The sequence below is a fragment of the Pleionea sediminis genome (assembly GCF_007570825.1).
Classification (GTDB): domain Bacteria; phylum Pseudomonadota; class Gammaproteobacteria; order Enterobacterales; family Kangiellaceae; genus Pleionea; species Pleionea sediminis.
Genome location: NZ_SUNB01000003.1, coordinates 230687 through 288357 on the forward strand (window position 1 = coordinate 230687; position 57671 = coordinate 288357).

Genomic DNA, 57671 nt, shown 5'->3' on the forward strand with positions numbered 1-57671 from the left:
ACTCACTGATGGGAACAATTAATCCGTAATTCACGGTATCTTCAGCCACCTGATTAGTATCGGACTGATAAATTTGATATTTCGAGTAATCTTGATCAAGCGGAATGTTGATCAGCTCTTTAATGCTCAGAGATTTAATGGAAGATTCTTCCGCTGGAAATGTCGTCGTATCTTTTGCGGTTCCATCATTTTCCTGTACCTTACTGTTATCCGCCGCACAGCTCGACAGCAGTACGATAAAAACTGTCCATGGTATAAAATAAATAAATTGCGATATAAAAATCCGCATATTAAAGAGTGCCTCTCTGTTTTTTTAATTTTCGATGGATTATTTTTAAAAACACTCACTATTCCGCATAACTAGATTACTTAACTACATTACATAACGACAATACATAACGACATTACATAACAACAATCGAATACACTTTTACTCGTGTATTAAAAATGTAAACGATTAAAAGGAGAAAGTATAGCTCACTGAGCGGAAGGCATGATTTGATTGATAATGAGAGAAAAATGACCGCAATGAATTGAGTAACTCACTGCGAAAGCTTATTTAAACATGGTGGGTTTTTATCGGTTTCCGCTAGCGGATACAGCTTCATGTAGGCCACTAAATTATCACCCACAGAATTAAAATGAACACGGCCACTGTATCCTTGATACTGGAATTTTTTATGCTTTTTATAGAGCTCAATTAAGTTAGGAAAATCGCTGTATTTGATGGGATAACCGTCGCTGGCAATGGCGTTAACCGCTTCTTTCATCGACAAATTAAATCGTTCTGCCAGTGTTTGCCCCATCGCCAGCAACATGGTCGCATCATAGATATAAGCCGCATCAAATAATGACGTATCAACATCAAACTGCTTCATTATTTTTTCTTGTAACTCGGGCGATAAATGCGTCGTAGAGGCAACATAGGTAAGAATACACTCCGATATCGATCCTAGTTGTGCATCCACCAGATATTTGCGGGTGGCATTATCGCCAATAATAATAAGCGGAAAATCACCGCGCCAATGCTGCTTTATTTTTCTTAATATGGGGATCACTTGATGATTTTGCAGGGTAATTAACAATGCTGTGACACCGCTGGCCTGTATCGCTTTAAATTCATCTTCGAGGTTCATATTAGCAAGAGTTACTAAGTTACTAATGGCCATAAAATCGGTATGAGTATCTTTAATGGGACGATAAAAATCGATCACCCCTTGACGAATTTCTTCACTGTAAATTCCACGGCCGGAAAAAATAAAAACTTTCTTATGCCCTTTTTCCTGGTACATGAACTCGGTCATTAATTTGATTTGCTGTTGATTGTTGGTAACCATGCGCCAAAATGGATGATTCGCCCCCATGTTTACTAATTTCATTGACGATGCCGAATGACTGATCATGGGAATGTTTTTCGGTAGCGCAACTCGCTTTAGTACGTCAGCTACGCTGTCTGACGTTGCGGGACCAATAATCGCTTCAACATTAAATTCTTCAACCAGTCGTTTTGCTAACCGGGCCGACACGGGCGTATTTTCTTGATCATCGGCACGTAATAACACCAAACGACGACCATTAATGCCACCGTGTTGATTAATATATTCAGCGGCCATATCCGCAGCGGCAACGACTTCTGACGAGTAAGCAGGATATTCACTGATGGGCACAATAAACCCATAGTTTACCGTTTTCTTACCCATTTGATTAATGTCCGATTGATATATTTGTGCTTTGTCATAATCAATCGTCAAGGGAATGTTGACGAGCTCTTTAATACTGAGCGATTTGATAGAGGCTTCATCTATACGGGATTCACTCGGGCTTAACGAAGATTGGAAAGCTGACTTGCTTGGTTCACCGGAAGGTTGGAATGATGGCTCCATAACGGAATGATTAAATGCTTGCGCTTCGTTAACTTCTGGATCAACGTCTCTGGCAAAGAGCTGTGAGTGAAACAACATCGTCAAAAAGACAACCACTACCAAGTTTTTGCAAACGCATTTCATTGTTCTAAAACCAATCGTCGGCATATGATCGCTTGCCATCCTATTTCAAATTGAAATGACGTTTAAACAATAGTTACAGAGTTTAGTTTTCAAGCAGACTCCAACGATAAGTATAGTCGATAACCCCGCTGATAATATGACAACCAAAAGCATTGCTGTACGAGATAAATAATTTGCTTTTTTGAATTTCTTGATGAATATTCGGCTTTCTTCTCAATTCTTCAGTATCTCGTATTTGATTTTATTTGAGATATTTGTCGCACAGTGTTTGATTTAAGTCTCATGGGTTTTAAAAGTCAATTAACACAATAGTGAGACTGTCGGACAATGAGAGTCTTGGCATTGGATTCCATTAAGATAATGAAGTCAGTGTCATTCACCAAACATCGGTTGAAGCAAACATCGGTTAACCATTGTGTCTGGAATGAATAAGCAAAATGGCTCGAGTTTTACGAAGTAGTACGTTTTACAAAAGGTAACGTTATGACATTGCGGGTATCTCATTTAAGTAGGGTATTACCCACGTTACGCCCTCCCTTTTTGCTCCTGTCGTTCAGCTGTTTACTGTTGGCCTTTGCGGTTATTTATTCGGAGCAACAAAAATTGTCACCGATATTAACGGTGTTAGTTTTGCTGGGTGGCATTTCAGCCCACATGGCCGTTAATGCACTGAATGAATACTTTGATTATAAAAGTGGACTGGATGCGACAACTGTCAAAACTCCTTTTAGTGGTGGCAGTGGAACACTGAATAATAATCCACAAGACGCTGCGCATGTTTTACAACTCGGTTTAATACTCATGGGAGTGTGTGCCGTAATTGGTCTTATTCTTGTGATTATTCGTGGTTGGTTACTCTTACCCGTTGGCATTGCGGGGCTGACTTTAATCTGGTTTTACACAACGCACATTACCCGCATGCCAATATTATGTTTGATTGCGCCGGGGTTAGCCTTTGGCCCAATCATGATGATGGGCAGCGACTGGGTTCTCAGCGGCACTTTTTCAGTAAATGTTTTTATCACATCATTGATCCCCTTCTTTCTGGTGAACAATTTATTACTGCTCAATCAGTTTCCAGACATTGAAGCCGACAAAGCCGTCGGTCGTAGTCACTTTCCGATAAAATTTGGCACTTTAGCCAGCGCACTAATTTTCTTTTTATTTAACTTATTAGCGTACTTAACACTCGCTATCGCCGTATTACTGAACTTTTTACCGACCGCTGCGTTATGGGGTATGCTCACGGCACTGCTTTCATTTCCCGCTTCCATAATGTTGCTAACTCAGCATTTTAATACCCAGAACCTGCTGTTTCCGATGGCGCTCAATGTGGCATCAAATATACTGACGCCCTTAATTATTGCGGTGGGCGTGATTATTTAAATGCCGTTATTTCGGTAAATCTGATCGGCCAAAATAAACGGTGAGAAGGTCTTAACTATGAGAAGGTCTTATAACCGCTGCGAATGCACTCTTGGTTCAGGAGTTGGACAATTTTTTTGTCCGGCTGGCTTTGTTTTTTATTGGTGCGATTGATTGATAGAGTTGAATTAAATCTTGGCTAGACATTGGCGCATGAAATAAAAAGCCTTGCACATAATCGCAATCCAATTCCTTTAAATAATCCAGTTGAGTTTGTTCTTCAATACCTTCGGCGATCACCTTAATCCCTAATTGATGAGACATTGAAATAACCGACTCAACGATAGTACGACTGTGTTGGTTATCGGGCAATTCGCTAATAAATGAGCGATCGATTTTAAGAATATCGATTGGCAGCTTTTTGAGATAGCTTAAAGATGAAAAGCCCGTTCCAAAATCATCGAGCGCGATGGTAACTCCCAGGTCTTTTAATTCATTCAATTGCTTTTGAATATTTTCGAGATTGTGCAAAAACAAGCTTTCTGTTACTTCGAGTTCAATTTGTTCAGCATCAATACGGTAATTATTTAAAGCGTGTTCGACCTCACTGACCAATTGACCATTTTGAAATTGCTTGGCCGAGACGTTAACAGAAACTTTAGCGTTATAGCCGGCCTTATTGAGTTTTTCTGCTTCTTCGCAGGCGGTTTCAATAACCCAACGGCCAATATCAATAATTAAGCCCGACTCTTCCGCTACAGAGATAAAGTCGGCCGGAGACACGGTTCCGTGTTCTGGATGATGCCATCGAATAAGCGCTTCCATTCGAAATTCACCTTTCGATCCCAAACTGATTTGAGGTTGGTATAATAATCGAAATTCATTTTTTTCCAGCGCTGTTTTTAATCCTTGTTCAATTTGAATTTTATGTTTCACTTTTTGATGCAACTCAGGACTGGTTATACGATATTGATTTCGGCCTAACTCTTTTGCGTGATACATCGCGTAATCGGCATTTTTCACCAAGATATGAGGCTTAATGCCGTGTTTTGGATACATGGCAATCCCCATGCTCAATGTTACATTCATTGTCAAATCATCAAACACGACATCACGAGCAATGTTTTCTTGAATGCGCATTGCAATTTCGGACATCATATATTCATCGTCAACGTTATCGATAATAACGGCAAATTCATCACCGCCTAAGTGAGCAACGAAATCGTCCTTTTTTAAACTCTGTCGTAATCGATTAGCCACCGTCTTTAATAATTGGTCACCCTTTTCTGGACCCAACTCATTATTCACTTGTTTAAAATGATCGATATCGAGGTAAATCAAGCCCAAACAGGTTCCGGTCTTTTTATTTAAAGCAACCAGCTCATTCAATTGATTCCAGAAGTATCGACGATTGGGCAAATGCGTATTGGGATCGAGTTGAATTAATCGCTCTATTTCACGCTCGGATAATTTGATGTTGCTGATGTCATTAGCAATGCACACAAAGTGTTCTAGTGAATCATCATCACTTTTCATGGGCGCGATCATCATTCGCACCCATTTTTTGCGCTGATGATCATCTTCGGTCTCGAACTCACCTTCCCAGTGTTGTCCGGTGGCTAAAATACGACGAATTTCCGGATATTGCTTTTCAGCTTCTTCGCTCCATTTTTTTAACAGCGATTTTTGCGGCGGAGTCTGATCTTTCGAGATCGCATAAATATCGATAAGCGCTTTATTAAATAACTCAACACTCCCATCTTGTTTGCAAATAAGAATTGCGGTTGACTCATCTTGAATGTTGTTTTGTATTTCATCGAATGATTGATTTTTTTGATAGAGATCTTCAATTTGCAAATGCAACTGTCGCTGGTGCAAATACAAGGATGATTCGAGTCGCTCATTCGATAATGCAAGATCACGAGCCCGTTGGAACACTTTACGGCGAATATCAAAATGCTTGGTTTCGTTGACAATTAACAGCAACGAACGTTCGCCACAGCGCATGGCAATCGCTTCGAGATTCAATTCGTTAAGCGGATCGGGCGTTTCGGTCCAGATGCCGGACTTGATTTCATCGTCAGTATTTTTTTGCCAAATCTTTTTTGCATCAAATAAAAAGTTCTCAATGAAGGGAAAAGCTTCTTCCAGATGATAACCATCATTCGCTAATCCACTACCAGCGGCCATTTGCTGGCAGTAAAGATTGTCAAACCAGTCAGGTAACGACGATAATGCACAAAAAACGCCGTTATCGTATTCAAAAATGGCAATATCGAGCCGTAAGAACAGGTTCGAAAGTAAGGCACCTTGCTCTACCAAAGCCAGATTGTGTTTCAATGATTTAATGTTTTCTGCTGCCACAAGTTTTATTCCATAATGGCTGAACCGAGCGTTAACTCAGCCAGTCTTGAGAACGCTTCCTCAACACACTCTCCGGTTTTAGCACTGGTATAAAATATATTTTCTTCGGCTATATTTAAGCGACTTAACTGTCCGTTAGTCAGCGCCCATTGTGATTTTAAGTCACATTTATTCACCACCAAAACAACGGGTGTTTCTGGCATCGAGTTAGTGACTGTGTCCAAAATCTTTTGTGCCGCATCCACGGTATTCTCTCGTGTGCCGTCAATGACCAACAGCATGCCCGATGCGCCCCGTAAATAGGTCGTGTTTAATTCCGTAAACACGTCGACACCTTCGATGTCCCAAATCATCAGTTGAACCATTTCTTGATCCACCTGAACTTGTTTCTTATCAATTTTAACGCCAATGGTTGTGTGGTACTTCTCGCTGAAAATGCTTTCAACAAAACGGCGAACCAGGCTAGTTTTACCCACTGCGAAGGCGCCAACCATAGTTACCTTTTTCGATATCATAAATTCACTCCAAAGATTCGGTAATGATTCGAATATCTACTCGTCGTTGCAAATTATCAGGAACAGTTGATTTGTCTTTTGCTCCCATACCCCAGGTAATAATCAGAGATTCAGTAATACCATTCGCTTTAAACATGTCAGCAATATGCTCGGCCCTGCTTTTGCTGAGCGATAAATTTGCTGTAGTATCGCCCAGAGGATCGGCATACCCCATAATGGCAATCTGATGAATCTTTTGCTTCAACTGGGGTGCCAATTCCGACAGTGCTTTAATATTTTGAATGGTGCTGGTAAGCGCACGAGACTCTTCAGGACTAACCATGACAGAACCCACATCGAAATGAATCGCTGTGTTATTAATGGTTTTTAACAACGAATAAAACTGTGCATAATATTGCGACTCAATCGAAGAACTTAAGATAATCGGCTCATACCTAACAGACTGAAAATGACTGGTAACTAAAGAATCGCTTTTCAATGATTCCACTTGTGCATCTGTTAAAGTCCCGCGAGCCACCAGCACAAAGCCAGCTTCAGCCGTTTCAACCGAAAATTTAGCGGAATACTGCTGTGATAAAATGGAGGCCAACATCGTCGGCGACGATAATTCACTGAGAACATTTTTAAAGGTTAATTGAAATCCTTGCGAATCGATCTGTTGTTGCAACTGCTGAATGGATTTTGCTCCCGGCGCATGAATCACAGCAACCGTTAGTTGATTATCCTCCAATTGATGCTCCAATACTTGATAACCAGGAGTTTCACCAATGGCCGCAATAACCTGAGACACTTTAGATTCCATAATCGCGTTATTCACGCCAGTGACAACACCCCATACTAACAACAATCCAAGTGCAATAATCGAAAACCAGGGAACAGAAGTATCTTCCTCATTAATCGCTTCTTCATGAATTAAAACGGACTCTAAAATATCTTCAACATCAGCAAAGCCTTTGGCTTCACCGTTAAAGGTTTCTAGCGCATCACTATACTTTTCATGGACCTGCTCGGAGACTTCTTGCAGTTGATTCTCAACATCTTGATGCACGACACCACGCACGGCAATAGCGACCACCGCCGAAGGGCCACGCTCAATCAATAAGGTAAAGTCGCCAAACTTAATGGCGTTTAATTTGGAGTCAGCGGAGGTTGACTCGAAAGAGTCGCTAATAAAATCACTGATTGCCGTGAGCATCGCCGACACCATATCTGGATCTTTTTTGATAACTTGATCGGACGATAAACTGGTAATGAGTAAACCGGTTTCTTGATGAATGAGAAAAACCTGCTCCACTTGGTAATGCAGGTTTTGCAAAATTAAATATTCGCCGTACGACATGCCTAATCGCCAGGCTTTAAAACGACCTTTAACCGCGGATAAGGTTAAACTTTGCTTTAACAGGTAATTCAATTTGGCAATCATCTCGGTCAATGCAGAAGCCACCGCTTTACGCACAGCAGGGCCAATAACGGGATAAATCATTTGTGCAAACTGGCGACGGTTATTGTTAACGGCGTGATCGATTGATGATTGAATTAATGGCGAGAATTGTTGAGATAAAGAATCATCTTTGGCATTTCGTTTGGCAACGGCGTCAGGCAATACTTCAGCAACGCGATCGGTTTCGTTGGATTTAATCCGCTCAGTAATTACCGATTCATAATCGTCACCCAGTATTAATGAGCGCAGTTTGCCATAGTCGTCTTGGCCGCTCTCTTTAGCGGGTTGGACGGGCTCCAGTTTGGGTTCGGTTGCCATATCATGCCTGACTTTGATTCAAGTTGGTGGCCATGCTTTCTAACAGCGTCGCCAAGGTTTTTCTATCGGCTTTATTGGAACTCAACTCTTTGGATGTATTATCAATCTTTAAGGTCAGTTGTTTCACTTCTTTATCGAGTGACTTGTATATCTTCTTAGAAATCTGATCCAACTCTTTATGCGCTTCGCTTAAATCGGTTTTGGTGTTTGATTTAAATTCGGTTAAGCGTTTACCAACATCTTGCAACTTTCGTTCGAGACGAGTTTCTTTTTGTGAATGTTCGGTATGAATAGAATCAAGACTGCCTTGAATATCACTTACCGCTGATTTGATTTGCGACTCCAGTTGAGATCCCGTTGACTTGATGAGGTCTTCCATTTTTTTGAGTTGCGTATCCATGTATTTTCGCTGTTGCTCTAACGCCAATTCAAGACGCGCCACGTCTTCACCAAAAAGTAACTTACGAATAGAAGAAAGTTGCTCTACTGGATCTGAGGGCAGTTGTTGCTCAGCGGTTTGATTCGCGCCCTTGATAGAGCTAACACTGGATTTGGATTTGGTCGCCATAATGATATCCCTGATGTTCACGGTTACTAACTGAAAAGCATTCGATCAGGGCGGCATTAGAGAACTTTACACTGTTCATAAATCTTAATCGTCCTGATCCATCAATGATGCCTCTCTGTTAACTATAGTTCACGGATATTCTATATCCATATTTCCATGGTAAGAATATGGATTATCTCACATAAATTTCACTGAACTTTAGTGAAAGACAAGGGCATAACTATAAATAACCTATTAGGAGTTTTTTTGATAACATCGAGACATAAATAAACGTAACCTAGCCGCTTTAATACGTGGTTAAACTGAACGTTGGTCTTAAGCCACCCACCAACAAAAACTCACATAGTTTCAGCTTTATCCTCTTAGGTCTCGACAGGAAGAAGGGATCAATTCCGCTTGAATATCGGTTTTGTTAGCGCCAACCGCTTCCATCCCTTCAGGTGGATTACTGTGACCACATACCCAGGAAAATGGACTCATTGGACTGCCTGTAACAATGATAGGCCGTATCGTTATGACTTTCTCGTTGACTAACTGGTTCACTTTATTACCAAAAGTAACGTGCATTGCCCCCTCTTCCACTTGAATACTGGAAACATAGTTACCCATCAAATATTTTGCTTCAGGTATACCAGCAACTTTATTAGTGGAAGGCCAGTTGCCAGTTTGTTTGTAATACTCTTTAATTAATGGCTTGAGTTCTTCGGTGATACTAAACGCTTCTGTCACTTGAGAACGAATGACATATTGCTGATATCCAGGTAGTGCTATCGATGCCAAGATACCAATAATCGCTACCACCACCATTAATTCTATTAAAGTAAATGCGTTTATTTTTTTCATACCGTGGATCCTAATTTAAAAATGGGCAAGTAAATTGCGACTAGAGCCGAGAATATGTAAGTTACGATCAGTGCAATGACCACGACTTTCAACTGAGACAAATAGTTACGTAATTGCTGTTTTAAGCTTTCCAGATTTTCATTGAGAAATAAATCGATCTCGTCGTTAAGACAATTGAATTGATCCGCAACCTTTAATCGAGGCTGGTTCATTAACAACTCTTGACGATTGGCCACTTGTACCAACAACTCATGGTAACGCTTTATTTGATTTTTGGCCGGTTGAAATAATGGAAACAGAATATAACTCGGCAATTGCAAAAAGTCATGAGACTTCAACTTAAATAAAACCAAAAAGCAATAAATCAAAATTATCGCATTAACAATCAAAATAAATGGCAATGCTTTTGTAATTGCGCTACTGAATTCTGGCATTGTCGCAGAAATTGTAAAAAACATATCGGCAAATGATGGCAAAACATAAATTTCGACAATCGTCATAATGGCGAAACTTAACACCAATAAAAAAGAAACATAACTTAGAAAAGCGAGAAACTCAGATTTGATTTCTGAAATAGACTTAGCACTTAGATTTGAGTACTGATTAATTAACTGAAACTTGGCGGGTTCAATCGACTCAATGGTTTTCTTATGATCAAGCAACATCGATAAAACGGTATTGGGTGCCCATAGTTGTATCGCCTTGCTCCAGGAGCTTGTATTTTTATAGTTCTCAGTTAACTGTTGTATTTCATCGGAAATATCGGTCTCCTCGACATCCTTTAATTTTTGAGTGGCTTCCACTATAGACTTTCCGTCAGCCAATTGCCGCAATAATAACCGAGTGGTCAGCGAACGATTTAATGACATGTATTCCTCGTTAGTTAGTTACTTATTTTTTGCATTTTTGTAGGATGAATCAACATTTTTTATCCAACGATAAGGCCCCAGTGGATAATCTTGATAAACTTCATAGCTAACTGAAGCAGAGTGAAAGCTTTTGCCCATTTTAGTCAGAAACACCAGTGTATTAGGTGTAACATAAGCCGACTCGACTGAATCACTTTGCGCAGCTTGAAGTGCGATTTGTTCATTCATCTCTGCTAAGAAATAAACGTTGTGTTTAGAGTACTGTTGAGCTTTTTGAAGAGCCCAATCTTGCTTCGTAACGGTAAATAAACTATCCACACCTGCCAATGTCGTAGTGAAATAAATGGAAGCAAACTCACGAATTAAAAGGCTTAAGCAGAGAGCAACGCCCAGCATAATCAATAAGAACTCATAGAAAATTTGTTCCAGCCACTGCGTCACTCAGCATCCTTTTTTTAATATTTAGCGGATAGATGTTCGATAATTTTGATAATGTAAAACTACCGTTTAAAAACGATTAACGGCAGTATAGACAATAATAGTCACTTTCGCAGAACTCGGGAACAATGCTTTAATGATTAAATGATGAAATATCATTTTGCAATGAATCAAAACAAAGTTCAGAGCGCTTGCCATAATTTTAGACCGTTCTCTGAACCTTGTTTTCTAAATCATCGATTACTCAGAATTTCCTAACCCAGCAAATGGACTGGTACAATCCGATAAGGTTTGCGGTGGTGTTGGTGCAAACCGAACATAGTCAAACAGAGCTTCGGTATCACTGTCGCTCCAGGCGTGCCCCATGACACCCACTTGAACCGTATCTGGCATTAACTCATGATTAAACGACATGATATTGGACTCACCCACGGCGGGAGCAAAAATTTCGGGTGTTACCGATGATGAATTACGCCAGGTTGTATTGATAAAACCATCCACCGGCGTTTGATTATAGATTCGTTCTTCTCGCCAGGTGTTTTCGCTCTCAGACCAATAGAAAAAGTGAAACGCCGAACCCAATCGACAAACGAGTAAGTATTCTTCGGTACTGACTTGTCGATTTAAAAATAAATTCGACGTTGAGTTGACGGTCTTTTTTATTTCTCGAGCGTAAGAATATTCACCATTTCCTGCTTGCGCGCCCATGTTATACATCACCCAGTTTTCATCATTAACGTGGGTGCCAACCGCATCACGAATGACAAAACCGCCCGCATTGTAACCCACATTAGGTTGGCTGTTATTATCGATTCGACTGACGACACGCAAATGCGTAGCAACGGCAAAATTCCCGGTTACGTTTTTGTAAATCAGAGGACCGTATTCGTCTTCAAACCAGGCGTTCTGGTTAAAGACTTGAGGAATCACCGACAACCAACCATTGGTCATGGTAATTTGATCGGCACGACCGTCTGGCGCATCGAGAATGGACCAGTCGCTGGTGTTATCAGCCAATAGATCCAGGTTGACAGCAAACTCATCATTGAGATCACTTAGGTTGTCCGTATTATCGTTTCCAGTCCCATCGTTTCCAGTCCCATCATCACCCGCTCCATCGTCAACAACATAAGGCGCAATGGGTAACGTACAATCGTCTTCCGTCGCTACTTGCGCAAAACGAGCGTACTCAAACTGAGCTTCAATATCGGCAGGACCCGACCAGGCGTGCGCCGTTATTCCCGCTTGCACTTCATCGGGCATATCATCGCGCTCAAACGTGGCAAGTAACGTCCAGTCGGGATCGTTTTCGACATTTCGGTACAATCGATACGTTGAGTTAATACGACAAATACGCACTTCACCGCGGATGCTTGATGCCTGAGGAAAAATTTGCGTGCTCGAATCGATGGTCGATTCAGCAAGCGAACCGTTCCAACCACCTTGCCGTCCGATGACCAGTAACAACCAATCTTCGTTCAACGATAAATTACTGTCTGGATTACGGACCATAACACCGGCAGCATTATAGTTACTGGTTGGTGCGGATTCGGGATCGCCCGCTCGTCCTACATTGATCGACGCACTGATCACAAAATTTCCAGAAATCGTTTTAAAAAACAAAGGCCCATCTTGACCTTGGTACCACCCTGTATTGGTTGGACGCAAAGTAAATTGTTCCGCGGTTGTGGTATTGGTATCCGCGAGCGTGTATTGCGCAGGACGTGATTCAACTTGATGCAAACGCGTCCAGTTACTTAATTGATCGGCTTGAGTAAATTCATCCGAAATGGACAAGGCACTCAACGGTTCAACCGGATCGGGATCGACGGGATCTTCATTTTGAAAATCGTTGCATTGGGCGGTCGAAACTGGCGTTGCGAATTCTATGAAATCAAATAATGCATTCATATCTGATGGTGACTGATAAGCATTAATGACCATACCCACTTGAACCACACTAGGAATATCAGGTCGCATATAACTGTCGAGTAACAGCCACTCAGTTTCATTACTTAATCGCCGCAATAGTTGATAGTTGTCACCCACACGACATATGCGTAATTCTCCCGTAAAAGTACCAGGCTGATACTGAAAAGGCGTACTGGAATTCGTCGTATTACGCGTTAGTGTTCCGGTTCCCGAACCCTGCTGACCCAAGTCGAGCATGACATAATTTTGCGCACTGTTTGCACTCTGGGGATCGCGAACCATCAGTCCCGCAGAATTATATTGGCTACCAGGCGGAAGACTCGCATTGTTTTCGTTTAGCGCGGCTAACTGTACCGTTACCATAAAGTTACCGGCCAATTCTTTAAACACAAGTGGCGCAACATTATTTAAATACCAGTAACTGGATTCTAAATTAAACTGTAATTGACCATTCGCATTAATCGTTAACTCGGTAATTTGCGAAGGTGTGTTTTCCACCTGATGACGTAAAAGCCATTCAGATAATGTTGTATTATTTTCAAAGTCATCTGACAATACGGATACGTCGCAGTCACTGGATCCTAATGGCTCAGTTAGACAGGCCGTCGTTTGTGCATAACTATTTTGATATAAACAGCCCGCAAGAATTACCCATGTTGTCGTGTTGATGAATAGGTTGAATAGTTTCATAAAATAAACTCCTTTTTCGTCACTTCAATTGGCAGTAACTTTGATTAGCAGTAACTTCAATTAATAGAAATTAAGGAGCGCTCGCTGGTAATGCATCGTACGGAATTACACTGGCTGGTGCGTTCGATAACTTACATTTCTTTAATTCAAATAAATAATTAAACTTTACTTTCTTCCTCGTTTACTTTTCTTACGTTTTTTACTCGCGCTGTTATTGGCTTTACTCATCGACTGATGGGCAACCACCTTGTTTCCATTGGAGTCAGAAGGGTTTGGCTCCCCTTTTATTGGAGGACTAATATTTTTATCAGATTCTTTAACTGTCGTCTCAACCGCTTTTATGTTCTTCGTTGACTCGGTGGAAGAAATTTGATTTAAGGTAGCGGCGTCTGCGTCATCACTTTTTACGGCGGGTACTTTGCTTTGCAATGACAGGTTACGCTTTGAGGTCGTCTCTTCGACTGCAGCAGGATCGCTCGTTGGTGTGTTTGATGTCGACTCACTTGAATTCCAGGGAATATCATTGCGACGGCAGGCAATGACATTCAGTTTTTGACGATAGATAGCAATGGAATGATCAGTAAGAAAAGGTTTAACACGAAAATCGCGACGCCATAATGCGCGCAAGCGATGAATGATACTAACGTAATACAAGAGTTTAACGTGCTGATAATCGCCTTTTGGACAGTTGGTTAAATATTTCATATCACCGCCATGATAATAACCGCCGAATTTCGACAGCAACCAGCGTCGCCAGTCTCGGCCATATCCTGGAATTAAACTCACTAACCAACTGATGGCCGTAATTGCGGTGGCACCCGGCGGCAGCATAGTCACACAATCGGCCGCGTTCACTACTCGGTATAAGGGTGTTTTCATGGTTGAAACCCACTCTTCATCACCAACTCGAGGCGAACCGAAAGTGTAGCAAGCAGCAATACCTCCTTGATGATTGATTCGTTTACTGGCTAATGTAGCTAAAGCACCACCTAAGGAATGACCGGTAATGTATAAAGGTTTCGTTTTATTTTCCGTAGCGTTAAGTGTTTGCTCAAGATCGAGCGCAATTTGATTGTAGGCTTCATTAAAACCTTCATGTATACGACCACCTGAAGGACATGCCATGGTTTCTGCTTTTGCATCGGATTTGATGTCTTTTACGCTAGTCGCTTCGGTACCGCGAAATGCTAACACCAAATGATGATTAAACGACACGAGGATCGCTTGCGTGCCCTTGTGATCAAACACTTTTACTAGCGACATTTTTAACATAGAAAGTTGCGACTCAAGTGATCGCTTTTCTTGATCGGCATCATACGCCAAAGAATTTATCAACTTGCTCAATTTCGATTTTCGCTCGTTTCCAAAAAACTGTTTAACCGCTTCGTCAAAAAGCGCCTGTTGTCGATCCGATTCAAACAAGGGATTAAATTTAAGGTAAGCCAGCTCTGATAAACAAGCCATCAACCAGGCGGTTCGATCGCTGTAAGCCATTCGATATTTAGGAAGACTTTTCTCAATGAGAACATCCGAGCGTTGAATATCTTCCAAGTTATCAAATATTCGAACACTTCCTTTAATATCGTCTTGAATTGTTTTATGGACGTTCACAACAAACACCTCCTTGGTTTTCGAATAGCAACGAATTATCATTCAACGTTAGTGAAGCGGATACCGTCGAGCAAGTGATTTCACTCAATTTATATCTCTTGGAGATTATTTCTGAGCGCAGCACTGAGTAACCTTACTTTCTAATACAAAAATAGATAGACAACAATGACTTTACTAAAGGTTAAAGGCATATAGATTATTGGTACTAAGATTTGATCAAAATATTTCATAAACGAGATTTATGTATCCATTTTTTTCGAATATCTCGACATCTTATTTTAAGAATTGAACGGTTAGAAAGTGAGGCACTAAGTCACTCATTGTGACTTAGCCTTTTTGAAAGCTGACAACAATAATCAGCAAAAATAGTATTGCTCGAAATCCACTTAAGACGCAGGTTTATTTAACTGACTTTACTAGACTCAACCTTGCTCGTCACACTTTTGAGAACACCGAGTAGATCGCTAATCACATCATCTTTCAATGAAAACAAAGTCAGTGTTGAACCTAAGCGTGTTTTGGTAATTTGCGACAAGCGATCACGAGACACCTCTCCCAACCAGTCAACTTTCCGAATTTGTCGATAACCCTCATCGTCTCGTTCAATAAACTGAAACTCTCCCCGATCTTTACCAATTAAATAGTTACGCTTTTGAGGACAATAAGTCACCAGCCAATCATTCTTTTTCATTTCTTGACCAAAGCGGCGAATCATACCAATCGCATTCGCTGTTTTACTCGGCTTTTCATTACCGTAAGTGGCGATATAAGCGGCTTTGCGTTGTTCATCGTTTTCAAATTGATCAAGCGGACCTAAGTTATTCCACCCCACTGCGACGTAATTATTATCTTTAAATTCATTAAAGTATTTTCCGCCTTTGCCAGCGCGTACCATCCAACCATTTATCATCATATTTTATCTACTGCTTTTTGAGTTACGTTTAAAAACTACCGAATTAGACGATTATTCGTTTTCACTCCTTTGAGTCGATAATTAGCTATCTAAGTCAATGATTCGAATTACACATTAGGTTTAATTGGAGCATTTCTCATTATAAGAACACTCAAAATAATTATTAAAAATAAGCCAACAGAAAGTAACACCCACCCTTCATTTTTTACGAGAAAGGTATTCAAGCTTTGAGAGGACAATCTTATGGGATCACTATTTTCTCCCAAACGGACTTCTAACTCTGTCTCTTTTGAACCGAGTATTTCAATAATAAAGCGGTCGCCTGGTTGAGCCGTGATATTGTGAAAAACTGCCGAGTTTTTATTACAGGTATTTTCTTTCTCAGAAACCATGGCTGGTGCGATCGCACTGATGTGCGAGCCATAAATAACCCCTTGTTGGGCATTAATAATTAAGCTCACATCTTTAAATAAGGTATTGCTGGTTAAATTTTCTATATGATAAGTAAATCGCTGAGCTGAAGCGTTTTTGTCCATTACAACCTGACAACTAAGCATCATGTTTTTATGGGGAACCGACTGATTTTCTTCATAAATTAAAACAGGTTGATCCAACACTCGATCAACCATATGAGTGATTACCCAGGACAGTCCGGCAAAAATAAGCGGAATAAATACTGCTGCTCGAGTTTCCATTACATTACCATTAAACAATGCGATAAAAGTCGTACCTATTAAATTCAATCAAAGATCGTATTACTAAAAACGCAATATTAAATCTTTGATGAAAAATCTTAAGATTCTTTCTAGTGTTTGACTTTATCAATCAATAATATTAACTAACAGTAACTCCGATTCTCGCAGAATTACTATTTTACTCATTCTATCTATAGGCAAAAATTTAGGTTTAACTTAGGTCATGAGTCATTAAGAGGCTGACTTAGATCGGGTGTAATAATACCGTAACGTTTTAATGGATGAAATGTTTTGTTGAAAGACTTAACAAATAATCGCAAATATCAAACATATGGCTCTCATTGTATAGACGACTTATCAGAAACCGATCTTGAATTTAGAGAAAATTAGTACTACTCAATTAACCTTCATAAAGAGAATTTGGAAAAGCATCTTTCCTATCGAAACATTAAGCAAAGAAACAAATTTGATTTCGGCCTTGTTCTTTTGCTCGATACAATGCAACATCGGCATCGCGGTAGGCTTGTTTTGACGTCAGTTTTTCCTTTCCATCGATCGCTCGAATACCAGCGGATACAGTGCATGCAAACCCTCCATATATTCGCCAAAGTTTTTGAATTTTTTCGCTTAATTCTTGCACTGGTTGAACTTCATCTTTTTGGTCAGCCGTTAAAATGACGGCAAATTCATCACCGCCTAAACGAAAACAAAAATCGGAGGGACGTCGGAAAGTCTTTTTGAGCTGCTTAGAAAACTGAATTAACAACTCATCACCTTTCACATGACCGTATTTATCGTTGTATTTTTTAAAACCATCAAGGTCAAGTAAGACAAACAATAATGCACGTTTATCTCGCTTTGCGCGTTTCAACTCATTATTAAAACAGACATCCAAAAATCGACGATTGTACAGTTCCGTCAAAGAATCGTGCTGAACATCGTACTCCAGTTTTTTTAAATGAGTAATATCAAAAGACACCGCGCAAGTCCCAATCAAATTGTCATTGCCATCCAGTAATCGAAACTTTGCCGTTTGATAAATATGCCAACTGCCATCCGCATGCTCAACTTCTTCTTCGACTAAAATAGCCTCCTTTGATTTTTGGGCTTTCAGATCATTATTCCACAGCTGCTCAGCAACCGCTTGTGGAAATAAGTCGAATACATTCTTGTTAATATAATCTCTTGGGATGGGTCCTTTAAGAGTCGTAAAATGATCGCTGGTAAATAAAATATTGCCTTGTGTATCTTTTGCTGATATCAAAATTGGCGCATGTTTAAGAATGGCCTGCATAACGCAGGTTTGCGTATCGGAAAGAACAGTATTGACTGACGAGCTTGCTTTTCGATTTGATTGCTTTTTATCGGTTCCCATTCAATCCGGCCAACTCAGATGTAAAGGATGAACAAAGTATAGAAGCCAGCGGAACAGACCGCAAAAGAAAGAACGCAATGTGTGCTCTTCAAGATGTAACGAAACAACGTGGCCTGAGAAATAAAAAAGCTTTGCTCCAAAGACTGAAACAAAGCTTTTTAAAAACCCGGATTATCAACTCTCTACGATTTATCGATATTCAGTGATTTATCGATAGACAGTGACTTTTCCAAAATAAACTCTTCTACGGTTAATCTACCAATAATTAATCGCTGGATTTTTGGCTCACCGATTGCCCTGCTGAATCAGAGGATAACAAAGCTCTTTGTTGACGCATGGTTTTTCGCATGGTCGCCATATAAGGCGATTCTGCCGGAACTTCTAATTCACTTAGTAGATCTTTAGCAAATTCATTCGCGTCGGGTAATTCAGCCGATCCATCACCTTTAAAGAAGCTGAAGCGGAATTTGACGAATTTATCTTTACGCGTAAAAACATAAGCATGGGAAATCAAAACTTCACCATCGCGGTCGGTAAACTCAAAGGTCGCTTTTGCGCCTTTAGCGTCACCCAGCTGAACCGAGTCTTGTTGAATATCACGCATCTTATTGATATAGCCGTGCTTTTCAGCAAGACGAATTTCCTGTAACGCTCGCGTTAACTCTTCTTTGGCAACTCTTTGACTATCACTCCAGTCACTTTCAGCGATGGGATAAACAAACACGTCAAATCGATCATCGGGATAATACAAATACTCATAACGTAAATGAGTGCCCCACATTGGGTTTTCAAAAATTTGTTGATCCAGGAAGTGAAGTGATTCCGTCGCTTTAGGATACGTTAATTGATTTTTATAATCACTCGACTTTAAATTTGATGCTATTTTTGAGCCCGAAAGCGAAACACTTTCTGTTTGAGCCGCACACCCATTGAGCAATATAAATAGGATACACGTCGTTATACTACGCATGCGATAATCCCTCTTTTTAATGTCATTTTGCCAGTCTCTGGCTAATCTGAATTTGTTATCTCACAAGGCGTAAACAAGTAATCATTAGTTGTTTCCAACATTTTTTGACGAAAATTCGTCAAAAACGATGACACGCTGAAAGCACATCTTGCCACGCGGGCGGAATTATCTCAGATATAGAAAGATAACCAAGAGGCAGTTGCGATCATAAATTAAAAAGTGTGATGTAGACACACTAAATCCGGTCCGACCTCGTGAATAAAAAACAGCCTTGTTTAATTATTAATCAGTTTTTACGCTGGTTCTGCCGCAGAATAGAAACGATAAATTATTGAGCAAACTAGTTGGCCGTTTTTAATTCCAAAACGGCCTCGTTCGAATCTAGGCTTTTTTAACAAATTCCGATTTCAACATCATATTTCCAGCACCATCCACCTTACAGTCAAGATCATGATCGCCCTCAACCAAGCGTTTAACTACCGCTTTAGTCCCTACTTTAAGGGTGGTGGAAGTCCCCTTCACTTTTAAGTCTTTGATTAAAGTGATCTTATCGCCTTCCGACAAAGGATTACCATTACTGTCCTTAATGACCAGCGTATCTTCGTCCGAAGGGTCTGCTTTTGGGTCCCACTCGTGGCCACATTCTGGACAGATCAGCATCGAGCGATCTTCGTAAGCGTATTGAGATTGGCATTTCGGACAAGGAGGTAATGTATCAGTCATGAGAAGTTTCTTTAATAGTCATTTAATAAGTGTGGGATTATAGCCGGTTTGCTATGGGCAATAAACTGATGGATGACGGTTATCAAAACCCCAAATTACCCTATCGAGTTTTCAGGATGCTATTGGTTAAAAATAGTACCCATGAAGGTCAAAACAGAATAAAAAACCTAACGCTCTTGCTTTTCCATGCATTGAATACAAAACTCCGCTTCCGGCATGATTTCAAGTCGTGACACAGTAATTGGCTCGCCACACTCCATACAAAATCCATAATCGTCATCTTCAATTCGATTGAGCGCTTTAATCACATTAAGAAAGCGTTGTTTATCACGGGCCAATCCCGCTTTTGCCATTTCTTGTTGTTGAAGCGCATCACCTCTTGAAACTCGCCCTGTTTTCGTTTGGTCAAGCTCTACCGTTTCGGCAGAATCTTGTGCTAACTCAATCGATTGCTGCAACTCTTGTTTCAGTTCGAGTAACTCTTGCTTAAATTGTTCAATGTGTTGTTCGGTAACCATTAAATTAACCGTCCGGATAAGTGATCGATTTTCTGGATGAGGGTAAGTAGGAAAGATGTATTTTCGTCTCGCTGCTTCAACACCTCTTCCGCAACAGGATGAATATTGGCTTTTGCGGGCAATCGGTGTTTTTTCTCGGACAGCAATATTAGTTTAGGGATTAAAACAAACTGCAACCATTGTTCGAACTCAAGCGTATCAATGCAAAAAGGCAGACTGCTATTTAATGCTTGCTCATCAGGAGTCTGTTCCGCCCAATATCCCAATTGCTTTAATTCATGAATTAATTCCGCAATAACATTATCGAGTAGTTGATAAGGATCCGTCATATTCATTCTATTTACGATATTCAGGAAAATGTTTTTGAATGACCTCGCCGTCGGAAGCAAATCCTTGACACTGATCAACAATGGAAGAATGTATTATTTTCGGCCCCTCTGAATCTTTAATTCGATAAGGGTGAACCGTTTGATACGCTGTGGTTGCGATAACTTTTAGCATTTCAATTAAATGTGTGCAGCCTTGCGTACCACCCAGCTCGTGATTCACTTGTTTAATCCATCCTTTACCAATTGAAATGCCAATTAATTGTTCCATTCGCGGTGGTACTTTACGACACAATTGGAAAGGTGCCGCATCCATGTTGGCGTTAATATTTTTGATCTCAAAAGCGTCATTAATGGTTACACATAACATCATGTTGTGGACTGGCTCGCCTTCGTTTAAGGTACCCCTCTCAAGAGTTTGAAAGGGATAATCTTTCGTATCAATTAGGTGGGCTTCTATGTCCCATAAATCATCGCTTCGCAAATAGCCGACACATTCGATACGCCGGTGATGGACAGATTTTCGAGTAACCGCTTGTGACATACTCATACAACTCTAGCTTGCTGGAAATTAGAACCTGTTGAAGCTAATCGGCTTACTGATCAATTATCAACTAAGACAAAAAATCACATCTTTCCGATCTATTTAATTATAAACAGCCTATTCCAGTAATCACTTATTTGAATAATCTTTTAACTGTAACACAAATAAAAATTATTGAATAATTTACACTTGCTTACATCCTTACATACAATGACATCCGATTTATTTATATTCTTACTACGCATTCTGAGAAGTGTTATGCTTTTCTTAATCAGAAGACCCCAATTTTCCCGACCTTCCCGGTCGGGCTTTCTTTTTTACATTCTCATTTAATGAAACTTAAATCGACGATCCTTTTATGCACATCTAATAAAGGCTCACAATCATTGAAACGTAATGAACAACGATTAACGAAATAATTTGGGCAAGTTAACAAAGCCATACCGTAAACGATAATAAGATTATTGAGAATACGATAAAACGATTCACTGGAGTTATTGATTCTCTGTTGAAGTAACTTCTCCTCTCGGCACAACTAAAAAAAGTGGCTGGCTGTTAAATGGCAATAATGCGGATAATTGAATATAGCTCCATTCTGAATGAATGGAGAGACCGGTTAAAATAAGTGAGATCCACAAAAAACTTCGGTAGATCCAACCTTTGCTGAGATGCGATCGCATAACCCTCTCCTTCTGCGATTCTTACATACTGCTTGAGTTCTCGATGCTGATTGTTACTTATCAACGACTTTTTAACAGCTCACTTTATTTCAAATTAGAATACTACAAAAATGAGATACGCGTTAGATTGACATTGCTATTCAATAACGTCTATTAGAATGAAAAAATATGTCTCCGTTAACGATATGTTTTCATTAATGAATTAGACGATTGCAATAACAAAAAAGTTGGCTTTTTTGAAAAATTTCTAACTACGGCTGAATTGAATGATGTCTTTGCGCTTTTTAAGATTATTATCTGGACATTTTTTTAAAAGCCGCTGAACAACCGAAAACAGTGACCAAATTTCTGCTCTTGCCACAGTATCCGGCCATTCGTAAACAGACAGTCCTTCCGCAAAAGAATCCAGATAGGCAACACGTTGTGTTAGTTGGCACGCGAAAGGTTTTACCTGGCTGCCTTTTCTAACTTCTTCGATTAAATATTCTGACGAGCGCACACGTTTACGAACACGCGTCCAACAAAGTCGTGACTCTGCTTTGGGATTAATGGATTTGCTTTCACCAATTAATGCGTCCATTTGTTCAAACGACCAAACTTCAACTGGCGATGGCGCCATAGGAATGAGCACCAAACCCGATACGGCTGTCATGGTACGCGTCATTGGATTAATGTGAGGTGGACCATCGAGTAGAATATAACTGAAATTTTTTTCTTCTTTTTCCAACAGGTTGAGCAGCTCTGAGGGTTTATCGGCTTTCATCACCGTTAACCCGGTTTCTTCATAAATATCTTCTCTAACCTTGTGCCAGGCTAACAGAGAATTTTGAGGAGGATCACAATCAATAACCAAAGTGTCACCAACGTCCCCAAAGGTTGTCGCTAAATTAGCGCACAAGGTGCTTTTGCCGACACCACCTTTCGCTTGAGCTATTGCGATAACTTTTGCAGACATAAGACTCGCTTTCGTTAATTAGTTAACATTAATTATAGATTCTAATTGCAATCTGTTGATTATTTTGGCCTTTTTTTTATATATGGTCAAATTCCATACAAATATTTATTTTTCACCCAAGTTCTGTCACTTTCAACGACCATCTAACTCAACCAAGATTCAACGGCAACAATCCTTGACATTTATTCGGAATTTCAACATCTTACTGCATCCAGTTTAGACTATTTCACAATATCAACAAGCGCTCATGACTGAACAATTGACAACTGATCCATCCTCCTCCGCCGTAAAAAAACACGCTCTATGGCTTGGTCCCACACTCGCACTCACTATTGGGACGCTTTCGGCCGTTTCAGGACTGGCGCCTGCTGCTGCAATTACTCTGGCCATTACACTTTGGTGCGCTATTTGGTGGATTACGGAGCCCGTACCCATCGCAGCCACCAGTTTGCTACCACTGGCGTTGTTTCCGTTATTCGGAATTCTCAATTCGACACAAGTGGCGCAATCTTACGGCCATACCTTGATTCTGCTGCTAATGGGCGGGTTTATGTTGTCAAAGGCGATGGAAAAGTCGGGAACCCACCGGCGCATCGCCTTGCAAATGATTCATTTATTTGGCGCACACTCTAGCGGTCGTGTTCTGCTCGGATTTATGGTCGCCTCAGCGGTTCTCAGTATGTGGATTTCAAATACAGCGACGACACTCATGCTACTGCCGGTTGCACTGGCCGTGTTAGAAAAAAATCGCGATACGGCGCTGGTTCCAGCTCTATTACTGGGTACGGCCTATGCCGCTTCCATTGGCGGCATTGGTACGCCGATCGGAACGCCGCCCAACATGTTATTTCGCGGCGTTTATGAAGAAGCAACGGGCACTACGGTGAGTTTTACTCAATGGATGATTTGGGCAGTGCCCGTTGTTGTCATTATGATTCCCCTGGCCTGGCTTTGGCTTAAACGGGGGCTATCGACGTCTAATAATCTGGAAGTACCGCATCCTGGTCAATGGCGCACCGAAGAAAAGCGTGTTCTGGCTGTTTTTTCAGTCACAGCGTTACTCTGGATTACCCGAAATGAGCCCTTTGGCGGTTGGAGCACCTGGTTAGATATTCCCACAGCTAATGACGCCAGCGTCGCACTGGCAGCCGCCGCTTTGATGTTTATGCTACCGAATGGCAAAGGCGAGCGCCTGCTCGATTGGCCAACAGCCAATAAAATCCCGTGGGGTGTTTTAATTTTATTCGGCGGCGGTATTTGCATTGCCAAAGCCTTTGAGCAATCAGGACTTAGCCAGTTAGCGGGCGAGCGACTGGCGATTCTGACGGAATATCCGGTACTCATCGTTATCCCATTGATTTGTTTATTTGTGACTTTTGTTACCGAAGTGACGAGTAATACAGCCACCACCACGCTCTTAATGCCAATTTTGGCGGCAGCGGGCATTGCAGCTGGCATTGACCCGGCCATTCTCATGGTTCCAGCGGCGATGAGTGCGAGCTGTGCCTTTATGTTGCCGGTCGCAACAGCGCCCAATGCGGTTGTTTTTGGCAGTGAAAAGCTAACTGTAAAGGAAATGTCAAAAAAAGGTGTTATCCTTAATCTTATAGGTGTCGTAGTTATCAGTATGGGTAGCATAATTTTGGTAACCTAGATACACTGACTAATTGGCTCTGAGAAGCCAAAGGTTACGGAAAAGTAGTTAGACGATAAGGATGAAATATGAACACAAAACAGTTAAAACTACGTACGGCAGGTAAATCTGCCAAATCGATGTGCGGCGATTTTCTATTCCGCAGAAACAGACGAGGCGCTGTTGACACTCTGACCGACGCGGCTGCAAAAATCAGTCGAAGCAAGGTTTCAGAGAAATAGCCTCAACAATCTACCTTTAAAGGAGAGCGGCCAGATAATCTGGCCGTTTTGATTTCTGAGATTTAAAAATCTATTTTGCTTTGCTTAAAAACGCTTTGAATGCAGCTTGTGCAGCATCGCTATTGATTAAGCGTTTAAAAACGTCACCTTCAACTTCCATATGATCACGCACCGATTCTGATGGTGTTCTCATCAAACGACGCGTTTCGATAACTGACTCAATCGGCAGTTTGAGCAGTTTTTGTGTCCATTCACTCAACGTTGCTTCAACATCGTCGGCAGTTTCGACAGCCCGATTAATCAATCCCGCTGATTCGGCTGCTTTGGCATCAAAACGATCACCCAGCATTAACCACTCCGCTGCTTTTTTAGCGCCACATTGACGGGGTAACAACAAACTCGACCCGGCCTCTGGGCATAATCCGAGAGAGGCAAAGGGTAATGCGAAAACCGTTGATTGCGAAGCAACCACCAAGTCACAATGCAGTAATAAGGTGGTGCCAACGCCAACCGCCGGACCATTCACGCCGGCAATGATCGGTTTACGACACGCTTCAATGGCGAATAGAAATTGCCACACAGGATTGTCATTCGAATGCGGTGGATTCTCCAAAAAGTCTTTTAAGTCGTTGCCCGCACAAAAGGCCGAGTCTGATCCTTTAATCACGACCAAATGAATAGTGTCGTCTTCGGATGCTTTAACCAGTCCATCTGCCAGCGCTTGATACATATCGGCGGTAATGGCGTTTTTCTTCTCTGGTCGATCAAACGTCAAAGTTAATACTTTGTCATCTAGGGTGGTGTTAATGCCACAATCGCTCATGCGTAAAATTCCTCAATTTAGTAGGTCAAACCAAAACCAAAATTACCTTCAACTGATGACACAGCAAAAGTAAAAGCGGCCCAAGCTGCCAGGTTTTGCTGGAGATGTTTTGGATTAACCTTATCCAAAGTATCGTTAGCCGTATGATGTAAATCGAAATAATCGGTGCCGTCCTGACGCAACGAGAAAGTACTCATGCCAAGCCCACGCAACGGCCACAAATCGGGGCCACTGGTTGACTTGGGATTTCCTTTCTTGATACCCAGCGGTTTCAACAAGGTTGCCAACTGATCCACCACTGGCTCGTTCTCATCACTGGAAGTCCAATCAAAAGACCATATGGGGCCAGCACCAAAGTCCGACTCAGCGCCGGTGATGTGTTGTTTCATTTCATCTTTGTGAGCCGCAGCGTAAGCTTTAGCACCATGCAGACCTTGTTCTTCATTACCCCACAGGATCACGCGTATAGTCCGTTTTGGTCGAACGCCGGCATCAGCAATTAATTTAGCAGCCGCCATAGTCAGCGCGACACCCGCACCGTCATCAACAGCGCCTGTTCCTAAGTCCCAGGAATCAAGATGGCCACCAATGACAACCACCTCTTCAGGATATTTACTGCCAGTAATTTCGCCGATCACGTTGTAAGACGTGTAGGTTTCACCCGAACGAGAGGTCAATGTTAACCCAACTTCGACCGAACCGCGTTTTAGCATGTTCATCATTAAATCAGCGTCGGGATTGGACATGGCAGCGGCTGGAATTTGAGGAACCCCTTCTAGGTAATTCATATTTCCGGTGTGAGGTAAGCGATCGTGATCGGTGCCAATGGAGCGGATAATAATGGCTTTCGCTCCTTTTTTACCGGCTTCTGATGCTCCACGGCTACGCGAGATCACCGCTTTACCATAAGTCCGGCCATCCCGTGATTTTTCCATCTTATAACTGATGAAAACAATTTTACCTTCAACTTCTCCCCGCTCGGCCTTTTGCAAATCTTCAAATGTATTAAAGTGAGCAATCTCTCCGCGAATCCCCTCTTCACCCGTTCCGACACTATTTCCTAATGCGGTAACCATGATTGGCTGAGGAAAAGGAGCCAATATTTCGGCCGTTTCGGTACCACGATGCCACGCCGTAAAAGTAACTGGCTCTTTGTACACTTTATCAAACTTAAGCGTTTTAAATTTGTCCATCGCCCAAGCGACCGCACGAGCATCACCTGGTGTTCCTGCCATTCGAGGACCGACTTCGGTCGTTAAAGACTCTAATATCTCATAAGCTAAATCGCTTTTTTTCGCAGCATCTCTTAACTTTGCCGCATGCGCCATTTCTTTTTCTGTGAGCTTTCCGGCCGCCAAAACAGGAATGGCATTTAGCATAATGACCGCAAAGACAATGTGTGTAATTAATTTTTTCATATTATTCTCCACCAAACGCAGGACGAAGATTATCAAATACCTTGGGGTGTTGTAAGATGTGATGCAAACAAAGTTACACAATAGTTCGAACAACTAGAATCAATCACTAACCAGCTCGATGACAAAATACACAAACAACCAGGAGCAACCTAATATGGCAGAGTCAATTTATTCCATTTCCGTCAATAGCATTGATGGCCAATCCGTCCCAATGGAAGACTATAAAGACAAAGTACTCCTTATCGTTAATACCGCCAGCGAATGCGGATTCACTTATCAATACGAAGGTTTAGAAAAACTTCAACAGCAATACAAAGATAAGGGTTTTTCGGTGTTAGGCTTTCCATGTAATCAATTTGGAAAACAAGAGCCAGGCGATGACGAAACCATTGCTAACTTTTGTGCAACTCGGTTTTCAGTATCTTTTCCTCTGTTCCAAAAACTCGAGGTGAATGGCGACAATGCACACCCGTTATTCAAACATTTAAAATCAGAAGCGCCTGGCATCTTTGGTAGTGAATCCATCAAATGGAACTTTACCAAATTTTTGGTGGATCAAAATGGCAAAGTCATAAAACGCTTTGCACCCAAAGATAAACCAGAAAAAATTGCACAAACAATCGAATCGATGTTGTAGGTTATTTATGAATCTCGAAGAAAAAGTCACTGATCTGGAATGCAAACTCACGTTTCAAGAGGACACGATAGAAATCCTCAACGAAACCGTCTTGGCGCAACAGAAATCGATTGATCAATTGATGGAACACATGCGTAAGATGCAATCGCAACTGGTCAGCTTGCAACAAGATCATGCGGTGGTTTCACCCGAACAAGAGCCACCGCCACCACACTACTAATACGTAGGCTGACAACGTCAAACCCAATAGTATTGCCAAAGGAAGCATGATGTCTTTGTCGAATAAAACAATCGTTATCACTGGTGCAAGTCGCGGCATTGGGCGAGCGTTAGCCCTTCGTTTTGCGAAAGATGGTGCCAATGTGGTTATTGCAGCAAAGTCATCGGAGCCGCATCCCAAACTGGGAGGTTCGATTCACAGTGTCGCGGAAGAAGTCGAGCAAGCAGGCGGTAAAGCTCTTGCTTATCAATTGGATGTACGTAAAGAGTTGCAAGTTAAAAAGTTAATGAAAACGACTGCCGAAACGTTTGGCGGCATCGATGCCATTATTAATAACGCCGGAGCCATTAGTTTAACTAGTGTTGAGAGTACCAGCCCAAAACGATACGACTTAATGCAAACGGTAAATCATCGTGCTGTTTACTGTATGGCGCATTACGCCATCCCCTATTTAAGAAAGTCAAAACACGCTCATATATTGAACTTATCGCCGCCATTAAATCTGGATATTAAATGGCTTAAAGATTACTCACCTTATACTTTGTCAAAATATGGTATGTCGATGCTCACCCTTGGACTGGCGGAAGAATTACGAAACGATAAAATTGCGGTTAATTCACTGTGGCCTGAAACGATGATTGCCACGGCAGCCATTGAGTTCGCAGTGGCGGATCAGTCCGCACTACAACATTGCCGAAAACCAGAAATTATGGCCGACGCCGCTTATGAAGTTTTAACGACACAAAATAATGAATTAACCGGTCAATTATTATTAGATGAGTCGATACTTCGGGAACGGGGTACTAAAGAGTTTGAGCATTACGCGGTTAATCCAGAAAAAGATTTATATCCAGATTTGTTTATTGATTAACAAAAAACTAACGGCAAGTTACAGAAACTAAACTCTCGACAATGAACAGAGTTTCAATGGTTGACTCCAAATGTTCATCAACATTTGGTAATTCGCTCGCTTGAATGAAACCACAAAAAAGCCGCTCTATTGAGCGGCTTTTTCAAAGCGTTGAACCGATTATAAATTAAAGTGCTTCTTTTAACTCTGGAAGAACTTTAAACAAATCCGCAACCAATCCGTAATCTGCCACTTGGAAAATTGGCGCTTCTTCGTCTTTATTAATTGCAACGATAACTTTACTGTCTTTCATTCCTGCTAAATGCTGGATTGCTCCAGAGATACCAACAGCAATGTAAAGTTCTGGTGCAACAATTTTACCCGTTTGACCAACTTGGTAATCATTTGGAACGAAGCCGGCATCAACCGCTGCACGTGATGCACCAACGGCTGCACCTAACTTATCAGCAATCTCTTCCAACATATGGAAGTTATCCCCGCTCTGCATTCCACGACCACCAGAAATGATAACGCTTGCCGCAGTCAATTCGGGGCGTTCGGACTCGGTTAGTTCCTGACCCACAAATGATGATTTAGTCGAAGCCGCATCACCTAACTCGATGGTTGTTGTTTCTGCGCTTCCACCTTCTGCTGCAACAGCATCAAAAGCGGTTGAACGAACAGTAATTAGTTTTACAGAATCTTCTGATTGAACCGTTGCAATAGCGTTGCCGGCAAACACAGGACGTTTAAATGTATCGGCTGACTCAACACCAATGATGTCAGAAATCATTTGCACATCAAGCTTTGCTGCAACACGTGGCATAAAGTTTTTACCGAACGTTGTTGCTGGTGCAAGAATATGCGAATAGCCTTCCGCAACTTTTGCTACCAAATTACCTAATGTTTCTGCTAATAAATGCTCAAGAGCGGCATCTTCAACGTGTAAAACTTTTTCTACGCTCTCAACTTTTGCCGCCGCTTCTGCAACGGAACCAGCTCCTTTGCCGGCAACCAATACATGAACACCGTTGCCTAATTCTTTAGCTGCAGCGATGGTGCTCAATGTCGAGGCTAATAGCTCTGAATTGTTATGTTCTGCAATTACTAGAGTTGTCATTTAAATCACCTTCGCTTCGTTCTTAAGTTTTTCGACTAATTCTTCTACGGATTCAACTTTGATACCTGCTTGTCGTTCCGCAGGTGGTTCTACTTTCAAAGTTTTTACGCGAGGCGCAATGTCAACACCCAAATCAGCTGGCGCCATTTCTTCAAGCGGCTTTTTCTTTGCTTTCATAATATTAGGTAATGAAGCAAAACGAGGTTCGTTGAGTCGAAGATCCGTTGTTACAATCGCTGGTAATTCAAGAGCAACCGTTTCTAATCCACCGTCAATTTCACGAGTGACGTTAACTTTACCCTCTTCAACTTTCACTTCTGAAGCGAAGGTGCCTTGTGGCCAATCAAGTAAAGCGCCTAACATTTGTCCAGTTTGATTGTTGTCACCGTCAATCGATTGTTTACCCATAATCACCATTTCTGGCGATTCTTTTGCCACGATTTCTTTTAATATTTTTGAAACCGCTAACGGTTGAACTTCTTCATCGGTTTTAACAAGAATGGCACGGTCAGCACCCAGAGCTAAAGCGGTACGCAATGTTTCTTGCGCTTGTTGTGGTCCAATGGAAACAACTACGATTTCAGAAGCAGCCCCTTTTTCTTTCAAGCGAACGGCTTCTTCGACAGCGATTTCACAAAATGGATTCATTGACATTTTTACATTAGCGGTTTCAACGCCGCTGTTGTCGGCTTTGACGCGAACTTTTACGTTGTAATCAATGACGCGTTTTACGGCTACCAGAATTTTCATGGATTGTCCTGTACTGAGTTGTTTATAATAACGAAGATAAGCGTTATTGCACTGCAATGAGAAAAAATCAAGGCAAGATTCTGACGGGATCTAAGCTAAAGATCAACCGTTTTGCCGCTAAATACATATAAAGATCAAGAACAAATACCACAAAGTGGGAGGATATTGGTAAATGACAGAACGTGAATCTATGGAGTTCGATGTAGTTATTGTTGGTGCAGGCCCAGCTGGGCTTTCAGCTGCGATACGTTTGGCACAAATTAGCCAAGAATCAGACAATCCAATATCCATTGTTGTGGTTGAAAAAGGATCCGAAGTCGGTGCACATATTTTATCCGGTGCGGTATTCGAGCCCAACGCATTAAATGAGCTAATTCCCGACTGGAAAGAAAAAGGCGCGCCGTTAAAAACGGAAGTGACAGGCGATGATATTTTCTTAATGAAGTCGTCATCAAAAGCACAAAAAATACCCAACTTTTTCGCGCCAAAAACCATGCACAATCATGGCAACTACATCATTAGTCTTGGCAATCTTTGCCGCTGGTTAGGAGAACAAGCCGAAGCTTTAGGCGTTGAAATATTTCCCGGCTTTGCCGCATCAGAAATTTTGTACAACGACGATGGCAGTGTTAAAGGCATCGCAACCGGTGACATGGGAATAGCCGAGGACGGAAGCCAGAAAGACGGCTTTATGCGCGGCATGGAATTGCACGCCAAATACACCTTGTTTGCCGAAGGGTGTCGTGGACATCTCGGTAAAGAATTAATCAACAAGTTTGAATTGAGTAAAGGTAAAGAACCTCAGCATTACGGTATTGGTATTAAAGAACTATGGACAATTCCCGCAGATCAACACAAACAGGGCTTAGTCGTTCACAGCGCCGGCTGGCCTTTATCTGAAAGTGGTAGCGCCGGTGGTGGCTTTTTGTATCACATTGAAGATAACCAAGTGGTTGTGGGATTAGTCACTGACCTCTCCTACTCCAATCCTCACGTTAGCCCGTTTGACGAATTTCAACGCTACAAACATCACCCAGAAATAAAACGTTATCTTGAAGGCGGAGAACGTGTCTCTTACGGTGCTCGAGCTTTGGTTAAAGGCGGCATTCAATCACAACCCAAAATGCATTTTCCTGGCGGTTTATTAATTGGCGATGATGCCGGTACATTGAATTTTGCAAAGATTAAAGGCAGTCACACGGCGATGAAATCGGGAATGATTGCTGCTGAAGTAGTTGCTGAGGCGGTAAAAGCCGATAAGGCCAATACTGATTTGCCAGAATATGAAACAGCTTACCAGGCTTCTTGGGCGTACAAAGAGTTGCATCAGCAACGAAACTTTGGTCCAGCACAACACAAATGGGGTAACTTTATTGGATCGGCTTATGCCTTTATCGATTTAAATATATTCAATGGTAAATTGCCTTGGACATTGAGTGATCCGGTGGCAGACCATGACAAACTTAAGCCGGCTGCAGACTGTAAAAAAATTGATTATCCAAAACCCGATGGCAAATTGTCATTTGATAAGTTGTCTTCGGTCTTTATTTCAAATACCAACCATGAAGAAGATCAACCGTGTCATTTGAAGTTAAAAGATGAATCCATTCCTGTCGATCACAATCTGGCTGTTTACGATGAACCTGCACAACGTTATTGCCCCGCAGGTGTCTACGAAATAATTCGCGATGATGATGGGAGTAATCCGCGTTTACAAATCAATGCTCAGAATTGCGTCCACTGTAAAACTTGCGATATTAAAGATCCCAAGCAAAATATCACCTGGGTTTGTCCAGAGGGTGCTGGCGGTCCGAATTATCCAAACATGTAAGCAACTCACATTACAGCAAGTCCAGTGACTAACTCACCTGGGCTTGCCTATTTCCTTTCGATTCTTTCTCCAACAAAACGCCAACTATGTCGTTTTGCTAAATCACAATCTACCGTATTTCAACAACGAGATAGTTTTTAATTTATCTCAAAATATGACCCAATTGGCCTTCTAGCTGGTTTTATTCACATATTAAATGTGAGGGTGGTCACAGTTTGAATTTCATATCGCATTAGAATCAAAAGACTTGTTTAATTTTAAACCTGTTCAACAAAGTGAGGTCAAGATGCTTTGGTATACAAATGACAAGGGAAACCTGTGTATTGGCATGGACAGCGAAACGCCCTCCAATATTTTTGATGTTGAAACTCCGCTTCAAACAAAATCAAAGGTTGAGCATCCAGTGACACTAGAGCATGTGGTCACCATTGGCTCTTATCCAGAAGACTGGAAATACGACAGCCATATTAAAGAGAAATTAACGGCGGCTGCACGACTACTTTTTGAAGAAGACCTTAAAGAGTGTTGAATAAATAACCAACCCCGTGACGATTATCTCATTTTGACTATACAACTTCCTGTATCATTGCCTCAGCAAATACAGGAGACCTCCAATGCAGCGCCATTCCAAATCTGAATCGAAATCCAAAAGCAACGTTATTGCTTTTAAATCACAAGAAACAAAAGGCGAATTCAATACCCAAGATCTAAACGACGCTTCTCTGTTGGTCCGCAATGAACATACTTTTTACCAAAAAATGGGCATGCATTGCATCGCAGACATTTTATCTTAATCGCTCACAACCAAGACGATTAATAAAAAAGGCGACCTTAGGTCGCCTTCTTTTTTATTGTTCGATGAAATTCGCTTTATGCTTTTCTAAAGCGTCTGCGCCCTAAAGCAAAACCTAAGACAAGAAGACCCCAACCAAAAGAACCGCTACTGTCATCGCTCTCTTCCTCTTCTTCACAAGATCGATCAGCCGCATCAGCACGAGGTGTCAATTTAAACGCACGAACACTTGGCTCGCCATCAGCATCGATGAAGGTTCCGGAACCCACAATCACACCGCTGTCGTTAATCGCTCTGACATCTCCTAAAATCCAACCAGAATCACAATCTATTAATGTGTTTAAATCTGTCATTATTGGCTCAGCGGCATCCATATCATAAATAAATGGTGCAAAAGTGCTGGGAGAGCTGGTTATTTGCGAAATACCAATGATCAAATTATCGGTGTTAATATCAAACGCTTGTGAAAACTTTAAACTATCTTTGAGAAAGCCCAAGGTCGTTGTCGTACCGGTTTCTACATCAACATAATAACCGTACGATGCTCGAAGATCCGAACGAATATTCGACGCGCCAACAACAGTCGTCGCCGTTTCATTAATGCCGTACAACTGAACGAAAGTGGCGCCTTCTAAGGCTGGAACTTCTGTAATTTCCGTTGCACTCACATGTCCCATAATGCCTTTGAAGACGAGAGAGTCATTGTCATTTCTCGCCATCGCGCGTCCCACAAAATCACCATTAGCATTAATGCGGTTAATGTAAGACTCAGATTCAGTAAAATCTTCATCCTCTGCGTCAATAAGCGTGGGCAGCAAAGTCACTGATTCGGTATTCAAGTCGTAAATAAAACCACGCTCGGATAATTCGCTCGTATTGTTACAATCGTCTTTTTCGGTAACTCGACTTGCATAACCGACAAGAAAATCTTCGTTTGAATCCAGTACACGACTGGAAGTAAATTCGACTTCAGCCTCATCCAGAGGTAAACCTGGACGCGTATAGTTAGGAATAATGGTCAAGGTATTTGCGGCATCAAAATAAAACCCAAGACGTCGCGTCGCCAAAGAAGGCTCTTCAGCTTGCACACAATTGACAGGGTCGTCTTCATTCTCTGCTTCATTGTTAAAGCGAAACACTTCTTCAGAAGTCACACCAAAACCAGAAATTAATCCAGCTTCGTTAATTGATGTTCCGATCATTCCTGTCGCTGTACTACCAAAGCCGAACTCTCGATCGTAAGGCATAATTTCGCGTGTCAGATCGTTGAAATCTACCGGTTGAGCAACATTGATATCTTCGATTACGATAACGCCGTTTTCCGACTGATTCTCAACAGTATGTCGCCCTTCCGAAATGCCCACGGCTTGTCCGCTATTATTTATGTCATAACCAAAGGACGTTGGGGTCACGCTGCTCACTGTATCCAATGCGCCTAGGTCAGTTACCTCATAACCGGCGGGTAAATTTTGTGCAGCGAGAGTTGATGTACCTAGTGAAAGGAAAACACTGAAACTGATCGTTTTTAACTTTTGCATTCAACTACCTGTCGCTAAATTCTGTCGTCTTTAAACCCCAAAATTCGGGGAGGCCCAGTATATACCAGTTCGCAGTTAGGACAAGTGTTTCGGGCCGAAGTTCAGAAATTTTTATCGCACCGCATCGGGTTGATTCTCGGGTGCAGCGTCTTGAAATGCGCTTAACGACATGCAATGTTCGTTAATTGAACAAATCCGCGAAAAAGCGCTCAAATCGACTTCAAATCGATTCGCGTTGTACACTTGGGACACGAGAAAAATATCCGCCATCGTTAAGTGTCGTCCAAAGGCAAAAGGACCTTTCTCACCATAATCTGACAATAGTGATTCGATCGCGGTAAAGCCCTTGGTTATCCAATGACTGTACCAGTCGTTCTTTTGCTCATCAGAAATTTTGAGGGTGCCTTTTAGGTATTGCAGCACTCTTAAATTGTTCAGAGGATGAACGTCACAAGCGATCATTTGGCAAATCGCGCGTACTTTTGCTCGAGATTCAAAATCAGTCGGCAACAATTGAGGCCGAGGGTACTTTTCTTCTAAATATTCAATAATGGCCATCGATTGATTAATTTTAAAATCATTGTCGACCAACAACGGAACCAAAGCTTGTGGATTTAACGCCATATAATCGGGAGTGTTTTGCTGACCTCCGTCTTTTACCAGATGAACGGACAAACCGTTGTAAGACACTTGCTTTATATTAAGCGCAATTCTTACTCGATACGCCGCAGTTGAACGCCAATATCCAAATAATTTAATCATGAGCCTTGACCACTTATCGTTTGAAATTCATTAAAAAGCCCGAACAAGTCGGGCTTCAGTGTTTACGAATAAGACAACTCAAACGAATTATCGCTCGTATTTTTTTACCGTCTGCTCGATTGTTCCAAAGATATTATTATTTTCTTTATCAAACATTTCAATTCGAACTTTGTCACCAAACTTCATAAAAGAAGTCGAAGGTTTGCCATCGGCAATGGTTTCGAGCATTCGTTTCTCAGCCAAGCAGCTGGATCCAGCGCTGCGATCATAATTTGAAATCGTACCTGAACCAATAATAGCACCCGCTCCTAAAGGACGAGTTTTTGCTGCATGAGCAACAATGGTTGGGAAATCGAAAGTCATATCAACGCCACAATCAGGACGGCCAAATAACTCATCATTTAAGTGTGTTACTAAAGGAAGTTTTACTTTATCACCGTCCCATGCATCACCAAGCTCATCGGGCGTAATAGCAACCGGAGAAAACGCGCTAGAAGGTTTACTTTGAAAAAAACCAAAGCCTTTAGCAAGTTCGCCAGGAATTAAGTTACGCAAAGAAACGTCGTTCACTAACATAAATAAACGTATCGCATCGCGTGCTTCATCTTTAGTTGCGTCCATTGGCACATCGTCAACAACAACCGCCACTTCCGACTCCATATCAATGCCATATTCTTCAGAAGCCATTTCAATGTCGTCACGCGGCCCAATAAAAGCATCGCTTCCACCTTGATACATTAATGGATCAGTCCAGAAACTTTCTGGCATTTCTGCGCCACGAGCTTTTCTCACCAACTCAACATGATTCACATAAGCGCTTCCGTCAGCCCACTGATAAGCGCGAGGTAATGGCGACTCGCATTGAGTTTCGTCAAAATCGAAAGCACCATCAACCTGACCTTCGTTTAATTTCTGGTAAACATCTTCAGCCTTAGGAGCTAAAGTTTTCCAGTCGTCCAACAAAGCTTGCATAGTTGGCGCAATGTCTGGAATAGAAACGGCTTTCTTTAAATCTCTGCTCACGACAACCAATTGACCGTCGCGTGTATTATTTTTTAACGTTGCGAACTTCATTAATAAACCCTTATTTTACTTTCCAACTGAGAGAGTAGTTTTCATCTTCTACCGCATACGCTGGCGCACCAACTTCTAGAGGATCACGCGTATCTAACATTACAGCAACTTCATCCGTCTCTTTCTTGGCGTGTTTCCGCCCCGCTTCAAATGCTTTAGGATGAGGTCCGTGCGTAAAACCACACGGATGGAAAGTCACCATTCCTGCATCAATGTTATCGCGGCTGAAGAAGTCTCCCGCGTGGTAAAAAATGACTTCGTCGAAATCATCATTGTTGTGATAAAAAGGAACTTTAAGTGCACCGGGATCCGACTCAATGGGGCGCGGTACAAACGTACAAATCACAAAACGACTCGCCACAAACGTTGTGTGTGCAGACGGCGGTAAATGATATCGATGTGACATTAACGGACGAATATCGCGCCAATTAATACGAACAACGGATAAGTCACCGTGCCAACCGATCGCATCAAGCGGACTGTATGAATAATGCACTTTCGAAATTTCATCATTGCGCTTAATTTCAACACACCATTTGCCTTCGGTTTGTTGTGCTTTAAATTCATCATCAATTTTTGGTACATCCAACATTGCCGGATCAAATATCGCATGCGGACCGACCAAACCCTTTTCAGGTAATTGATAAGAATCGTTGGTCGCTTCAATGATTAACACGCTCATGGGTGACTTGGGTTCTAATCGCCACATGGTACTGCGGGGAATAACGACATAATCTCCGTCACGTAAAGTGAGGTGACCATAATCACAAAATAACTCGCCTTCACCTTCGTGAATAAACAACAAATCGTCACCGTCAGCATTTCGAACTAGAAAATCCATTTTATGTTCACAACGCCAAAATCGATATTTACAAAATCGATTGTGTAACACGATGGGCGATGCAAACGGCGAATGAACATTGATTTCAAGTTCATTTAAATTAAACGCGCGCGGTCGCAATGGCCCTTCCCAGCTATCCCAACTGGTTGGCGGCTTTTTGTGATGAAAATGCGCCGCAGGACCAAAAAAGCCACTACGCCCGGCTTCTCTTTCATAGATTGCTTCTTCAGGAAAGTCGGCGTGCGCTTGTCGTGAAACTTTTCCCTCTTTGTGAGGAAAGGATATCCACTTTCTCATTGAGTCACTCCAGATAAAAATCGTTAATATTAGTCAGCAGAGATCACACCGCGACGAATTTGATCTTCTTCGATGGACTCAAATAATGCCTTAAAGTTGCCTTCACCGAAACCCTGATTGCCTTTTCGCTGAATAATCTCAAAAAAGATTGGGCCAATGACCGTTTTAGTAAAAATTTGCAATAAGATTCCGTCACCCTCCACCGGTGCACCGTCGATAAGAATGCGCAACTCTTTCAAATCGTCGACATTCTCTTCATGGCCTTCAACACGAGTATTGATTTTCTCGTAGTAAGTATCTGGCGTTGGCATGAAGTCCATGCCTAATTTTCTTAAGTCACGAACGGTTTGGTAAATATCGTCGGTAGTTAACGCAATGTGCTGGATACCTTCGCCTTTATATTCATTGAGGTATTCTTCGATTTGCGATTTATCATCGGAAGACTCATTGATTGGTATACGAATTTTACCGCATGGCGCCGTCATCGCTCGACTGACTAATCCGGTAAGCTTTCCTTCGATATCGAAATAACGAATCTCACGGAAGTTTCCGATGTTCTCATAAAAACCAGCCCACTTATCCATATTGCCACGCATAACGTTGTGCGTAAGATGATCTAATTCGTACAAACCAACACCCGATGGTGTTTTATCGACACCGTCAAAGTATTCAAAATCGTGATCGTAAACTGACTTTTCGCCGTACTCATCAACGAAATAAAGTACGGAGTCGCCTATACCGTAAACTGCAGGAACTTTTTTCTCATTGTCGCCCCAATTCGCTTTATCAAATTCTTTGGCGCCGTTCGCTTTTGCATATTCAAGTGCAGCATCTGCATCTTTGACCCGAAATGCCATCGCACAGGCACAGGGACCATGCGCTTTTGAAAACTCATGAAAATAAGTACCCTGGTCCGCATTCACTAAGAAATTAACATCACCTTGTCGGTACAAAGTAACGTCTTTGGTTTTGTGTTTGGCGATAGGAGTAAAGCCAAGCAGTTCAAATAAATCGCGCAATTTCTGAATGCCTTCCGCATCCGGCGCTGAATACTCTACGAATTCGAAACCGTCGGTGCCTAGCGGATTAATGTTTGTGTCTTTTTCCATTACCAAATACCTCAATATTAAACATAAAATGGAGCTGTAAGCGCCTGTCTCTAACGCCCGCTGCCCATTGGGTGGGATTAGATAGGCATATTATAACGCGCCCAAGGTGAGAGTAAATAACAGTGATATCAATATCTTATGACATCAAACCAGATGACCAATACGCAAAGTGTAAACTTTAGTGTACAGTAAGACAGGGTGATAAAAAATGCCGGAAAACAAGCGACTTATCGTCGATACGACCTGTAAACTTTTGTTTACACTCAAGTTAAATCGCTTTACCTTTTCACTATTCGAGATGATATTTTTTGAGCTTTTTCGCTACTGCGGTATGAGATAAGCCCAATCGTCCTGCGAGCTTTCGACTACTCGGAAATGATGGATACAAGTATTCGAACAATTGACGTTCAAAAGCCGACACCAGTTGTTTATGCGTCAAGTCGTTATCGGATAAATCAATATCATTCGCCATCACTCTTAGCATCGGCATATTCAATTGCCGCGTTGATAAAATATCAGTCGTCGCCAATGACACCGCCCGAAAGATTATGTTTTCCAGTTCTCTGACATTGCCCGGCCAGTTATAACGCGACAAAGCAATGGCAGCCCGTTGCGACAAGGTGGCGACTGGCTTGCCAATACGTTGGCAAGCTGTGGTAATAAAATAATCTGCCAAGGGTAAAATATCGTCTTTACGCTTTCTCAGCGGCGGAATTTCCAGATTCAAGACATTCAGTCGATAATACAAATCTTCGCGAAACAGCTTTTGCTCAATTAATGTCGAGAGATCACGCTGGGTCGATGCAATTATTTTCACTTTTACCCGAACCTCTTCGTCCGTCCCAACTCGACGGAACGCCCCTTCTTCTAGAAAGCGCAACAATTTGACTTGTAAGTACGGCGACATCTCCCCAATCTCATCAAAATACAAAGTGCCACCATCAGCGAGCTCGAGCAATCCGGGACGGCCACTTTTTGAGGCACCATCAAACGCATCACTGCCATGACCGAACAATTCTTGCTCGGCAACACTGTCTGGTAAAGAAGCGCAATTCAATGCCAAAAAAGGTTTGTTGGGCGTACGTGCTCGATGAGTGGCTCGAGCAATCAATTCTTTCCCGGTACCCGTTTCACCAGTAATCAATAAAGGGGCATCTGACGTTGCGACGCGCTGAGCATTCGTCACAAATTGCTTCGACAAAGAACTCACTGCAACAATTTGCTCAAAGGTTTTATCTTTGGTTCGTTGCCAGCGTTCTAATTGAGCTGCGACTTCCGAGGGCTCTTTAAAAACAACCACGGCTACTCGATACTCTTCGGGCGACTCATCGTAAAGGACAGGAAAAGCTTCAATCAGCAGCGGTTTATCACCCAACACGCGACTTTGTTTGTAATTACCATGTTCACTCAACTCGGTAAAGAGTTCGCTTAGCTGTTCAGTGGTGAGCAAATTATCGGTAATTGATGAGGTATTCTTTGGTAAATTGAAAAACTGATAAAAGGCTGCGCTGGCAGCAAGCAATTTTCCCGACGACGTTAATGTTGCAACCGCCTCGGGAAAACAGGCAAGCAAGGTTGCGAACTCCTGATGTTCTCGCTCGCCAGGTAAAAAATCAATTTGTTCAACATCATGAATTCCAGGAATGGCTAAAAAATGTTGACGCAAAATATCGATTTCAAGCTTGGACTCCGACAAGAGTTTTAAATACAAACAACCACTTTCCAGCTCGATTCCTCGGAGATTGACTGCGTGCCTAACTAATACGGAAAGCACTTCCTGAGTGACACCCAATCGATCCTCACAGGTCAGCGCAAACCGTATCATGTCAGATTATGCACCCGCTTTTTCAAACAAGGTATAAAAATTGTTGGTGGTATTTTCCGCCAAGGCTTCAATCGATTCGCCACGTAAATCGGCAAGAAATTCAGCGGTATTACGGGTGTAGGCCGGTTGACACTTTTTTCCGCGATGTGGCACTGGCGCCAAATACGGCGAGTCAGTTTCTACAAGCAATCGATCAGCGGGCACTTTTTTCGCCACGTCGCGAACATTTCCAGCTTGTTTGAATGTAACAATGCCTGAAATTGAAATGTAATAACCGAGATCGATGGCCTGCTTCGCCATGTCCCAATCTTCGGTAAAGCAATGCAGAACGCCAGGCCGGTCTCGCTCCTCTCGACCGATCAAATCGAGAGTGGCAGATTTGGCGTCACGAGTATGTATAATCAAAGGTAAGCCACACGATTTTGCAGCCTCGTAATGAACTTCAAAAGATTTTAACTGAGCATCCAGAGTATCTTTGGCGTAATGTCCATCCAAGCCCGTTTCACCAATACCAACCACTTTTGAATGTTGCGCGTGTGCTACTAAAAAATCGTGCAAACCATCAATCGATAAGTCGTTAGCCAAAGGATGCACACCGACGGTGCAATGAACCCGACTGTCCGATTCTGCAATCCGTTTTACTTTTGTAAAATTTTCTTGATTGGTCGCAATGCTTAAAAAATGCTTAACGCCGACCGACTCCGCATAATCGAGTGCTTTACTTAACTGATTGTCATAAGACGAAAGATCAATGCCATCAAGGTGACAATGAGAATCAACCAACATACGAATATCCTGAATAAAGAGTAGTTATTGATTTAACCTGAGTTGAACGCTAAGGTTTTGAAAAATGATTACATGGTATGAGTTGAGCGTTCAGAATTCAACGCTCCAGCCAGATAGGTTTCGATTTTCGTTCTCGCCTGACCGTTATCTTGATTAGAAAATTGAACTCCAATGCCTGCAGCTTTGTTACCTTGTGCGCCTTTTGGGGTGATCCAGATGATTTTACCCGCTACCGGTATTTTTTCTTTTTCTTCCATGAGTGACAACAGCATAAACACTTCATCACCCAACTTATATTGCTTATGTGTTGGAATAAACAACCCACCATTTTTTACAAATGGCATATAAGCGGCGTACAACACAGCTTTGTCTTTTATCGTTAACGATAAAATGCCGTGACGGGGTGCAGCTTTAGGTTGTGTAGACATCCAGTGAATTTCCTCAGTTCAGTGCCGGTTCTCAATGAACGCGACAGCGACGCCACTGATTCGCCAGCGAGTCAAGTTGCATTGAAAGGTTCAAAGCAACACCTTCACGCAACTCCTTGAGTTGAAATAAGATATTATCTCTGAAGTTAAATAATAGCCGTTCATCGGCATTTTTCGCAAGTTTATCAGCGCGTAAAAGTAGCGAATTTGCGGACGAATTCGAGATTTTGCCTGATTTAAGCATATAAACCGTTAATAGTTCCCACCAGGTTAGCAGAATTTCCGGCTCAACATCTTTTTGCTCAGCAATCGACAGCGGACTTAGTTTACCTTCAAATAAAGACAGTAGCTGATCAGCAACCGATTCAAAAAGCGTTTGATGCGACTGCTCAAGCCATGTTTTTGCCATTAATGGCGCGCCATGTGTCATTAATAAAGCCAGTTCTCGCTCACTGTCTGAATAGGAAGAGCATTGCTCCGCCAACCATTCGGCGATTTGTGTTTGATTTTGAGCAGCAATGGTTAGATGCTGGCAACGACTGATAATGGTTGCCGGAATTGTACTGCGCTGACGCGCCACCAAAATAAGTTGAGTATTTTTGCCCGGTTCTTCAAGTGTTTTCAGTAAAGCGTTGTAACCGTTCATGGTGAGCTTTTCTGCTTCAAAAACAACCGCCACTCGCCACCCAGAGAGATTCGGAGTCTCATGCAAATCATTAATTAAAGTTCTAATTTGCTCAATGGATATCTGTTTTTTATCTTCAGCTTTTTCAATCCAATAAAAATCAGGATGCGATGAAGAGGAAAACAAATGACACGACTTACACTGTCCACACGGTTGTTCATCGCCCGCCGAACACAAAACTGACTGACTCCAATACTGAACAAAATGTTCAACGCCCCAGCCTTTTGGCGCAGTCAATAATAACCCATGAGGCAACCGCTGTTGGCGCTTCGCTAAATTGAGTTTATCTAATGCCGCTTGATGCCAGGGAAACAATTGCTCTCTCGAATCAATAGCATTAATCATGAGTCACTCCATCGATGTATTCTTGAAAGACAGTTGTGATGTCTGTTTGTACATTCACCAAGTCTTGGCCCGCATCAACCACCATAAAGCGCTCAGCATCATCCGAAGCTCGTTGTCGATAAGCTGCTCGAACTCGTTCAAAGAATGCCATTTGCTCACTTTCAAATCGATCCAATTCACTCCGTTTCGCGGCTCGTTGCATTCCAATGTCGGGATCGACATCAAGTAACAGAGTTTTATTCGGCTTAAATCCAGCAAGCGCCAATTGATTTATTTGTTCGATCAACTCGAAACCCAGCTCTCTTCCACCACCTTGATAGGCAAACGTGGCGTCGGTAAAGCGATCACAAACCACCCATTGACCCGATGCCAATGCCGGTTTGATCGTTTGTTCGACGTGTTGTTTTCTAGCCGCAAAGACTAATAGCAACTCAGCGACAGGATCGACAGCTTCCTGACGTTTATTCAACAACAATTCCCGAATTTCTTCAGCAAACGGCGTTCCGCCAGGTTCGCGAGTAACGATAAAATCGATACGATTTTGTTTTAGAAGAGATTCTATCAATTGCAGATTGGTGGTTTTACCAACGCCCTCTCCGCCTTCAATGGTAATAAATTGAGGTTGCATTACTTTCCGAGAATGTATTTTCGAACGGCTTTATTGTGTTCTTCTAGTGTATCACTAAAGTGATGGCTGCCATCCCCTTTCGCGACAAAATATAGTTCGGTTCCATCAGCAGGATTGAGCGCAGCATGAATGGCTTCGCGCCCGACAATAGCAATGGGAGTCGGAGGTAATCCGTGACGAGTGTAAGTATTGTAAGGGGTATCGGTTTTTAAATGGATACGTTTAATATCACCATCGTAACTTTCACCAATGCCATAAATAACCGTTGGATCCGTCTGCAGACGCATTCTTTTCGCCAATCGGCGAATAAACACACCGGCAATACGGTCGCGCTCCGACGGAACTGCGGTTTCTTTCTCAATAATTGACGCCATAATCAATGCTTCGTAAGGCGATTGATAAGGTAAGTTTTCGGCACGCGTTTCCCATTCTTCGTTCAGCACTTCCATTAACGACAGGTGGGCTCGTTTAAGTAACTCGGCGTCAGTATAACCATAATGAAATGAGTAGGTATCGGCGAACAGTAATCCTTCAGGATGGCGATACTCGGCTCCCATCAGTGATAAAAGTTCTTCTTGTGATTTATCCGCTGTCACTGTTTTGAGCTTTTGGCTTGCTGTGATTAATTCGTGAACTTGCTTAAAGGTTAACCCTTCAACCAAAGTGATTTGATACTCAACTTGCTCGCCATCCGTAAAGGTATGAAACACTTGCTCCAAGGTCATGTCGGGTGTGAGTTGATAACGACCCGCTTTTATTTTGTGATGATCTTTATTGAGCCATAGATAGGCTCGCATCCAAAGTCGACCATCAAAATACCCTAAACTCCTTAACTGATTAGCCACAGCCAATGAACCCACACCATCTTTGACATCAAACTCAATCGCTTGATCGATTTGAATCGTTTTTTCTAAAAATGTCTGATAGGAGAAATACAACCAACTGACGGTCATAAGTAACAACAACGCCAGTAATCCTATCAGTGATCGAACCTTTATCATAAGCTACCATTCAATAGATTGAAGAAACGACGGTGCATTCGACTTGCACAGTCCATTTGTTTGACAGTGTGCTCGTCCAGCATAGAAACTGCCATGATTCCTTTCACACAATTCGTTAAAAAGACTTCGTCAGCCGTTGTACATTGAGCTTTAGACAGTTCCGTCTCTTGAACATCGATACCCTCTTCTGCCAACCAGCGCATGATATTTTTTCTCATCACACCTGCAACACCGGATGACGAGAGTTTGGGTGTTGATACAACGTTATCTTCTCGAATAAAAATATTAGCCTGAGTAGCGCAAATAATTGATCCAAAATTATCCGACAACAAACCGTCATCAAAACCCTTTGCCAAAATCTCACTGCGCGCCAAAACCTGATCGAGACGATTCAGATGTTTGACTCCACACAACTTAGTATTAACCGATATTGGTGTTTGGCAAAATCCAACGGATAATGTGATCGGTTCCGCGGTAATATCGAGGCGACACGGTGAAATAAAAATCCAACAGCCCGTCTCTGAGTTTTGTGGAATAGCGTATCCTCGCTCTCCAACACCACGACTAAAAACAATTTTAACAATGGCATTTTTAGGTAACGATTTTAACGACGACTCCACTAAAGAAAGATCAATATCCTTAAATAGAAGCTGCTGCGCACTCATTTGAATGCGAGCTTTATGATCGTCCCAAAAAACTAATTTATGGTTGGCTACGCGTACTGTCGTAAAAAAACCATCGCCGTACAAAAACCCCCGTTCGTGGGGGCTAATACGAGTGGACTCGTTTACGATCGAAAGCTGCACTCTCTAAACAACCGTCAGAATTTGCTGAATAACAAAGAACCGTTGGTTCCACCAAAGCCAAAACTATTACAGAGTACATTTTCGAGCTTGGCGTCTTTCGCTTTGTGAGGAACAAAATCGAGATCACATCCTTCGTCAGGCTCATCGAGATTTAATGTTGGAGGTGCAATTTGATCACGCAGCGCCAATATGCTGAAAACGGCTTCAACGCTACCTGCGGCGCCTAATAGGTGCCCAATCGCAGACTTGGTTGAGCTCACTAATACAGTATTAGCATGGGATTTCATGACCGATTTAATCGCCAAGCACTCGGCTAAATCACCAACTTTCGTTGAAGTACCGTGAGCATTGATGTAGCCAACAGCAGAAGGATCCAATTTCGCATCATTTAATGCATTTGTCATCGCTGCTGCAGCACCTGAGCCATCCTCAGGTGGCGCTGTCATGTGGTGGGCATCGCCACTCATACCAAAGCCTGTCAACTCTGCATATATTTTCGCACCACGGGCTTTTGCACTGTCAAGATCTTCAAGCACAATAACACCGGCACCGTCGCCTAAAACAAATCCATCACGTCCTTTATCCCAAGGACGGCTGGCTTGCATTGGTTCATCGTTACGTGTTGATAGTGCTCTGGCTGCAGAAAACCCAGCCAAACCAATAGGGCAAGTTGCCATCTCAGCACCGCCAGCAACCATAGCATCAGCATCGCCATAAGCGATCATCCGTGCCGCATGACCAATAGAATGTACGCCTGTGGTGCATGCCGTAACAATTGAAATGTTAGGGCCTTTCAAACCGTACATGATAGAGAGTTGTCCCGACACCATGTTGATGATTGAACCCGGAACGTAAAAAGGAGAAACTTTTCGAGGACCGGCATTGTGTAGCTTTAAAACATTGTCTTCCGTTGCTGATAATCCGCCAATGCCAGAACCCACACAGACACCTACTCGTGACGCATTGTCGTCGCTTATTTCGAGACCAGAGTCCTTTAACGCTTGAACACTGGCAGCAATACCAAACTGCACAAAAGGATCAAACTTTCTCGCATCTTTGGGCGACATAAAATCTTTTGCGTCAAAGTTTTTAACAGAGGCACTAAAGCGAGTATTAAATTGACTAACATCGAATGACTCTATGGGAGCAACGCCACTTTTCGCATCGAGGAGATTTTTCCATGTGTCCTCAACATTTAAGCCCAGTGGGGAAACCATACCTAATCCAGTAACAACTACACGTCGACCATTCACAGTTTTCACTCCCGTCGCCTCATAATGGCAACTCTTCAATCTGATGTATTTAATATTTGCGATATGTTGGCCTTATCAAATTAAGGCCATTAAAAAAACCGCAGTGAAAGCACTCTTCCAATGCGGTTTTTACTGATTTCTAGCGCGGATAGATCCGCATGCCAGCTTAGCCTTATGCGCCTTCTACATTCGCCTTGATGTAATCGACAGCGGCTTGAACAGTACTGATTTTCTCGGCTTCTTCGTCAGGAATTTCGGTGTCGAATTCTTCTTCCAAAGCCATAACCAGCTCAACAGTATCAAGAGAATCCGCACCCAAATCATCAACAAATGATGATTCTGCTGAAACTTCTTCTTCTTTCACGCCCAATTGTTCAACGACAATCTTCTTAACGCGCTCTTCAATAGTACTCATGACTAAGTTTTTCCTCCAAATTCACAGGCATTAATGCGCTGCTAGTTTATTGATTCGTAAGCAACTTGCAAGTGGCAAGTGTTAAATACTTCTTGGTCAGACCACAGCGATATCGCTATTATCGTGGCTTTACCTTTATAAAATCAAGCAGTTATTTCATTAACTTAATCTCACAAAATGAGATTAAGCCATATTCATTCCACCGTTAACATGAATGGTTTCGCCTGTAATATAGCCACCACCTTCAGAAGCCAGGAAGGCAACCGTTGATGCAATGTCCTCTGGCGACCCTAAGCGACCCAATGCAATTTGCTTTTGTAAGGCTTCTCGCTGCTCGTCAGCCAACGCTTGAGTCATGTCTGTATCGATAAATCCGGGGGCGACTACGTTCACCGTAATACCGCGAGCACCAATCTCTTTTGCCAATGATTTTGAAAAACCAATAACAGCCGCTTTAGCAGCAGAGTAATTTGCCTGACCAGGGTTTCCCGTTGTACCAACCACAGAACCAATGCTAATGATTCGTCCCCAACGAGCTTTCGTCATACCGCGCAGACATGCTTTTGATAAGCGATAAATAGATGTTAGATTGGTTTGCAAAATATCATTCCATTCATCATCTTTCATTCGCATTAACAGATTATCACGTGTTATACCGGCATTATTGATTAAAATCTCTGGAGTGCCACCAAAGGAATCTTTGATGTCTTTTAACAATGCATCAATGGACTCACTATCGGCGACGTTCACAACTTTACCGGCACCTTTAATACCGAGTTCTTCAAAATAAGCTGAAATTTTTTCTGCGCCAGCTTCTGATGTCGCGGTTCCGACAACCGTGTGGCCCTGCTTTCCTAATGCAACGGCGATAGCTTTACCAATCCCCCGGCTGGCGCCAGTGACTAAAGCTAAACGAACATTATCTGACATAGTAATATCCTGAATGTTTAATTTTATGATTATTATCTCGTGATTCTATTCGTCACGAACTCATTTTGCCTAAGTATTCAGTTGTTTTCGATCGAATTATGATTGCTATTCGGCTGTCTAATTTGCAATATCAATAAACTGCTGCGGCTCTTTCACCGGATGACTGGTGAGCTCACGCGAAATTCGCTTATTAAGACCGCATAAAACATTGCCGCTGCCGCATTCTACAAAAGTATCTGCTCCTGCAGCCTTCATTGCCTCAACCGTCTCTGTCCATCTTACCGGATTGTATAATTGCCGAATCAAAGCGTCCTTAATGGCTTCTTCATCGGATACCTGTTTTACATCGACATTATTAATCACCGGAATGACAGGCGTATTAAAACTTAGCGTCTGTAACTTCTCAGCTAATTTATCCGCTGCTGGCTTCATTAAAGCACAATGAGACGGCACACTAACCGGCAAAGGCAACGCTCGTTTCGCTCCTTTGTCTTTACACAAGGTCATTGCGCGTTCAACAGCATCGCTATTGCCGGCAATCACAACTTGTCCGGGTGAATTAAAATTTACAGCAGATACCACATCACCTTGGGCGGCTTCCTCACAAGCTGCAACAATGGCCGAATCTTCCAAACCGATAATTGCAGCCATTTTTCCTGTGCCCGCGGGTACGGCATCTTGCATGAATTGACCACGCGCCTCGACCAATTTTACGGCGTCGGATAATGACAATACTTCGGCACAGACTAACGCGCTGTATTCACCCAAACTATGTCCGGCCAAAAACTCTGGCTGTTTATCACTTTGTGCCGTCCAAAAACGCCACAATGCAACGCTTGCTGTTAGCAACGCTGGTTGTGTCTTTTCAGTTTTATTAAGCTCTTCAGCTGGGCCTTCTTGGCATAACTGCCACAAGTCGTACCCCAAAGCCTCGGAAGCTTCTTTGAAGGTTGAGCGGACGATATCTGTTTCAGCAAAGGCTGACAACATTCCGACCGACTGAGATCCCTGTCCTGGAAATATAAAGGCTAAAGACATAAATCTGCTCCTGTTAGAATTTTAGTAGTGCAGATGCCCAAGCAAAACCACCGCCAAAAGTCTCGAGTAACACCTTTTGTCCGCGTTTGATACGCCCATCCCGGACAGCTTCATCGAGCGCCAAAGGAATGGAAGCACTGGATGTATTGCCATGCTTATCAACGGTTACCACCACTTGGTCCATCGGCATTTGTAATTTTTTTGCCGTTGCTTGAATGATTCGGATATTAGCCTGATGAGGAACTAACCAATCAATATCTGATTTTTGCAATTGATTCGCTTCGAGTGTTTCGTCAACAATGCTGCTCAAAGTTTTGACCGCCACTTTGAAAACTTCATTGCCACTCATAAATACTTTAGGCTGAGTGCAGCCTTCTTCTTGTCCACGAATAACATTAGGAGAATATAATAAGTCGACATATTGGCCATCGGCATGAATATGCGTCGACATGATGCCAGGCTCATCAGTCGCCGACATTACAACTGCACCGGCACCATCGCCGAATAACACACATGTCGTACGATCCGTCCAATCGACAATTCGAGATAATACTTCCGTACCTATCACTAATACGTTTTTCTTGTGACCGGAACGAATGTACTGATCGGCAATACTCATTCCATAAACGAAACCAGCACATGCTGCCGTAACGTCAAACGCAGCAACCCCTTCTAACCCTAAATGTCGAGTGACAAAACACGCTGTACTGGGAAAGAGTCGATCAGGCGTTGCTGTTGCACAAATAATCATATCGATATCAGCTTTATTAAGACCCGCTGATTTAATCGCTTTTTCTGCTGCTTTTGCCGCCAGAATCGAAGCTGAATCAGTCTCTGCGGCGATATGACGCTGTTTTATTCCGGTGCGCTCAACAATCCACTGATCGCTGGTTTCGACAATCTTTTCTAAATCTTGGTTAGTGCGTATCTGTTCGGGTAAATAACTACCTGTGCCGGAAATTCTGCTATACATTAGGTTGTGTCCTGCTATTAACAATTTGTTCAACTTCTTGGGCGATACGTTCGGGAATGTTATGTTCCACTTCTGCGATCGCTTCTTCGATCGCATTAACCGTCGCCTCTACCGATGCACCACCATGACTTTTAATCACAATGCCTTTCAAACCGACGAGCGTCGCTCCGTTGTACTTATCCGGATCGATGTCATCTTTGAACGATTTCAATATGGGCCGAATCATTAAACCAATCAATTTAAAAAGCAAATTTTTTTCAAACACTGCTTTTAACTTTTGTGCTAACAAACGAACAGCACCTTCACTGGCTTTTAGGACATTGTTGCCGGTAAATCCATCAGTAACAACAACATCACACTCTCCCATAAAGATATCATTCCCTTCAACGAACCCAATATAGTTGATATGAGGGCTCTCCGACAACAGCTGAGCAGCTTGTTTTAACTGATCATTACCTTTTATTTCTTCCTCACCTATATTTAACAGCCCAACCTTCGGCTGTTCAATCTGATCAATGGCCGAGTTTAAAACCGATCCCATAATGCCAAACTGAAATAAAGTTTCTGAGTCGCAGTCGACATTGGCACCCAAATCCAGCATATAAGTATGACCTTTTGCTGTTGGAATAGCCGTGATAATAGCAGGTCGGTCAATGCCAGGAATCATTTTCAAAACGAATCGCGACAAGGCCATTAGCGCTCCCGTATTTCCTGCGCTGACACAGGCCTCAGCCTGATCATCTCTTACTGCCTCAATAGCTTTGCGCATTGAAGAAGCTTTTTTATTGCGTAACGCAACGGAAGGTTTGTCATCCATTTCGACGACTTCAGTAGTATGGAAAACCGAAATTCGACTTTTTAACTCGGGAGAGAAAGATTGAAGGAGCGGCTCAATAATAGCCTCATCCCCGAACAACTTTAAACAGAGGTTTGGATGATTCTCGAGCGCTTTTTTAGATGCCGCAACAGAAACGGGGGGACCAAAGTCCCCCCCCATACAATCTATTGCGAGAGTGATTGTACTCAATGTTTTATAACGTTATTTTGAGCGAAAAGCTCAGCCAACTTATAAAACTTTACGACCTTTGTAGTAGCCATCTTCAGTGATGTGATGACGACGATGAACTTCACCAGTAGTTGTATCTTCTGACAAAGTTACTCCAGTTAACGCATCATGTGAACGACGCATACCACGCTTAGAGCGGGTTTTACGATTCTGTTGTACAGCCATTACCGTATCTCCTAATTGCTTCTAGTCTTCAGAATTCTGTTTAATCTGCTTCAATTGCGCCAACACCTCAAAAGGGTTGGGCTTCTTTTTAGCTTCTTGCGACTCTAATTTAGGGCCAAACGACATGCGCTTGGGTGATTCAGACGAGTTAATCGACATCGGTAACGATAAAATCAACTCATCTTCCACTAAGCTCACTAAGTCGAGCTCATCCTGATCGTGCAAGAACGCCTCATATTGTTCGGGTGCGGCAGCAATCGCCTCTTCGGTCAACACAGGATAGAACACTAAGTCTCTATCAAGGATTACCGGAACCGACTCGAAGCTCGTCTGGCATTCCATAGTAACGACACCAGACAAACTGCACTTGAGTAACTTGCGACCGTCTTCGTCTTTCAATCCAGAAAAAACAACGTTAATTTCGCCAGAGTCATCCGAGAGAAAACTCGCAAATCGCTCTAAACTAGCTACTGGCAAACGGCGCTCGGTCGAAGCGGCATTCTCTGCCAGTTTAAATGGATTAATAGACCAATAAACGTCGGCTTTTTTCATAGGCGCGCAATTCTATAGATAAATGCTTGAAAGGTCAAAGAAAAGTTGGCTTTAAAAGCCCTTATTCATGACGCCATTAAATTGAAACCCAAGCCATCGGTTAACAACTTGCTATAGACTATACAAAACAACAGGTTATCGTATATAGTTAAGCGTAATTATGAAGATAATCCTTGCATCCGCTTCACCCTATCGCGCCAAACAGCTGACGCAATTGGGAATTTCCGCCGAAATAATACCGGCAGAGATCGATGAGACGCCCCAACCAGGCGAAGCTACGCGTGCTCTGGTAAAACGTTTGGCTCGCGAAAAAGCCTCGGCAGTTCTTGAAAAAAGCTCAATGGACGGCAAACCGGCGCTGATTATTGCTTCTGACCAATCGGCTTCTGTCGCGCAAAAGCAATTGACCAAACCAGGGTCTCGAGAGTTGGCTGTCGAGCAATTGGCAATTATGTCGGGCCAAACCATTACTTTCTTTACCTCATTATGTTTACTCAACGCAGAAAATCAACAACGTTATGAGCATATTGATACCACCGAGGTTAAATTGAGAAATTTGACCCTACAAGAAATAGAACGTTATATCGACCTGGAGTCGCCGCTGAATTGCGCAGGCAGTTTCAAATGCGAGGGGTTGGGTCTAAGCTTATTTGAGCGAATTAGTAGCAACGATCCAACTGCATTAATCGGCTTGCCACTCATTCATCTGAATTTAGGCTTGATTCATTTTGGCTATCAAGTGTTGAATCAAGATAACGAGTAAGTCTGTTATTCATTGATTACCCAAACACCCTATTATTCGAAGCGAATTTCCATCAATACAATGCCATTAGTTCACGGATATCATCTAGAACATGTAAAGGATCGAAGGCCAATAAATTTTCTTTTGGGTGAGCGCCATAACTTACACCAAGGCTTTGAATGCCCGCACTTTGTGCCATTTGTAAATCGTGTGTTGTATCACCGATCATTAAAACGGACTGTTTTTCCCAAGAATTCCGCTCAAGTAGCCGATGTATCATGTCGGGATGTGGTTTCGATTCAGCCTCATCAGCACAAATTGAGTCATCAAAATAATGAGTTAAGGCCGACTCCGTCATCACTCGATGTAAGCCTTGTCGCCCTTTCCCTGTAGCAACAGCCAAGCAAATCCCCTTCGTTTTCAAAAACTGCAACACTTCTTCGGCGCCAGTAAATAATGGACTTGGAGTGGGATCACCCTCAACATATTGGAATCGATAGGCTTCAAAGAGCTCTGGTTTAATCGCTGGATCGGTATCGGGAAATAATTGTTCGAACACAGCGTCCAAACTCAAACCGATAATGTGTCTGACAGCCTCTTCCGAGGGAACAGGTATTCCCACTTGTTGCGCCGACGTTTGCATCGCCGAGACTATGCGTCCGGCAGAATCCATCAAAGTACCATCCCAGTCGAAAATAATGGTTTTAAATTGCTTCATTATTCAAACTCTTCATTAATTGTTCGATGGGTTCATCAAACTCTGCTGATACGACCAAGGGTTTACTGTCTCGCTGTTCGCGAAACTTTAATTTTCGAGCGTGTAAAAATAATCGATTAAATCCGAATGATTCATTTAACTCTCGGTCGATATCCGAATTGCCGTACTTAGGATCGCCCACGAGAGGACAACCAGCAAATTGAGCATGCACGCGAATTTGATGAGTTCGCCCAGTGACCGGCACGGCTTGCACCAAAGTAAACCCGTCATATTTACGTTCTATTTTAAAATCGGTAATACTCGGTTTACCCGCTTCATCCACTTTAACAATTCGCTCACCGGATTTGAGCGTATTCTTTAATAAAGGCGCATCCACACGCTGTGTTGATTTTGGCCACCGCCCTACGGCCAGTGCCACATATTCTTTGTACAATTTTTTATCACGTAACTGCTCGTGCAAATAACGTAAAGCACTGCGTTTTTTCGCAATCAGCAAACAACCGCTTGTATCACGATCAAGACGATGTACAAGTTCCAGATATCGAGCTTCGGGACGTAATTGACGTAACGCCTCGATCACTCCGAAAGATAATCCACTGCCACCGTGAACTGCAATTCCTGATGGCTTATTAATCACAATGACATGATCCGACTCATAAATGATTTGGCTTTCCAATTGCTGCACTTTATCAAGATTAATATTGATGGGCGCCTCACTGGACTGGGACACCTCCACTGGCGGAACACGCACTTGATCGCCAGCCTGAATCTTATAAACGGGTTTGACGCGTTTTTTGTTCACGCGCACTTCGCCTTTGCGCAAAATCCGGTAGATGCGGCTTTTCGGAACCCCCTTTAAAAAGGTGATTAAAAAGTTGTCAATCCGCTGACCGGCTTGGTCAGCATCGATGGTTACAAACTGAACTTTACTCAAAGTGACTATTCTTTATACTAATCAGATGGTTATGTGACGCATATTGTAGCATTAATTAATAAATAAATTGATGGCGTGTTGCATCCCTGCTATATTTCAAATGTTAACTTAAAAAAGGACGAAAGTACCTTTTATTCATAGATTTTCACTTGTAGCCTTAAAGATGGCAATCATCCTTTTCAATAGTCTGGTCTTTAAGTCGTTGTAAACTAGCTACAAGAATTTTTTATACATATAAATATTATTTTTTGCAGGTTGAGACCTGAAAAAGCAAAGGGCAGCGTAAGACTTACCTAAGACTAAGCAGCGCACAGGTAATTCAAAAAGTGATGTGACCCCAAAGAGTACAAACTCAGGGCACATTACTGAAAGATAGGTAAACCTATCCTTACATAACATTGTTTGAACATTCAACATGTTACGTAACACTAGAACAACTTACTGGCATTAAAGGTACGTTGTCTTCGTTTCCGATCCTGTGATCCGTCCTTTCTCCAAGGCATCTCCTGCGCAAAAACTAAAGCGAGAGATATTCTAATAATGAAACGCATGTTAATTAACGCAACTCAACAAGAAGAGCTGCGTGTTGCTTCGGTCGACGGACAAAAACTTTACGACCTTGATATTGAACTACCAGGCCGAGAACAAAAAAAGGCCAATATTTACAAAGGAAAAATAACACGGATCGAACCCAGCCTTGAAGCGGCTTTTGTCGATTATGGCGCTGAGCGTCACGGATTTTTACCCCTCAAAGAAATTGCCCGCAGCTACTTTAAAGACTCTTCTGTTCGTGGTCGTCTCAACATAAAAGATGTCGTCGAAGAAGGACAAGAGCTTATTGTTCAAATTGACAAAGAAGAACGAGGACAAAAAGGCGCGGCTTTAACCACCTTCATCAGTCTAGCTGGATGTTACGTTGTTTTAATGCCAAATAATCCGCGAGCGGGTGGTATTTCACGTCGTATCGAAGGCGAAGAACGGGAAGAGTTGAAAGCAGCCTTAAGAACTCTTGATATTCCTAAAGGCATGGGATGCATTGTTCGAACCGCAGGCGTTGGTCGCGAAGCTGAAGAACTGCAATGGGATATGGGTGTGTTGCTCAAAATCTGGGATGCGATTCAAAATGAAGCCGAAGCGCGCCCTGCTCCTTTCTTAATTCATCAAGAAAGTGACGTTTTAATTCGCGCAGTTCGCGATTCGCTTCGTCCCGATATTGGCGAAATTATTATTGATAAACAAGAAGCTTTCGATAAAGTCAAAAACTATCTGAAAGTCATTCGTCCCGACTTCGTCAATCGCGTCAAGTTGTACACGGATCGCGAATTTCCTTTGTTCAACCGTTACCAGATCGAGTCACAAATTGAATCGGCGTTTCAGCGCGAAGTCCAACTCCCCTCTGGCGGTTCAATTGTTATTGACCCAACGGAAGCCATGATATCCATTGATATCAACTCGGCGCGCGCGACCAAAGGCTCTGATATTGAAGAAACCGCACTGAACACGAATCTAGAAGCAGCGCAAGAAATTGCTCGTCAGTTACGATTGCGTGACATTGGTGGCTTAATCGTCATTGATTTTATCGACATGTCACCTGTCAAAAATCAACGTGAAGTTGAGCGCTGTTTAAGCGAAGCTCTACAGCAAGACCGCGCACGCGTCCAAATTGGCCGAATCTCTCGATTTGGTTTACTTGAAATGTCACGCCAGAGATTGAAACCTTCATTGGGTGAGTCGAGTCAAGAAACCTGCCCTCGCTGCAGTGGCGTTGGTCGCATTCGAGGCATTGAATCATTAGCTCTTTCGATATTCCGCCTAATTGAAGAAGAAGCGACCAAAGAATCGACGTCGCAAGTTCAAGCGTTTTTGCCGGTAGATGTCGCTACTTTCCTATTGAATGAAAAACGAAAAATTATCGCGGCTATCGAAAAGCGGCGTAAAGCCAAAGTGGTTTTAATTCCAAATCCTGATTTGGAAACCCCACATTTTGAAATCATTCGCTTAAGAGAAGAAGACGTTACAGAAGAGAGAAGCTTCGAACTGAAAATTGAAACCGGCGAAGAAGAAGGTCCAAAGTCTTACACTCCACCAGCAACTCGATCAGTTTCTGAAGTGCCTGCCGTTCAAGCGATTCAAGCTCCAACGTCTCCGGCTCCAACGAAAAAGAAGAAAACCAAAGAAAAATCTGAAAAGCCTGGATTACTCAGTCGAATTTTCAGCGCTTTGTTTGGTAATTCAAAAGATAAGAAGAAAAAAGGGAAAAGCGGAGATAAGCAAGACCGCAATCAGCGTGGACGCAACAATCAAAATCAACGACGACGACGTGGTGGCGGTCAAAATCAGAAAGCGAAACAAAATCGTCGGCAAGATAATACTCAAGAAAAACCACAGAATAACGAACGTTCAGCCAATCAAGAACGGTCGGCAAACGATAATAAAGGCGGTAATCGTCAACAACGCCCCAACCGCAACGATCAACAGAATCGCAAAGGTGGCAATCAGCAGCGTCGTGAGGCTCAGCAAAAAGATGGGCAGCAATCTCGGGAACCACAAAAACAGCGTGAAGCTCGAGTTCCACGAGCTGAACGTCAAGAAGCCCAAAAAGAAGCACGAGCGAACAATCAAAAAATAGCTGAACTAGAGGCAGCAAAGTCACCACAAGTTAAGCAAAAGCCTCAAGCGGAACCCAAAGCCAATGTTAAGCTTCAAGATTCACAAGAGTTTGCTCCTGAGTCAGCAAAAAGTATTGAAAAGCCGATTAGTGAGTCGGTCAATGACTCAACAACAGCAGTCGCAGAATCTGTTGCGGCTCCTGAGCCAACATCAATGGCCGAAGAACAAAAAGCGGTTAGTTCTGCTGCAGCGTCATCACCCAATGCTGACTTGTCTCCAAAAGCAGATAAGGCTGATAAAACTCCAGCTGATGAAAGCAATGTAGTAGTAGAAGCAAAAGAAACGGTCGCTCAGCAACAGACAACGGCCTCAACTGAAGCTGAAGAAAAGCCAATGCAAGCAGAAGTGGCGTCAGCAGAACCAGCAACAAATTCTCAAGTAGAGCCAGCTCCCACACCAGCGGTTGGTGGTCACGCGTCAAGTCCTATGGCAAAGCCAGAGTCTATCGGTGTACTACAGCCAACAGAGTTTACTCATCAAACAAAAGTAAACTTATCATCGCCAGTCACAGCAAAAGTGGAGAATGACTCCAATGCCTCGTCGGCCAGTCAAAGTCCTATGGCAAAAGCATCAATTGTCGAAGTAGAGACATCAACTGAGACAAATGAAGCGGCTGGTAATTCAGTTGCAACAGAGTCAGCTTCAGTCAGTCAATTGAACTCTGAAGAGAAAGTTTCTGGATTAGAAGCGACAGAGAGTGAAACTGCACCGGAAGTAGATTCCGACAGTCAACAATCTTCACACCTTGTTTCTGACGATTCAAACGCGACGGGTACCTCGACTTCCTCCAAAGGCAATGGTGCTTCTCTCGAACCATCCTCTTCGGAAGAAAAGGTTTCAGAAAATGACGCGTCAGAAAACGAAGAAGAGTCAAAAGACAAATTAGAGAAAGAGAAAACAACGACAGAACAAAAACAGGATACACTTTTCTAGGAAAGAAGCGGTATCAATTCAACTGAAAGGGAAGCTTTAAGCTTCCCTTTTTTCTAGCAAATGATTTAATAAGCCGTCTGCAGCCGATTCAATCAGATCAATCACATGATCAAACCCCTTGTCTCCCCCATAATAAGGATCAGGAACTTCTTTTTCGCGAAAACCATTGGCAAATTCCAAG

General features: G+C 42.4%; 59 protein-coding genes (2 of these 59 running past the window's edge). 11 read left to right on the forward strand and 48 right to left on the reverse strand.

The window, feature by feature from the left end; translation table 11 throughout:
* Together FAX86_RS14910 and FAX86_RS14915 are read right to left on the reverse strand one after the other, a co-directional pair.
* Positions 1-289: the beginning of an ABC transporter substrate-binding protein gene (locus FAX86_RS14910; RefSeq protein WP_144394262.1), read on the reverse strand. Its footprint begins 1103 nt before the window's first position; the window shows 289 of its 1392 coding nt (coding positions 1-289); its start codon is at positions 287-289; its stop codon lies off the left edge, out of view.
* Positions 290-542: 253 nt separating this feature from the next.
* On the reverse strand, positions 543-2030 hold the full coding sequence (locus FAX86_RS14915; protein ID WP_164503603.1) for an ABC transporter substrate-binding protein: 1488 nt from the start codon (positions 2028-2030) through the stop codon (positions 543-545).
* Between the two features lie 459 nt (positions 2031-2489).
* Between FAX86_RS14915 and FAX86_RS14920 the strand changes: the two genes are divergently transcribed.
* On the forward strand, positions 2490-3392 hold the full coding sequence (locus FAX86_RS14920; protein ID WP_144394264.1) for a prenyltransferase: 903 nt from the start codon (positions 2490-2492) through the stop codon (positions 3390-3392).
* 96 nt (positions 3393-3488) lie between these two features.
* Here FAX86_RS14920 and FAX86_RS14925 read toward each other — a convergent pair whose 3' ends face one another.
* From FAX86_RS14925 to FAX86_RS15015, 19 genes are all read right to left on the reverse strand, one after another.
* Positions 3489-5735, reverse strand: coding sequence for a putative bifunctional diguanylate cyclase/phosphodiesterase (locus FAX86_RS14925; RefSeq protein WP_144394265.1), 2247 nt, complete (start codon positions 5733-5735; stop codon positions 3489-3491).
* A 5-nt stretch (positions 5736-5740) separates the two neighbouring features.
* On the reverse strand, positions 5741-6250 hold the full coding sequence (locus tag FAX86_RS14930) for a Rab family GTPase (RefSeq protein WP_144394266.1): 510 nt from the start codon (positions 6248-6250) through the stop codon (positions 5741-5743).
* A gap of 4 nt (positions 6251-6254) precedes the next feature.
* The gene (locus FAX86_RS14935) at positions 6255-8009 is read right to left on the reverse strand and encodes an OmpA family protein (protein WP_144394267.1); all 1755 of its coding nucleotides are present in this window, start codon (positions 8007-8009) and stop codon (positions 6255-6257) included.
* 1 nt (position 8010) lies between these two features.
* Entirely contained in the window at positions 8011-8577 is a 567-nt protein-coding gene (locus FAX86_RS14940) for a hypothetical protein (protein ID WP_144394268.1), read from the reverse strand.
* Positions 8578-8931: 354 nt separating this feature from the next.
* Entirely contained in the window at positions 8932-9420 is a 489-nt protein-coding gene (locus FAX86_RS14945; RefSeq protein WP_144394269.1) for a pilin, read from the reverse strand.
* Positions 9417-10289 (reverse strand): hypothetical protein, encoded by an 873-nt coding sequence (locus tag FAX86_RS14950; protein WP_144394270.1) that lies wholly within the window; start codon positions 10287-10289, stop codon positions 9417-9419. Before FAX86_RS14950 ends, FAX86_RS14945 begins: the two co-directional genes overlap by 4 nt.
* Positions 10290-10307: 18 nt before the next feature.
* Positions 10308-10730 (reverse strand): hypothetical protein, encoded by a 423-nt coding sequence (locus FAX86_RS14955; protein WP_144394271.1) that lies wholly within the window; start codon positions 10728-10730, stop codon positions 10308-10310.
* A gap of 237 nt (positions 10731-10967) precedes the next feature.
* Positions 10968-13349: a DUF1349 domain-containing protein gene (locus FAX86_RS14960; protein ID WP_144394272.1), complete on the reverse strand. Its 2382-nt coding sequence runs from the start codon at positions 13347-13349 to the stop codon at positions 10968-10970.
* A 165-nt stretch (positions 13350-13514) separates the two neighbouring features.
* On the reverse strand, positions 13515-14960 hold the full coding sequence (locus tag FAX86_RS14965) for a lipase family protein (protein WP_205859220.1): 1446 nt from the start codon (positions 14958-14960) through the stop codon (positions 13515-13517).
* A gap of 403 nt (positions 14961-15363) precedes the next feature.
* The gene (locus FAX86_RS14970) at positions 15364-15873 is read right to left on the reverse strand and encodes a restriction endonuclease (protein ID WP_144394274.1); all 510 of its coding nucleotides are present in this window, start codon (positions 15871-15873) and stop codon (positions 15364-15366) included.
* 107 nt (positions 15874-15980) lie between these two features.
* A complete protein-coding gene (locus FAX86_RS14975) occupies positions 15981-16616 on the reverse strand; it encodes a hypothetical protein (protein ID WP_144394275.1) in 636 nt (211 codons plus the stop codon).
* A 400-nt stretch (positions 16617-17016) separates the two neighbouring features.
* Complete coding sequence (locus tag FAX86_RS14980) at positions 17017-17943, reverse strand: sensor domain-containing diguanylate cyclase (protein ID WP_144394276.1); 927 nt, start codon at positions 17941-17943, stop codon at positions 17017-17019.
* 265 nt (positions 17944-18208) lie between these two features.
* Positions 18209-18913 (reverse strand): hypothetical protein, encoded by a 705-nt coding sequence (locus FAX86_RS14985; protein WP_144394277.1) that lies wholly within the window; start codon positions 18911-18913, stop codon positions 18209-18211.
* A gap of 381 nt (positions 18914-19294) precedes the next feature.
* Positions 19295-19636 (reverse strand): zinc ribbon domain-containing protein YjdM, encoded by a 342-nt coding sequence (locus tag FAX86_RS14990; RefSeq protein WP_144394278.1) that lies wholly within the window; start codon positions 19634-19636, stop codon positions 19295-19297.
* 167 nt (positions 19637-19803) lie between these two features.
* Complete coding sequence (locus FAX86_RS14995) at positions 19804-20154, reverse strand: TraR/DksA family transcriptional regulator (protein ID WP_144394279.1); 351 nt, start codon at positions 20152-20154, stop codon at positions 19804-19806.
* Complete coding sequence (locus FAX86_RS15000) at positions 20154-20483, reverse strand: YqcC family protein (RefSeq protein ID WP_144394280.1); 330 nt, start codon at positions 20481-20483, stop codon at positions 20154-20156. The genes FAX86_RS14995 and FAX86_RS15000 overlap by 1 nt, the downstream gene beginning before the upstream one ends.
* Positions 20484-20490: 7 nt before the next feature.
* Positions 20491-21030 (reverse strand): DUF2889 domain-containing protein, encoded by a 540-nt coding sequence (locus tag FAX86_RS15005; RefSeq protein ID WP_144394281.1) that lies wholly within the window; start codon positions 21028-21030, stop codon positions 20491-20493.
* Positions 21031-21518: 488 nt separating this feature from the next.
* Positions 21519-21704, reverse strand: a complete 186-nt coding sequence (locus FAX86_RS15010; RefSeq protein WP_144394282.1) for a hypothetical protein — start codon at positions 21702-21704, stop codon at positions 21519-21521.
* 247 nt (positions 21705-21951) lie between these two features.
* Entirely contained in the window at positions 21952-22659 is a 708-nt protein-coding gene (locus FAX86_RS15015) for a ParA family protein (RefSeq protein ID WP_144394283.1), read from the reverse strand.
* Between the two features lie 247 nt (positions 22660-22906).
* On the opposite strand from FAX86_RS15015, the gene FAX86_RS15020 reads away from it, so the two are divergent.
* Together FAX86_RS15020 and FAX86_RS22235 are read left to right on the forward strand one after the other, a co-directional pair.
* A complete protein-coding gene (locus FAX86_RS15020) occupies positions 22907-24313 on the forward strand; it encodes an SLC13 family permease (protein WP_144394284.1) in 1407 nt (468 codons plus the stop codon).
* Between the two features lie 68 nt (positions 24314-24381).
* Positions 24382-24534, forward strand: a complete 153-nt coding sequence (locus FAX86_RS22235) for a hypothetical protein (RefSeq protein WP_164503605.1) — start codon at positions 24382-24384, stop codon at positions 24532-24534.
* A 70-nt stretch (positions 24535-24604) separates the two neighbouring features.
* Here the strand turns inward: FAX86_RS22235 and FAX86_RS15025 are convergent, their stop codons facing one another.
* Positions 24605-25357, reverse strand: a complete 753-nt coding sequence (locus FAX86_RS15025) for an enoyl-CoA hydratase (RefSeq protein ID WP_144394285.1) — start codon at positions 25355-25357, stop codon at positions 24605-24607.
* A gap of 17 nt (positions 25358-25374) precedes the next feature.
* On the reverse strand, positions 25375-26775 hold the full coding sequence (locus FAX86_RS15030; RefSeq protein ID WP_144394286.1) for a M20/M25/M40 family metallo-hydrolase: 1401 nt from the start codon (positions 26773-26775) through the stop codon (positions 25375-25377).
* A gap of 154 nt (positions 26776-26929) precedes the next feature.
* Here FAX86_RS15030 and FAX86_RS15035 point away from each other — a divergent pair, with 154 nt between their 5' ends.
* The 3 genes from FAX86_RS15035 to FAX86_RS15045 are packed head-to-tail and all read left to right on the forward strand — an operon-like array spanning position 26930 to position 28503.
* Positions 26930-27412: a glutathione peroxidase gene (locus FAX86_RS15035; protein WP_144394287.1), complete on the forward strand. Its 483-nt coding sequence runs from the start codon at positions 26930-26932 to the stop codon at positions 27410-27412.
* Positions 27413-27419: 7 nt separating this feature from the next.
* The gene (locus FAX86_RS15040) at positions 27420-27632 is read left to right on the forward strand and encodes a SlyX family protein (RefSeq protein WP_144394288.1); all 213 of its coding nucleotides are present in this window, start codon (positions 27420-27422) and stop codon (positions 27630-27632) included.
* A gap of 49 nt (positions 27633-27681) precedes the next feature.
* Positions 27682-28503 carry an SDR family oxidoreductase gene (locus FAX86_RS15045; protein ID WP_246128618.1) on the forward strand — a complete coding sequence of 274 codons (822 nt, stop codon included), beginning with the start codon at positions 27682-27684 and terminating at the stop codon, positions 28501-28503.
* Positions 28504-28669: 166 nt separating this feature from the next.
* Here FAX86_RS15045 and FAX86_RS15050 read toward each other — a convergent pair whose 3' ends face one another.
* Complete coding sequence (locus tag FAX86_RS15050) at positions 28670-29602, reverse strand: electron transfer flavoprotein subunit alpha/FixB family protein (RefSeq protein ID WP_144394290.1); 933 nt, start codon at positions 29600-29602, stop codon at positions 28670-28672.
* Complete coding sequence (locus FAX86_RS15055; RefSeq protein WP_144394291.1) at positions 29603-30352, reverse strand: electron transfer flavoprotein subunit beta/FixA family protein; 750 nt, start codon at positions 30350-30352, stop codon at positions 29603-29605.
* 172 nt (positions 30353-30524) lie between these two features.
* Between FAX86_RS15055 and FAX86_RS15060 the strand changes: the two genes are divergently transcribed.
* The 3 genes from FAX86_RS15060 (at position 30525) to FAX86_RS15070 (ending at position 32977) form a co-directional block, all read left to right on the forward strand.
* Positions 30525-32183, forward strand: coding sequence for an electron transfer flavoprotein-ubiquinone oxidoreductase (locus FAX86_RS15060; protein WP_144394292.1), 1659 nt, complete (start codon positions 30525-30527; stop codon positions 32181-32183).
* 286 nt (positions 32184-32469) lie between these two features.
* On the forward strand, positions 32470-32712 hold the full coding sequence (locus tag FAX86_RS15065; RefSeq protein ID WP_144394293.1) for a hypothetical protein: 243 nt from the start codon (positions 32470-32472) through the stop codon (positions 32710-32712).
* Between the two features lie 85 nt (positions 32713-32797).
* Entirely contained in the window at positions 32798-32977 is a 180-nt protein-coding gene (locus FAX86_RS15070) for a hypothetical protein (protein WP_144394294.1), read from the forward strand.
* A gap of 76 nt (positions 32978-33053) precedes the next feature.
* Here FAX86_RS15070 and FAX86_RS15075 read toward each other — a convergent pair whose 3' ends face one another.
* From FAX86_RS15075 to FAX86_RS15170, 20 genes are all read right to left on the reverse strand, one after another.
* On the reverse strand, positions 33054-34514 hold the full coding sequence (locus FAX86_RS15075; RefSeq protein ID WP_144394295.1) for a DUF3466 family protein: 1461 nt from the start codon (positions 34512-34514) through the stop codon (positions 33054-33056).
* Positions 34515-34625: 111 nt separating this feature from the next.
* Complete coding sequence (gene maiA, locus FAX86_RS15080) at positions 34626-35276, reverse strand: maleylacetoacetate isomerase (RefSeq protein WP_205859221.1); 651 nt, start codon at positions 35274-35276, stop codon at positions 34626-34628.
* Positions 35277-35363: 87 nt separating this feature from the next.
* Entirely contained in the window at positions 35364-36350 is a 987-nt protein-coding gene (locus FAX86_RS15085) for a fumarylacetoacetate hydrolase family protein (RefSeq protein ID WP_144394296.1), read from the reverse strand.
* A 10-nt stretch (positions 36351-36360) separates the two neighbouring features.
* Positions 36361-37488, reverse strand: coding sequence for a homogentisate 1,2-dioxygenase (locus tag FAX86_RS15090; protein WP_144394297.1), 1128 nt, complete (start codon positions 37486-37488; stop codon positions 36361-36363).
* A 29-nt stretch (positions 37489-37517) separates the two neighbouring features.
* On the reverse strand, positions 37518-38597 hold the full coding sequence (gene hppD / locus FAX86_RS15095) for a 4-hydroxyphenylpyruvate dioxygenase (protein ID WP_144394298.1): 1080 nt from the start codon (positions 38595-38597) through the stop codon (positions 37518-37520).
* A 289-nt stretch (positions 38598-38886) separates the two neighbouring features.
* Positions 38887-40422: a sigma 54-interacting transcriptional regulator gene (locus tag FAX86_RS15100; RefSeq protein ID WP_144394299.1), complete on the reverse strand. Its 1536-nt coding sequence runs from the start codon at positions 40420-40422 to the stop codon at positions 38887-38889.
* 6 nt (positions 40423-40428) lie between these two features.
* Positions 40429-41208 (reverse strand): TatD family hydrolase, encoded by a 780-nt coding sequence (locus FAX86_RS15105; protein WP_144394300.1) that lies wholly within the window; start codon positions 41206-41208, stop codon positions 40429-40431.
* 68 nt (positions 41209-41276) lie between these two features.
* The gene (locus tag FAX86_RS15110) at positions 41277-41636 is read right to left on the reverse strand and encodes a PilZ domain-containing protein (RefSeq protein WP_144394301.1); all 360 of its coding nucleotides are present in this window, start codon (positions 41634-41636) and stop codon (positions 41277-41279) included.
* Between the two features lie 31 nt (positions 41637-41667).
* Entirely contained in the window at positions 41668-42666 is a 999-nt protein-coding gene (holB, locus tag FAX86_RS15115) for a DNA polymerase III subunit delta' (protein ID WP_144394302.1), read from the reverse strand.
* The gene (gene tmk / locus FAX86_RS15120; RefSeq protein WP_144394303.1) at positions 42659-43294 is read right to left on the reverse strand and encodes a dTMP kinase; all 636 of its coding nucleotides are present in this window, start codon (positions 43292-43294) and stop codon (positions 42659-42661) included. Before tmk ends, holB begins: the two co-directional genes overlap by 8 nt.
* Positions 43294-44295, reverse strand: a complete 1002-nt coding sequence (gene mltG / locus FAX86_RS15125; protein ID WP_144394304.1) for an endolytic transglycosylase MltG — start codon at positions 44293-44295, stop codon at positions 43294-43296. Before mltG ends, tmk begins: the two co-directional genes overlap by 1 nt.
* Positions 44292-45101 carry an aminodeoxychorismate lyase gene (gene pabC / locus FAX86_RS15130; RefSeq protein WP_144394305.1) on the reverse strand — a complete coding sequence of 270 codons (810 nt, stop codon included), beginning with the start codon at positions 45099-45101 and terminating at the stop codon, positions 44292-44294. Before pabC ends, mltG begins: the two co-directional genes overlap by 4 nt.
* 14 nt (positions 45102-45115) lie before the next feature.
* The gene (gene fabF / locus FAX86_RS15135) at positions 45116-46354 is read right to left on the reverse strand and encodes a beta-ketoacyl-ACP synthase II (protein ID WP_144394391.1); all 1239 of its coding nucleotides are present in this window, start codon (positions 46352-46354) and stop codon (positions 45116-45118) included.
* 172 nt (positions 46355-46526) lie between these two features.
* Positions 46527-46769, reverse strand: a complete 243-nt coding sequence (gene acpP, locus FAX86_RS15140; protein WP_144394306.1) for an acyl carrier protein — start codon at positions 46767-46769, stop codon at positions 46527-46529.
* 183 nt (positions 46770-46952) lie between these two features.
* The gene (fabG, locus tag FAX86_RS15145; RefSeq protein WP_144394307.1) at positions 46953-47699 is read right to left on the reverse strand and encodes a 3-oxoacyl-ACP reductase FabG; all 747 of its coding nucleotides are present in this window, start codon (positions 47697-47699) and stop codon (positions 46953-46955) included.
* A gap of 117 nt (positions 47700-47816) precedes the next feature.
* Entirely contained in the window at positions 47817-48737 is a 921-nt protein-coding gene (gene fabD, locus FAX86_RS15150; protein WP_144394308.1) for an ACP S-malonyltransferase, read from the reverse strand.
* 13 nt (positions 48738-48750) lie between these two features.
* Positions 48751-49710, reverse strand: coding sequence for a beta-ketoacyl-ACP synthase III (locus FAX86_RS15155; RefSeq protein WP_144394309.1), 960 nt, complete (start codon positions 49708-49710; stop codon positions 48751-48753).
* Positions 49703-50737, reverse strand: coding sequence for a phosphate acyltransferase PlsX (gene plsX, locus FAX86_RS15160; RefSeq protein ID WP_205859222.1), 1035 nt, complete (start codon positions 50735-50737; stop codon positions 49703-49705). Before plsX ends, FAX86_RS15155 begins: the two co-directional genes overlap by 8 nt.
* A 39-nt stretch (positions 50738-50776) precedes the next feature.
* The gene (rpmF, locus tag FAX86_RS15165; RefSeq protein WP_144394310.1) at positions 50777-50941 is read right to left on the reverse strand and encodes a 50S ribosomal protein L32; all 165 of its coding nucleotides are present in this window, start codon (positions 50939-50941) and stop codon (positions 50777-50779) included.
* Between the two features lie 21 nt (positions 50942-50962).
* On the reverse strand, positions 50963-51493 hold the full coding sequence (locus FAX86_RS15170) for a YceD family protein (RefSeq protein WP_144394311.1): 531 nt from the start codon (positions 51491-51493) through the stop codon (positions 50963-50965).
* Positions 51494-51653: 160 nt separating this feature from the next.
* Here FAX86_RS15170 and FAX86_RS15175 point away from each other — a divergent pair, with 160 nt between their 5' ends.
* A complete protein-coding gene (locus FAX86_RS15175) occupies positions 51654-52256 on the forward strand; it encodes a Maf family protein (RefSeq protein ID WP_144394312.1) in 603 nt (200 codons plus the stop codon).
* Between the two features lie 52 nt (positions 52257-52308).
* Here the strand turns inward: FAX86_RS15175 and FAX86_RS15180 are convergent, their stop codons facing one another.
* Both FAX86_RS15180 and rluC read right to left on the reverse strand, forming a co-directional pair.
* Positions 52309-52953, reverse strand: a complete 645-nt coding sequence (locus tag FAX86_RS15180; protein ID WP_144394313.1) for an HAD family hydrolase — start codon at positions 52951-52953, stop codon at positions 52309-52311.
* Positions 52940-53887 carry a 23S rRNA pseudouridine(955/2504/2580) synthase RluC gene (rluC, locus tag FAX86_RS15185; protein WP_246128619.1) on the reverse strand — a complete coding sequence of 316 codons (948 nt, stop codon included), beginning with the start codon at positions 53885-53887 and terminating at the stop codon, positions 52940-52942. The genes FAX86_RS15180 and rluC overlap by 14 nt, the downstream gene beginning before the upstream one ends.
* A gap of 540 nt (positions 53888-54427) precedes the next feature.
* Here rluC and rne point away from each other — a divergent pair.
* A complete protein-coding gene (gene rne, locus FAX86_RS15190) occupies positions 54428-57490 on the forward strand; it encodes a ribonuclease E (protein WP_246128620.1) in 3063 nt (1020 codons plus the stop codon).
* 36 nt (positions 57491-57526) lie between these two features.
* Here rne and FAX86_RS15195 read toward each other — a convergent pair whose 3' ends face one another.
* A protein-coding gene (locus FAX86_RS15195; protein WP_144394315.1) for a low molecular weight protein-tyrosine-phosphatase crosses the window boundary here: on the reverse strand, positions 57527-57671 show its 3' end. The gene runs 335 nt beyond the window's last position; 145 of the gene's 480 nt are visible here — the last part of the coding sequence; its start codon lies off the right edge, out of view; it ends in the stop codon at positions 57527-57529.

What these genes read in the sequence shown, in the direction of transcription:
- FAX86_RS14915 (WP_164503603.1), bottom strand. Translation starts at nt 2,030, where the DNA reads ATGCCGACGATTGGTTTTAGAACAATGAAATGCGTTTGCAAAAACTTG.
- mltG (WP_144394304.1), bottom strand. Translation starts at nt 44,295, where the DNA reads ATGATAAAGGTTCGATCACTGATAGGATTACTGGCGTTGTTGTTACTT.
- FAX86_RS14940 (WP_144394268.1), bottom strand. Translation starts at nt 8,577, where the DNA reads ATGGCGACCAAATCCAAATCCAGTGTTAGCTCTATCAAGGGCGCGAAT.
- FAX86_RS15030 (WP_144394286.1), bottom strand. Translation starts at nt 26,775, where the DNA reads ATGAAAAAATTAATTACACACATTGTCTTTGCGGTCATTATGCTAAAT.
- FAX86_RS15180 (WP_144394313.1), bottom strand. Translation starts at nt 52,953, where the DNA reads ATGAAGCAATTTAAAACCATTATTTTCGACTGGGATGGTACTTTGATG.
- FAX86_RS15055 (WP_144394291.1), bottom strand. Translation starts at nt 30,352, where the DNA reads ATGAAAATTCTGGTAGCCGTAAAACGCGTCATTGATTACAACGTAAAA.
- tmk (WP_144394303.1), bottom strand. Translation starts at nt 43,294, where the DNA reads ATGCAACCTCAATTTATTACCATTGAAGGCGGAGAGGGCGTTGGTAAA.
- FAX86_RS15070 (WP_144394294.1), top strand. Translation starts at nt 32,798, where the DNA reads ATGCAGCGCCATTCCAAATCTGAATCGAAATCCAAAAGCAACGTTATT.
- FAX86_RS15025 (WP_144394285.1), bottom strand. Translation starts at nt 25,357, where the DNA reads ATGAGCGATTGTGGCATTAACACCACCCTAGATGACAAAGTATTAACT.
- FAX86_RS15010 (WP_144394282.1), bottom strand. Translation starts at nt 21,704, where the DNA reads ATGCGATCGCATCTCAGCAAAGGTTGGATCTACCGAAGTTTTTTGTGG.
- FAX86_RS15105 (WP_144394300.1), bottom strand. Translation starts at nt 41,208, where the DNA reads ATGTTGGTTGATTCTCATTGTCACCTTGATGGCATTGATCTTTCGTCT.
- FAX86_RS15050 (WP_144394290.1), bottom strand. Translation starts at nt 29,602, where the DNA reads ATGACAACTCTAGTAATTGCAGAACATAACAATTCAGAGCTATTAGCC.
- FAX86_RS14935 (WP_144394267.1), bottom strand. Translation starts at nt 8,009, where the DNA reads ATGGCAACCGAACCCAAACTGGAGCCCGTCCAACCCGCTAAAGAGAGC.
- FAX86_RS14990 (WP_144394278.1), bottom strand. Translation starts at nt 19,636, where the DNA reads ATGACTGATACATTACCTCCTTGTCCGAAATGCCAATCTCAATACGCT.
- FAX86_RS15175 (WP_144394312.1), top strand. Translation starts at nt 51,654, where the DNA reads ATGAAGATAATCCTTGCATCCGCTTCACCCTATCGCGCCAAACAGCTG.
- FAX86_RS15090 (WP_144394297.1), bottom strand. Translation starts at nt 37,488, where the DNA reads ATGAGAAAGTGGATATCCTTTCCTCACAAAGAGGGAAAAGTTTCACGA.
- FAX86_RS15075 (WP_144394295.1), bottom strand. Translation starts at nt 34,514, where the DNA reads ATGCAAAAGTTAAAAACGATCAGTTTCAGTGTTTTCCTTTCACTAGGT.
- FAX86_RS15035 (WP_144394287.1), top strand. Translation starts at nt 26,930, where the DNA reads ATGGCAGAGTCAATTTATTCCATTTCCGTCAATAGCATTGATGGCCAA.
- FAX86_RS14960 (WP_144394272.1), bottom strand. Translation starts at nt 13,349, where the DNA reads ATGAAACTATTCAACCTATTCATCAACACGACAACATGGGTAATTCTT.
- rpmF (WP_144394310.1), bottom strand. Translation starts at nt 50,941, where the DNA reads ATGGCTGTACAACAGAATCGTAAAACCCGCTCTAAGCGTGGTATGCGT.
- FAX86_RS15020 (WP_144394284.1), top strand. Translation starts at nt 22,907, where the DNA reads ATGACTGAACAATTGACAACTGATCCATCCTCCTCCGCCGTAAAAAAA.
- FAX86_RS15110 (WP_144394301.1), bottom strand. Translation starts at nt 41,636, where the DNA reads ATGTCTACACAACCTAAAGCTGCACCCCGTCACGGCATTTTATCGTTA.
- rne (WP_246128620.1), top strand. Translation starts at nt 54,428, where the DNA reads ATGAAACGCATGTTAATTAACGCAACTCAACAAGAAGAGCTGCGTGTT.
- fabD (WP_144394308.1), bottom strand. Translation starts at nt 48,737, where the DNA reads ATGTCTTTAGCCTTTATATTTCCAGGACAGGGATCTCAGTCGGTCGGA.
- FAX86_RS15060 (WP_144394292.1), top strand. Translation starts at nt 30,525, where the DNA reads ATGACAGAACGTGAATCTATGGAGTTCGATGTAGTTATTGTTGGTGCA.
- FAX86_RS15015 (WP_144394283.1), bottom strand. Translation starts at nt 22,659, where the DNA reads ATGTCTGCAAAAGTTATCGCAATAGCTCAAGCGAAAGGTGGTGTCGGC.
- FAX86_RS15000 (WP_144394280.1), bottom strand. Translation starts at nt 20,483, where the DNA reads ATGACGGATCCTTATCAACTACTCGATAATGTTATTGCGGAATTAATT.
- FAX86_RS15170 (WP_144394311.1), bottom strand. Translation starts at nt 51,493, where the DNA reads ATGAAAAAAGCCGACGTTTATTGGTCTATTAATCCATTTAAACTGGCA.
- FAX86_RS15040 (WP_144394288.1), top strand. Translation starts at nt 27,420, where the DNA reads ATGAATCTCGAAGAAAAAGTCACTGATCTGGAATGCAAACTCACGTTT.
- FAX86_RS15100 (WP_144394299.1), bottom strand. Translation starts at nt 40,422, where the DNA reads ATGATACGGTTTGCGCTGACCTGTGAGGATCGATTGGGTGTCACTCAG.
- FAX86_RS15045 (WP_246128618.1), top strand. Translation starts at nt 27,682, where the DNA reads ATGTCTTTGTCGAATAAAACAATCGTTATCACTGGTGCAAGTCGCGGC.
- FAX86_RS14945 (WP_144394269.1), bottom strand. Translation starts at nt 9,420, where the DNA reads ATGAAAAAAATAAACGCATTTACTTTAATAGAATTAATGGTGGTGGTA.
- FAX86_RS14950 (WP_144394270.1), bottom strand. Translation starts at nt 10,289, where the DNA reads ATGTCATTAAATCGTTCGCTGACCACTCGGTTATTATTGCGGCAATTG.
- FAX86_RS14980 (WP_144394276.1), bottom strand. Translation starts at nt 17,943, where the DNA reads ATGGGAACCGATAAAAAGCAATCAAATCGAAAAGCAAGCTCGTCAGTC.
- FAX86_RS14920 (WP_144394264.1), top strand. Translation starts at nt 2,490, where the DNA reads ATGACATTGCGGGTATCTCATTTAAGTAGGGTATTACCCACGTTACGC.
- FAX86_RS14970 (WP_144394274.1), bottom strand. Translation starts at nt 15,873, where the DNA reads ATGATGATAAATGGTTGGATGGTACGCGCTGGCAAAGGCGGAAAATAC.
- FAX86_RS14995 (WP_144394279.1), bottom strand. Translation starts at nt 20,154, where the DNA reads ATGGTTACCGAACAACACATTGAACAATTTAAGCAAGAGTTACTCGAA.
- FAX86_RS22235 (WP_164503605.1), top strand. Translation starts at nt 24,382, where the DNA reads ATGAACACAAAACAGTTAAAACTACGTACGGCAGGTAAATCTGCCAAA.
- maiA (WP_205859221.1), bottom strand. Translation starts at nt 35,276, where the DNA reads ATGATTAAATTATTTGGATATTGGCGTTCAACTGCGGCGTATCGAGTA.
- acpP (WP_144394306.1), bottom strand. Translation starts at nt 46,769, where the DNA reads ATGAGTACTATTGAAGAGCGCGTTAAGAAGATTGTCGTTGAACAATTG.
- FAX86_RS14985 (WP_144394277.1), bottom strand. Translation starts at nt 18,913, where the DNA reads ATGCGTAGTATAACGACGTGTATCCTATTTATATTGCTCAATGGGTGT.
- FAX86_RS15085 (WP_144394296.1), bottom strand. Translation starts at nt 36,350, where the DNA reads ATGAAGTTCGCAACGTTAAAAAATAATACACGCGACGGTCAATTGGTT.
- FAX86_RS15005 (WP_144394281.1), bottom strand. Translation starts at nt 21,030, where the DNA reads ATGAGTATGTCACAAGCGGTTACTCGAAAATCTGTCCATCACCGGCGT.
- hppD (WP_144394298.1), bottom strand. Translation starts at nt 38,597, where the DNA reads ATGGAAAAAGACACAAACATTAATCCGCTAGGCACCGACGGTTTCGAA.
- fabG (WP_144394307.1), bottom strand. Translation starts at nt 47,699, where the DNA reads ATGTCAGATAATGTTCGTTTAGCTTTAGTCACTGGCGCCAGCCGGGGG.
- FAX86_RS15155 (WP_144394309.1), bottom strand. Translation starts at nt 49,710, where the DNA reads ATGTATAGCAGAATTTCCGGCACAGGTAGTTATTTACCCGAACAGATA.
- FAX86_RS14930 (WP_144394266.1), bottom strand. Translation starts at nt 6,250, where the DNA reads ATGATATCGAAAAAGGTAACTATGGTTGGCGCCTTCGCAGTGGGTAAA.
- FAX86_RS15065 (WP_144394293.1), top strand. Translation starts at nt 32,470, where the DNA reads ATGCTTTGGTATACAAATGACAAGGGAAACCTGTGTATTGGCATGGAC.
- holB (WP_144394302.1), bottom strand. Translation starts at nt 42,666, where the DNA reads ATGATTAATGCTATTGATTCGAGAGAGCAATTGTTTCCCTGGCATCAA.